Here is a 57,671-nt window from a genome sequence, read left to right as displayed (position 1 = left end):
AAGATGTTAATGGTGAAAAAGGTTATTTAGTTCAAGTTAAATCTAAAGAACTTATGAAACAAGGTGGAAATGGAGTTGCATTTACTGTACTTGTTACTCCAAAAGGACAAATAATAGAGCTATAAATAGATATGATTATATAAGCTTAGTTTATTATTGTAACATGCTACAATAAATATTCTATTAATAAATAAAATTTTAAAAAAGGACAGGGTTATTATAAAAATTAACCTGTCCTTTTTCATTATATTAATAGCTTTAATAATTGGGAAATAGATATAAATTAATGAGTATTCTAACATAATAGCTTATATTTAGTAAGGGTAATAGTTATTAAAATAAGTAGTATTTAGAATATGTATAATATATATAGGGAAAATTTAAGGTATAAGGTAGTATTAGAAAAATTAAATTTATATGCTAAGGAGAAAGCTTATGAGATATGTAATAGTATGTGTTGTAATTGGAAGTGCTGGGGGCTTTAATAATAATTTAAGAAAAGAAGTATTTGAAAAATTTAATGTAAAATCATCTAAATTACCAGCTCACTTTACTATAAAGGCACCTTTTGAATATGATAAGAATATAGAAGAATTAGAAGATTTAATTAAAGACTTTTGTAGTAAATATGATGCTAAGCCATATAGTATAGATGGGTATGATCATTTCGATAATAGAGTAATTTACATGAAAGTTAATATGTCTAATGAAGGTAAAATGATGCATGATGATTTGATAGATAGAATGGAAAAAATAGACTATATAGAATTCGATAAAAATGATGGTAGAGATAAAACCTTTCACATAACAATTGCATCAAAGAAGCTAAGATCTATTTATAATGATGTATGGAATTATGTTAATAGCTATCCATGTCAGTTTGAATGTTTATTTGATAATATAAGTATCTATAGATGGCAAAATAACACTTGGGAATTATATAGAAAATTTAATATTTAATAGAAATAGAGCTTTTATAATTTATATATTTACAATAATTATAAAAGCTCTATTTTATTTAAGTAGGACTTATTCTATAAAATGTCCTGTACGTTCTATACAATTTTCAATTTCACTCTTAGTAGCAGGTGGATTATATATAACTTCCACAGTTCCACGGCCAAGATCTATACAAACATTATCAACTCCATCAATTTTATCTAATGAATTTTTCATTTGTGTTTTAATAGTTTCATTTACTAATCCATCAACTCTATAATGTTGTCTTTCCATATTTTCAACTCCTTTAAAAATTATAATTATAGTATGTTCAAAATTTAAAGATAGTATTAGCTATTTTCTGTAATTAATAATCAAATAAAATTATTAAAACTTTAAAGAAACCATTTACAAAGAATAAAGGGTGGTATATAATAAATTCATACCAATGAATTAGTACCTATAAATTTAATACATAATTATAAATTGAAAGATGAAGGAGAGAGAGTATGAGATTTCCAAAAGATTTTTTATTTGGAGCAGCATCAGCTTCTTATCAAGTTGAAGGCGCATGGAACAAAGATGGAAAAGGATTAACTAACTGGGATGTATTTTCTAAAATACCAGGCAAGACATTTGAAGGTACAAATGGAGATATTGCAGTAGACCATTATAATAGATATAAAGAAGATGTTAGGCTTATGGCAGAGATGGGACTTGAATCATATAGATTTTCAGTATCATGGGCTAGAATAATTCCAGATGGAGATGGAGAGATAAATAAAAAGGGAATAGATTTCTATAATAATTTAATAGATGAATGTTTAAAATATGGAATAGTTCCATTCGTAACATTGTATCATTGGGATTTACCACAAACACTAGAAGAAGATGGTGGTTGGACAAACAAGAGAACTATAAATGCTTTTGTTAAATATGCAGAGACTTGCTTTAAAGCATTTGGTGATAGAGTTAAGCATTGGATAACTTTTAATGAAGCAATAGTATTTTGTAAATTAGGATATATTGCAGGGGCTCATCCACCAGGTATTGTAAACGATCAAAAGAAATATTTCCAAGCGACACATAATGTATTTGTAGCTCATGCAAAAGCTGTACAAGTATATAAAAGTCTAAAACAGTATGGGGAAATTGGAATAACACACGTATTTAGTCCAGCATTTAGTGTTGATGATAATATAGAGAATATATTTGCAAAAGAGCATGCAAATTATTATGAAATATTTTGGTATTATGACCCAATCTTAAAGGGAGAATATCCTAAATACATAGTAGATATTTTAAAGGAAAAAGGACTAACTCCTGATTGGACAAAAGAGGAACTTGATTTATTAAAATCCACTGCAGATAGTAATGATTTTATGGGACTTAACTATTATCAGCCTCAAAGAGTAGCTAAAAACTATGAAGTAGTAGAACTTAAAGAAGCAGATAGAGATAAGTCAACAGGAAAACCAGGTAATCCTTCATTTGATGGAGTATATAAAACTGTAATGATGGAAGATAAGGTTTATACAAAATGGGGATGGGAGATATCACCAGAAGGATTCTTAGAAGGTCTTAGAATGTTAAGAGATAGGTATGGTGATGTAAAATTATATATTACTGAAAATGGGCTTGGAGATGAAGATCCAATAATTGAAGATGAGATAGTTGATATTCCAAGAATTAAATACATTGAAGAGCATTTAAAAGCAGTTAAAAGAGCTATTGAAGAAGGGATAAATTTAAAAGGATATTATGCATGGTCAGTAATAGACTTATTAAGTTGGCTAAATGGCTATAAAAAACAATATGGATTTATATATGTGGACCACAAAAATAATTTAGAGAGAAAAAAGAAACTATCTTTCCAGTGGTATAAAAATATTATTGAAACAAGAGGAGAAGATTTATAAAGAATTAAATTAAATAAGGGAGAGGTATATTATGGGGCATGTAGAGAAGGTTTTTAATAAAATGATGCCAGCATTTATGAAATTTGCAAATTCAAAAGTAGTAAGTGCACTTAAAGATGGATTTGTACTAACAATGCCATTAACACTTATAGGATCAGTATTTATGCTAATTGGAAACTTCCCAATTTCAAATTGGAATGGAATTATGGAAAGTATATTTGGTGCAGGTTGGGCTGCACCACTTAACCAAGTTACAGGCGCAACTTTTGATATTATAGCTTTAGTTGGTGTATTTGGTATAGCATATTCTTATGCAAAATCTTATGATATAGATGCAGTTCCATCAGGTATTTTAGGAATTATATCATTCTTAATAGTAAGTAATTCCTTTGTTGTAAGTGAATCAGGGGAAGTCATAAATGGAGTTATCCCTAAAGCTTGGACTGCTGGACAAGGTATGATAACTGCTATATTAGTTGGTCTTGCAGTTGGTGCAATATATTCTTTATGTATAAGAAAAAATTTAAGAATTAAAATGCCAGAGAGTGTTCCACCAGGTGTATCAAATGCATTCTCAGCACTTATACCAGGTTTTATAATAGCAACACTATCAATGATAGTTTATATAGTATGTGATAAGCTAAAAGGTATCTCAATGACTGAGATTATATATGAGATTTTACAAATTCCAATGCAAAATCTTTCGGATTCATTAGTTGGTATAGTAGTTATTATGGCTTTAATATCTATATTCTGGTGGTTTGGATTACATGGACCTAACATAGTAATGGGGATTATGGCTCCAATTCTTACAGCTAATTCATTAGGTAATCAAGCTGTTGTAGATGCTGGACAATCTTTAGTAGTAGGTGAAAATGCAAAGGTAGTTACAGTTCAAATGGTAGATATTTATGCTAAATTTGGAGGGGCAGGTATAACCTTAGGATTAATAATAGCAGCATTAATAGTTGCAAAATCAAGACAAGTTAAAGAATTATCTAAAATGGCTCTTGTACCAGGTATATTTAATATAAATGAGCCAGTAATATTTGGTTTACCAATCGTATTTAATCCACTTATGATTATACCATTTATTTTAGTTCCAATATTCGCTGTATTAATGACTTACTTCTCAATAACTTTAGGATTCATAGAACCATTCCTTGCAGTACAAGTACCTTGGACAACACCATCTATAATATCAGGTTTCTTATTGTCAGGATGGCAAGGGGCTGTACTTCAAATAGCAATACTTGCTATGTCAGTATTTATGTACCTTCCATTTGTTAAGCTACAAGATAAGGTATCTTATAATGAAGAGAATAAAGTAAATGGAGCTACTAATTAATAATTGTATACTAGCTTAATTAAATAACTTAAATAGGCTTCTTTACACTAAGTGTTATATAAAATATACTTATGTAAAGAGGCTTTTAATATTATATAAAAAGTTATATTAAGAGATTAAAATATTTGATAAAATACATAGTTTGTAGAATTATCTATATGAGATTAAATATTAAAAGAAAGATGGAGTAGAGATATGGCGGTTAAATATAAACTAGTTTGTGATGAATTAGAAAAAGAGATATTAGAGGGAAAATATCCTTATAGTAGTAAATTACCAACAGAAGAAGAACTTATGAGAAAGTTTGATGTAAGCAGAAATACAATAAGAAAAGCGATAGAGATATTAGTTGATAGAGGATATATCTATCAGGTTCAAGGAAGTGGAATATTTTTAAGGGAGTTTTCTAAGCCTGGATGTATACCTTTAAATGGAATGAGGGGCTTAACTAAAGAATTTTCTAAGGATATTTTAACTAGTGAATTATTGGAGCTTAGTGTTATAAAAGCTGATTTAGAATTATCAGAGAAGATGAAATGTAAAAATGGCACAGAAGTGTATCATATAAAGCGTACAAGATATTTAAACTCTGAGCCATATGCTTATGAGGAATCTTATTATAATAAAGATATAATTCCGTATTTAAATAAGGAAATTTGTGATGATTCAATATATGAGTATATTGAAACAGCATTAAAGTTAAATATTGGATTCGCAGATAAAATAGTATATTGTGAAAAATTAAATGAAGATGAAGCAAACCTTCTAGGATTAAATGAAGGTGATCCAACATTAGTTGTTGAAAATACAGCTTTTTTAAATACTGGATTAGTATTTAATGTATCAAGAGAAAAGTATAATTATACTAAGACGAAGCTGTTAAGCTTAGGTAAAAATTAAAATTTGAGATATATAATTATAAATTAAGTCAATATTGTGTTATTAATAATCAAATTAGTGTAAGTATATGTATAAGATGTTAAGTATAATATAACTATAGATGTATTATGTATAGAAAAGTACAATCTTAGAATACAAATGTTATAAGGGTAGGGAGTTAAAATGACAGAAAAAGAAAAAATGTTAAATGGAGAATTATATTTGTCTTTTGGAGAGGAATTATTTAATGAAAGGCAACATGCAAAAGATGTTATTTTTGAATATAATTCATTGCCACCAAGAGAAGTGGAGAGAAGAAATGAATTACTAAAAGGTTTATTAGGAAAGACAGGAGAAAAGTTTTTTATTGAACCACCATTTAGATGTGATTATGGATATAATATAGAACTTGGTGAAAACTGTTATATGAATTATAATTGTACAATATTAGATTGTGCTAAAGTTACAATTGGAAGGGATGTACTAATAGGACCTAATGTAAATATATTTGCAGCAGGACATCCAATATCACCAAAGGAAAGACTTGCAGAACTTGAGTATGCATATCCAATAGAAATTGGAGATTGTGTTTGGATAGGTGGAGGAACAACTATAAATGCTGGAGTTAAAATTGGAAAGAATTCAGTAATTGGATCAGGTAGTATTGTAACTAAAGATATTCCAGACAATGTTGTAGCAGTCGGAAATCCATGTAGAGTTATAAAGTACATTAATGAGATAGATTAATTATAAAATTTTATAAATTGTATGAATAAGGATATTTATTAAATAGATATCCTTATTTTTATTTTATTGGGATATAATTGAATTTATAGGATTTTATGATATACTAATATTAGATGAACATCTAATATATATCTAACATATATATGATATAGAAGTGGAGGTAATTATATTATGAATTTCAAATTCAAGTATAAGCCAGTTATAAACTATGAGACATTTATTATTAATTATGTATGGAGAGAGGAAATTAATAAAACCTTAGGAATAGTAGACATTAAATGTGGTCTAGATGAATATTTAGATTTATTTGATTCAAAACTTAGCAGTTTTATTAAAAAAGAAATAGAATTTTTTAAACCGCTTGAAGGAATAACAGCTGCAACTTCAGGTTTTATAGAAGATTTTGAAGAATTATATTCAGTACAGGATTACTTAGATCAATTTAATAAATCTACAGAGAAAGAATTGTTCAATTATTTAGGTGAAGCTTTTATTGGGGAGTTTTCTAAGGATGATAATGAAGGATTGGGAAAAGTTAAGCATAGTATGGCACTTATGAAAAATTATATATCTAATTTAGAAGGAATAGATGAAAATCAGAAAAAAAATATTTTAGATTTATATGATTCACCTAATGAAACAAGGATGAGATTAAAATATATAATTGAAAAATTTATAGATGTATATAGTGAGTTTGAATATGAATTAGAAGAGAAATCAAATAAAGAAAAAATTAGATATGAAAAGCTTCTGAATAATAATTTAGAAAAATTTATGAAAGTAAATCATTTAGACAAGATTAAATCTATTATTGGAGAAGATAATGATATAGATATTTATGTTTCATATTGTAATAAAGTTGGAGTTAGATTCAATAAGGTAGAAAATAAATTAAAAGCAATCATTGGGTATAAGAATATTGAATTTGATGAACTTAAGAGTTTGGAGAAAAATCTAGAAAAATTCTTAAAGCTTATAAGTGATAAGACTAGGCAAAAGATTATATCATTAATAGCAGATAAGCCTTGGTATAATCAGGCTATGGCAAAAGAGCTAGATATAACTCCAGCTACCGTTAATTATCATATTCAAAGCTTTTTAGTTATAGATTTAGTTAGCGTGGATGAAAAAGATAATAAGGTATATTATTCTCTAAACAAAGATATGGCAAATAAATATATAGACATTTTAAAAGGAAAACTTAAACTTATATAAGAAAATAAAGGGGAATTTATTATGAGAGAGTATATGTTTAAACACAAGTTTTATCTTTTTACAACTGTTGGGGTAAGGGTCACTGGAGCAGTTATGCAAGTTTTTATAGCAATTATAATACAGCAGATAGTTGATAGTGCTACAGGTGGAGATTTAAATAGATTTACTAAAGTTGCTATATTTTCAGTAGTATATTTTTTATTAATGGGAATTGTTGAGTACTTTACTGGAGCGACCCAAGCTATGTATCTAAAGAAAACTATAAATACATTAAGGGAAGATATATTTAGAGGAATATTAAAAAAGGATTATAAAGATTTTAACTCTAATAATACTGCTGAATATATTTCTAATCTGACTAATGATATAAATTTAGTAGAAAATGAGTATATAGTACCATTTTTAATGATGATAGGAGATATAATTATTTTTATTGGTACTGTAATACTACTATTATATATTAATGTATGGGTAACTATAACTTTATTTTTAACAGGTGCTTTAATGCTTATAGTACCATCAACATTAAGTAAACCTATGGAGAAAAGACAAAATAGTGTATCAAATAGTTTATCAAGCTTTACTAAAAGTATTAAGGATATCTTTTCAGGATATGAGGTAATTAAATCCTATAATATAGAAAAAGATATTATTAATGAATTTAGTGATAAAAATGTAGATATATCAACAAAGAAGTTTAAAAGTGCTTATATAAGAGCTGTAGCAGATGCATTATCACATGTATTAGCTATAGGATGTCAATTATCCGGAATTGTATTAAGTGGATACTTTGTTATAAAGGGAAATTTAACAGTAGGAAGCTTAGTTGCAATTATGCAGCTTGGAAATGGAATAAATGGACCAATAATGTGGATTGTGCAAAAGGTAACACAAATAAAGGGAATGAAGGGTGTAAATGAAAAGTTAGGAAAGATTATAAAAAGTGGAAAAAAAGAATCCAAAGGGGATACTATAAAAAGCTTTAATGACTCTATAAGGTTAAAAGATGTTAAGTTCTCTTATAATGAAAGAGATATCATATTAAATGGAGTAAATTATAAATTTGAGAAAAATAAAAAATATGCAATAATTGGAGAAAGTGGCTGTGGAAAAAGTACACTAATTAAATTGCTACTTGGATATTATAATGATTACGAAGGTGAGATAGTTTTAGATGATAAAGACGTAAAGGATGTTAGTAGTGAATCCCTAGGTAATTTAATATCTATGATACATCAAAATGTATATATGTTTCATAGAAGTATAAAAGATAATATAGTATTATGGAAAAGCTTTAGTGGAGAAAAGATAGAAGAAGCTTTAAAAGTAAGTGGAGTATACAAGTTTATTGCTGATATGAGCGATGGATTAGAATCATCTGTTGGAGAAAATGGTTCAAATATATCAGGTGGACAAAAGCAAAGAGTAGCAATTGCAAGGGCAATAATTCAAGATACCCCTATTCTTATATTAGATGAAGGAACTTCAGCTTTAGATATTAAAACAGCTTATGATATAGAAAGCACGTTATTGGATATTAAAAATTTAACTATAATAACTGTTACTCATAAGCTAAATGAGGAGATTTTGAGCAAATATGATGAAATAATAGTAATGGATTCAGGTATAATTATTGAATCAGGAAATTATAAAAATTTAGTCAGTAAAAAAGGTAAGTTTTATGATATTTTAAATGCTGTATAAAAGTAATGTTTCATATTATGAGATAATTAAAAACAAGCGGTAAAAACAAGTGTAGATTTTTTCTATACTTGTTTTGTTTTAATCTTCATAAAATCTACAAAAATTTAATTTAGTATTATATCTATAATAAACTGGAGAGAGGGATGATTTTTCTGAAGAAACATAAAAAGATAATAGGAGGAATCCTAGTAGTAGCAGTGCTTATAGGTTCTATAACATTTATTAAAGTTTTAAACAAGAGTAATGAGGAAGAGAATAAGAGTAAGAGAGTAGAAGATGATATAAATGATGAATATAGACATGTTAAAGCAAAAGGAAACCTAATTAAGAAAAGTTTTGATGGTAGTTTTCTAAATCCAATAGTAACATTAGCTGAAGAAAGTCCAAGCTTTAAGATTGAAATAGATGGATTAAAAAAAGATGATAAACCAATGATTATAAATACATTTACAGGTGATACTGTAGAAATGAAAAATGAAGGAGGGGGTAAATTTTCTTTAGATATGAGCATGGAAGTATCTAAAGATTATGCAGTTCTTTTAAATAACAGGTTAATTGGAGCTACTAGAGTAGTTCCAGGTTATGATAAAATAAATGTAGAAGAAGTATATAATGACGCTATAAAAAGATTAACTTGCGCATTTTAATTGGAGGGGTATATGAATTATATAATACTATTTTTAGAAGGTATAATAACCTTTATTTCACCATGTATATTACCAATGGTTCCTATATACATTTCTTATTTTATGGGAAGTGATGAGGAGAAGAATAAAAATATTGCACTTAGAAATTCTATTGCATTTGTTCTAGGATTTTCTATATTATTTACTATATTTGGAGCACTAGCTGGAACTTTTGGAAGTGTTATTAATGAATATATGAAGTTATTTAATGTTATTTCAGGTGTTCTATTAATCATATTTGGACTTAATTATATAGGGATATTAAAAATTCAATTATTACAAAGAACTTTTAAATTAAAAAGTAATGTAGGAAAGAAAAATGGATTAGTTTCATCTATATTATTTGGAATGATATTTGCAGTAGGATGGACACCTTGTGTAGGACCTTTCTTAGGTTCAGCACTTATGATAGCAGCAAACTCACAATATCATATGGAAGGAATATTCATGCTTTTAACATATAGTTTAGGACTTGGACTTCCATTTATACTATCAGCATTATTAATAGATTCTTTAAAGAATACATTTAGTTTTATAAAGAGAAATTATAAGATAATAAATATAATATCAGGAATTTTATTAATTATTATAGGAATAATGATGATGACAGGATATCTTAATTTACTATTATCACTACTAACATTTTAGGGGGAGATTTTAAAAATGAATGAAAAAAAGAGGTTAATATATATAATTATAGTTTTCGTTGCATTAATAGCTATCGGAGGAGTTTCTTATAAATATTTATCTAATAAATATTCTAAAAGCCAAATAGAAAATCAGATGCCAAAGCAAGGTTCTATAGGTAACGAAGCAAATAATAATATTAATAATGTTACTAAGGCTCCTGATTTTACTGTTTATAATGAAGAAGGAAAGGCTGTTAAATTATCTGATTATAAAGGTAAAAAAGCAGTAGTTGTAAACTTCTGGGCAAGTTGGTGTCCACCATGCAAGTATGAAATGCCATATTTTCAAAAAGCAAAAGATAAGTATGAGGGTAAAGAGGTTGAAATACTTATGGTAAATCTTACTGATGGAAGTAGAGAAACAAAAAAGACTGCGCTTGAGTTTATGAAAGAAAGTAAATATAATATGAATGTGTTATTTGATACAGAGTTAAATGCAGCAAAAATATATGGAATACAAGCATTACCAAGAACTTTATTTATAGATAAAGACGGTAATTTAGTAAATGATCATACAGGACTTATTACTCAAGATATGCTTGATGATAATATAGATGATCTTATAAGAAAATAAAAGATTTATATAATAAAAAATCAGTTATATATTAGACTGATTTTTTGTTATATAATTAGATAATTTAAGGCGCTGGAGGATAATTAAATGAGAGAAAACATACTCATAGTTGATGATGAATTTAAGATATTAGAGGTTGTTAAAATTTATTTAGAAAAAGAAGGATATATAGTATATACAGCAGGTAATGGTATAGATGCTCTTAAAATATTTGAAAAAAATAATATAGATTTACTGGTTTTAGATCTTATGTTGCCGGATATATCAGGGGAAGAGGTATGCGAAAAGATAAGAGAGTTGTCAGATGTTCCAATTATTATGTTAACTGCAAAATGTGATGAGGATAATATATTAAATGGATTTAATATAGGTACGGATGATTATATAACTAAACCATTTAGTCCAAAACAGTTAGTTGCAAGAGTTAATGCTGTATTAAAGAGATGTGGTAATTTAAATGAAAATAAATTAGTGTTTAGAAATGGTGACCTTATTATAGATGTAGATAAATTTGAGGTTACTAAAGATAATAAAATAGTTAATCTTACTGCCTCAGAATTTAAAATTTTATTAGAACTTTCAAGAAACCCTAAAAAAGTTTTTACAAGATCAGAACTTATAGATAAGGTTATAGGGGAAGAGAATTATGTGTATGATAGAATAATTGATTCTCATATAAAAAATATAAGAGCGAAAATAGAAGACGGAAGTAAAGGAAATAAATATATAATAACAGTGCATGGTATAGGATATAAGTTTGGTGGTGAATAAATATTTTGAATAAGTTAAAGCATAGACTTACTTTAATTTTTATATTATTTTCTTTAGTAATAATATTTTTAATTGGAATACTAGCAAATATATCAATAAAATCTAATTTTAATAAGTACATAGAAGATAGTATAGATAAAAGAAAAGATGAAATAGTTAAATCTATAGAAAATAATTATAAATCAGAAGAATGGAATAAAGATAATATAAACACCATAGGTTTAGATTCAATTGAAAATGGATTAATTATTAAAATTAAAGATAATAATGGCAATGTTATTTGGAATGCTAGAGAAATTAATAATTTATTATGTGAGTCAGTATTAAAAAAGATTAGAAGTAATACAAATAAGATTAATCCAAGACTAAAAGAAGGAAATACAATAGACAATATAAATCTTACAAAAGATAATAGAGATATAGGAACTTTAAGTATAGAATATATAGGACCATTTTATTACAATGAATCAGATTTAATTTTCTTTGAAACACTAAATAGAGTATTAATTATTGTTGGAGGATTAGCGATAATTATTTCAGTAATAATTGGATTTAGTATATCTCACAATATAAGCAAGCCGGTATTAAAAGTAATAAAGGCAACAAATCTTATAGCAGAAGGAAATTACTCTCATAAAATTAATGTTAAAAATAATATAAGAGAGATGAATCAAATGATTAACTCTGTGAATAAGCTAGCAGATAATCTAGAGGAACAAGATAAATTAAGAAAAATTTTAACTAGGGATATATCTCATGAATTAAGAACACCTCTTACTACAATACAAATACAGGTGGAAGCTTTAATTGATGGGGTGCTTGAGCCATCGGAGGAAAGATTGAAGAGTATATTTGATGAGATTCAAAGGCTTAATAGGTTAGTTGAATCTTTAGAAAAGTTAGCTAGATATGAGAGTGATTCATTAGTATTAAATAAAGAAAAAACTAATATTAAAGACTTAATAGAGACTCTTCTAGTTAATTTTGAGAAACAGTTCTTAGATAAAAATATAAAGATAGAATTAAATTTAGAAGATATTATATGTGATATTGATAAAGATAAAATAAGTCAAGCTATAATAAATATAATATCTAATAGTATTAAGTATACAGTAGAACAAGGATATATAGAAATATCAGATTATAGAGATAGAAGTAAAACCTATATATCTATAAAAGATAATGGTATAGGTATTGATGAAAAAAATATAAAGTATATTTTTGAAAGGTTCTATAGAGCAGATGAATCTAGAACTAGATCATCAGGTGGAGTTGGAGTTGGACTTACAATATCAAAAGCGATAGTTGAAGCTCATGGTGGAGATATAAAAGTAAAGAGTAAAATTAATAAAGGAAGTGAATTTGTAATAGAGATACCAAATTCCATATAAAATGATAAGCGCAATGTTATGTATTATTTGCATAATATTACGCTTATTTATTTTACTAGTATTTTTTATCAAGATTAGAGCTAATAAATTAATTATAAATAGATATTTAAATAAGTCATTAACTTAGAAATAAAATTTGAAAAAATTATAGAAAAGCTGAAAAAATTATAGAATAAGTCTTTAAAAAGATAAAATGTTATAGAAAAATATGTAAAAAGAAATATTGTATAGTAAAATTAATTTGTAATCAGAAAAAGAGAGGGGAATATTTTATGGGGGATATAAAAATAAGTGGAAAAATAATTGAAATGATAACGATACCATTTAAAGTTGTACCAATATATTCTATTATAATTGCTTTACAAAAAATATTGCAGGGATTAATTCCTACATTTCAATTAGTAGCTATAGCAAAGTTTTTAGATACAGCTATAGGTGTAGTTAATGGAACTTATAATAAAAACGAAATTATAATACCACTTATAACAATTGTAATGCTGATTGCTTTTGATTGGATTTCACAGCAGTTAGTAGGCTTTGTTGAAGTGAGGCTTGAATTAAGACTTAGAGAAAAGCTTAGGGGATTAATAACAGAAAAAAAAGCTAAGCTTAAGTATAAATATATAGAAGATAAGGAAACTTGGAATTTAATATCAAGGATATCTGAAGATCCTGAATTAAAATGTAAGAGCACTTATATAGATTTATTAGACTCAATATCATTAATAGTAAGAGTAACAGGTTTAATTTTTATACTTATTACAAAAGTGTGGTGGGCAGCCTTATTAATCTTGGCAATATCTATTCCATTATTTTATTTATCTATAAAATCAGGGAAAGCAAACTATGATGCTTTTAGAGAGATGGCTGAATATAGAAGAGAATCAGATTATATAGGTGATGTTATTACAGGAAGAGAAACAGCAGATGAAAGAGCTTTATTTAGATATACAAGTGAGCTTAATAAAAAATGGCTTAAACTATATGAGAAAGTAAGAAAACATCAGTTAAAAATAGAACTTAAATGGTTTGCTAAGATGAAACTTGGAGGTATAATAACTGCTTTAATTTCAATAATCATAGTGGTTATACTTTTAGTGCCAGTAAAAAATGGATTATTAACAGTTGGTATGTTTATATCTATAAGTAGCTCAGTCTTTGATATTATTCAAATAATGTCATGGCAATTAACAGCCTATACCGAAAATCTTGTAAAGAACAGAGAGCACTTAAAAGATTTAGCTAAGTTTATGAGTTTAGAAGAAAGTATAGGTGCAATAGATAAACCAACTATAGGTAGTGTTAAATTAGAAAGATTAGAATTTAAGAATGTATCATTTAAATATCCAGGTACAGAAAAGTATATACTTAAAGATTTATCATTTGTAATAGAAGAAGGAAAACATTATTCCTTTGTAGGAATAAATGGAGCAGGAAAAACTACTATAACTAAAATAATAACAGGATTATATGATGAATTTGAAGGTGAAATTTTAATAAATGGAAGAGATATAAAAGAGTATAGTCAGTGTGAGCTTAAAGAATTAACATCTGTAGTTTATCAAGATTTTGCAAAGTATTCTATTTCGATTAAAGATAATATAGCTTTGGGGAATTTAGAGTGTATGCATGATAAGTTAAAAGAAAAGGAGCTTAAAGAGGCAATAAATATTGTAGAGTTAGATGATGTAGTAGATAAATTAGATAAAGGATTAGAAACAAATCTTGGGAAGATAAAAAGTGATGGACTTGATATATCAGGTGGTCAATGGCAACGTATAGCAATGGCAAGAGCTATTGTAAGTAATGCTTCATTAAGAATACTAGATGAACCAACAGCTGCCCTAGATCCTATAAGTGAAAGTAATGTTTATGAAAAGTTTGAGAAAATAAGTAAAGGACAAACTACTATCTTTATAAGTCATAGATTAGGTTCAACTAAATTAGCAGATGAGATATTTGTTATAGAAAATGGTTCGATAATAGAGACGGGAAATCATGAGGATTTAATAAGTATGGATGGAAAGTATGCTAATATGTATGAAAGTCAAAGGAGTTGGTATTTATGATAAATAATAAAAAAGATAGAAGTATATCTATTTTTAAAATCCTAAAGAAGATAACACCTATGGTATTAAAAGCAGCTCCGATATATTTTATATTTATAATATTAGTAAATATTATTCATGCAGCTTTCTGGGTTTTAAACACAGTAGCAAGTCAAAATTTCTTTGATTCTGTAGCAGCTTTAACAGTTGGTGAAAATACGATGGCAAAAACTATATTAATGGCATTAATGTTAGGTGGGGTCTTAATAGGAGCTCAAATGCTAAATGGGATATCCAATTTTATGGGGAGTAGCTGGTGGAGTAAAGTAGCTGGATATATAACTAGTATAGTAAATAATAAAGTTGGAAATACGGATTCAATTTCTTTTGAAGATACTAATGTTTTAGATGATATAAATAAAGTACATGAAGGTGTTAGAAATAGTATAGGACTCATAGGAGTAATTACGATGATTGCTTGCATGTACATTCCATACTTTTTATTTATGGGAATATATTTATATAATTTAAAACCAATACTTGCATTAGCGCTAATTTTTATATTTATTCCAGTTGCATTAACTCAGTTTATAAGAATTAAAGTGTTTAGCAAATTAGAGGACGAAGTAGCTCCTATTAGAAGAGAATATAAGTACTACGAGGAATGCATAGGTAGTAGAGAATATTTTAAAGAAACACGTATTTTAGGGGCATTTAGATACTTTAAAAATTTATATTTAGATTCTTTAAAGTTATTAAATAAAAAAGTATGGTGTGCAGAAAAGAAAATAAGATCTATGGAACTTGGCATGAAAGTTCTTACGCTACTTGGATATATTGGAGTACTATATTTATTATTTATTTGTTTAATTAATGGAGATATATCCGTTGGAGCATTTGGAGCTGTATTTTCATCAATAGGAATGTTGTTCTCAATAATGGAAGAAGTAATATGTAGACATATAGGAGAAGTAACTCAAAATTTAGGAACAGTAAGGAACTTTATAAGATTTTTAGAACTGCCAGAGCGAAAAGGAAAAGAGGTTGAAATAAAAGATGTACCAGATATAAAGCTTGATAATGTATCATTTGCATATCCATCTTCAAATAAATTATCTATAGAAAATATAAATTTACACATAAAATCAGGAGAGACAATTGCTATTGTTGGAGAAAATGGGGCAGGAAAAACCACATTAGTTAAGCTTATTATAGGGTTATATCTTCCAACTAATGGGGATATATTAGTAGATGGGTTTAACACTAAGGAAGTTTCACAAAGATCTTTATATAAAGAAGTGTCAGCAGTATTTCAAAGGTATCAAAGATACAAAATGACTTTTGGAGAAAACATATCAATAAGTAATATTGAGTATGTTGATACTTATAATGTAGATAAAGATATTGCACTTAAAAAGGCAGATTTAACTATGAACAAAGAAATATTTAAAGATGGCTATGATACAATGCTATCAAGAGAATTTAATGGTGTTGATTTATCAGGAGGACAGTGGCAGAGGGTAGCAATTGCAAGAGGATTCTATTCAAATCATAATATGATAGTTTTAGATGAACCAACAGCTGCAATTGATCCAGTTGAAGAAAGTAAGATATATAATAAATTTAAAGAAATGTCATATGGAAATACATCTATAATAGTTACTCATAGGTTAGGATCAGCTAAGATAGCAGATAGAATTATTGTCATGGATAATGGCAACATTATTGAGTGCGGAACTCATGAGGAACTTATAAGTAATGATGGTAAATACAAAGAAATGTATAATGCTCAGAGTAAGTGGTATGTAAAATCAGAAGGTGAAGAAATTATGGCATGATAGTAGAAAAAGGTAAATTTAATAATAAAGAATAATTTAAGATGAATAATTTCTTATGAAGAGTAAAATTATAAAAAGTTTTTAAAATACTACTTTTACCATGATATATATAGTATGTTATATTAAAAAGTCCAGCAAGTTTATTTGCTGGACTTTAGTTTGTAATAGTTTAAGATGATTCGTCTAATAATTAACTTAACTGGTAATATTACTTTTCTTTATACTTTTTATAGCTTGATATAAATTAAATAGAACTAATACGATTAAGCAAAATAATATTATATAAATATAAGGCAATGAATTCATATAATAATCTGTATTTATATTTTGTGGCAATCTAGAATCATTATCAACTTTTATAGTCATCAAAAAGCTTATAAGCGTAATTGTTGACATAATAATATTAAATAAATAAGCTTTACTGATTTTTTTAATATTACACACCTCCTTTTAAAAAGTTATTGTTGTAAGATATAATTAAAAGTAATATATGCTCTTTGCATCGTTATATAATACAATTGTCACATAATTTATACATTTAATTATATTGTAATTTCCATAAAGTGATAGTAATTTGTAAATATATTTATAATTAACTCTAAGTTTTTTGTTTTCTTCTTTAAGTCTTTTAAATTTTCTTTTCAAACTTGCTATAACAGTGTCTTTATTGTTGTCTTATATTAACTATCCTATATCTAAATTACTCCATTTAAAATTTCAATCCTCTTTTAAATATATATTTAATAATTTATATTATAAAGATGTATATTTATAAGTATGAATTTGATAGAAATATAAAAAAGTATGTATAATAGAGAGATAAAGACACTTTACTTAGGAGGAAATAAAATGAAAAGTAACTATCATACACATAATTATAGGTGTAAGCATGCTAAGGGAACTGTAGAAGAATACATAAAAGAAGCTATTGCTGAAGGATTTGATGAAGTTGGTATTTCAGATCATCTGCCTCATCCAGGAAAGAATATTGATAATAAAAGCAGAATGAAGTATGAAGAGTTAGAAGAATATTTTAATGAAATAAATGAAGCAATTAAAAAATATTCTGATAAAATATCTATTAAAAAAGCTCTTGAGTGCGAATACTTCGAAGATTTCGGATGGCTTTATGAAGAACTTATGGAGAAGTATAAAGTTGATTATCTTTTGCTTGGAGTACATTTTTTCCCATATAAAGGAGAATGGTTTTATGTAGGTAGTATAGAATTAACTCCAGAGATATTAGAATGTTATGTAGACTATGTAGTAAAATCTATGGAAAGTGGATTGTTTAAATGTGTTGCACATCCAGATCTTTTTGGACTTAGTTATAGGGAGTGGGATGAGAATACAATTAAGCAATCAAGAAGGATTTTACAAGCTGCTGAGGATTTAAATATACCTCTTGAAATAAATGTTAATGGATTTAGAAAGCCTATGGTTAGATATAATAATGGTGAACGATATAGTTATCCTATAAAAGAATTTTGGATGTTATCAAAGGAATACAATATAAAGAGAATAATAGGAATTGATGCTCATGATCCTTGTCATATGAGAGATTTAGATAAAGGATTAAATTTTGCGAAAGAACTTGGATTAGATATTATAGATAGATTAGAACTATAATGATTTAAAATAGTAAAAGTGAAAATTATATATAATTAATAACATAAAGTAAAAAATAAGTACTTAGTAAAATTATAAAAGCTAAAGATAGTATAGAAATATCTATTATCTTTAGCTTTTTATAATATACGTTAAAGTTAGGGGTATGGTATTACTCGGTCTCATTAAATATATTTATAAGGTAAGTTATTTAATCATTATGATAAACTATAAAATTATTTTGAATAACTTTAATATAAATTGAAAACTATAAGGTTAGCAAGGTAGAGACTTTAGGTAAATAGGAAGGAGTGTGATGCATATGACAGTAGAGAAAGTTAGATTTCTAGCTGAAAAAAATATAAAAGGTATACCAAAGATTATCTATATAAAGGGAGGTAATATAGAAGGTATAATAAAAAAATATGTAGATAGATGCTCTTTACTAAATATTGAAGGAAAGATATTAGAATTTAAAGATAATGAAGCTTATTTAAGCTATGATAGAGAAGAGGTTAGTTCCTTAATTATTTATGGAATAATAGATGATGAAGAAGATATTTATGAAAGAGCTAAAAGGTTATTAGAAGATGATTGGAGTTATGAAATAATAAAAGAATTAGATAGTAATAGTATTCCATCAATAAATATTGATAGTAATAATCTTAAAATTGGATATGGTAAAAATTCAATTATTTTATCAAAATCAGAAACTTCTAGTTTAGAAATATCAGAGATTATTTCTAATTTAAAGGACAATGGTATGATTCCTATAATTGCAGTAACAGGAACAAATGGAAAGACAACAACAACAAGGCTTATACATAACACTTTATTATCATTAGGATATAAGAGTGGAGCATCTACTACTGGAGGAATATATATAGGAGATAAAGTAGTTAAGACAGGAGATACAACGGGATACTATAGTGCTTTAGAAGTTCTTAAAAATAAGAATATAGATATTGCCGTACTTGAAACTGCAAGAGGAGGAATAATTAAAAAAGGGTTAGGCTTTAAAAATGCTAAAGTTGGAATAATCACATCTTTATCAGAAGATCATATGGGGATGGAAGGAATTAATACAATAGGGGATTTAGGAAAAATAAAATCATTAATTAAAGAAGGTCTAGATGACGATGGTATTATGCTAGTTAGAGCAACTAAAGATATAGTAAGACTTTTTAGTAAGAAAGATAGATTAATATTATTTGATAATGATTTAAATGAATTAATAAAGGAACATATAGAAAGTGGCGGAGAGGCATTTTATACAAGGGGGGGATTTATAGTACATAATAAATTTGGTAAAGAAATTGAATTAGTAAATTTAAAAGAACTAGAGTTTACATATAACGGATTATCTAAAAGTAACACAAGAAATGTAATAACAGCGATAGCTGCAATAAATAAAATTCATAATAATATTTATGAAGTAATTGATGCTATAAAAGGATTAAAATGTGATTTAAATACTAATAGAGGCAGACAAAATATTATTAATATAAAAGATTTTAAATTAATAATAGATTATGGACATAATAGCGAATCTTTTCATGAAGTATTCAATATGGCAAAATCTTTAAATCCAAACTTAATAACTGGAATTATAACAGCTGCTGGAGATAGGAGCGATGAACATATAGTTGAACTTGGAGAAATAACTGCATCTTATTGCCATAAGGTAATAATTAAAGAACAGGAAGACAGACGGGGAAGAGAAGAGAAAGAAACTGCAAATTTATTATATAAGGGGCTTAAAAATAAAGGATTTAATGATGATAAAATAACTATATTACTTAAAGAAGAAGAAGCTATATTAAAAGCTTTAAATGAAGCAAAATCAGGAGAAATAATAGTATCATTTAGTCAATTTTTAAACGTAACAATTCCAGCTGTAAATAAATATTTAAGAGATAACGGATTAGAGGTTATTAATTAATAAAAATGTGTGTTTATAAAGTTAAACACACATTTTTATTTTTAATTATTTAAGGTATGTTAGCTTTCAACCATTGCGCCACCATTTACATGGATAACTTGTCCTGTTACATAGGATGAATCATCAGATGCTAAGTATACATAAGCAGGAGCAAGTTCAAAGGGCTGTCCAGCACGTTTCATAGGTACATCAGATCCAAAGTTAGTAACTTCTTCAGCAGAAAAGCTTGAAACTATAAGTGGAGTCCAAATCGGACCAGGTGCAACGGCATTAACCCTAATTCCATCTTTAATTAGTGATTGAGAAAGAGATCTAGTAAATGTTACAATTGCTCCTTTAGTTGATGAGTAATCTATAAGATTCTTTTTACCTTGATAGGCTGTAATAGATGCAGTATTTACTATTGTGCTTCCTCTTTTCATATGTTTTATGGCTTCTTGTGTAAGATAGAACATGGGATATATATTCACTTTAAATGTTAATTCAAGTTGAGATTCTGAAATACATTCTATACTTTTTTGTGGAAACTGAACACCTGCATTATTTATTAATATATCTATGCCTCCAAGAGTATCAACTGTAAATTGAATTAATTCTTTGCAAAACTTTTTATGCATTATATCACCAGATATTAGATAACACTTACCACCATATTTTTCAACATACCTTTTAGTAGTCTCTGCATCCTCATCTTCATAAAGATAAGAAATTACAATATCGGCACCTTCCTTTGCAAAAGCAATTGAGACTGCTCTACCAATTCCACTATCTCCACCTGTAATTAAAACACGTTTATTTTTTAACTTGCCACTACCTTTATACTTAGGGTTATCAAATATAGGGTTAGGTTTCATTATTGATTCAATTCCAGGTTGAAGCATCTGATGTTGAGGAGGAAAGTTTTTGGGTAAATTTTCTATATTTATATTATTGTCATAATATGAATTCATTTAAGCCTCCTAAAGAATTTATACCGTTAGTTATTTTATGAAAGACTAGATATATTTGTGAAAAGGTGCAATATATGTCCTGTGTATATCATTAAAAAAATGGAATAATAAAAATGAGGTGATTTTATGGAATCTGTATGGAGTGAAAGTTGTAAGTTCAGGGAAAGGGAAGTTTTAAATAAAGATATAAAAACTGATATTTTAATTATTGGAGCTGGAATAGCAGGAATATTAACGGCATATATGCTAAAGCAAAATGGTAGAGAGGTAGTTTTAATTGATGGAGCTGAAACAGCAAGTGGAAATACGAAAAATACTACTGCAAAGATAACATCTCAGCATGATTTAATTTATAATAAATTAATATCAGAATTTGGAGAAGAAAAAGCTAGGCAATATGCAAAAGCAAATGAACTTGCTATAAAAAAATACAAAGAAATTATTGAAGAAAGACAAATAGACTGCGACTTTGAAGAGAAGGCAGCATATGTATATTCACTAGATGAAACAGACAGTCTTAAGGAAGAGGTAGAAGCGGCTAATAGAGCTGGCATTAATGCTGAATTTGTTGAAGAGACTAATCTTCCTTTTAAAGTTAATGGAGCTGTTAAGTTTAATAATCAGGCACAGTTTAATCCACTTAAGTTTTTAGAAAATATTTCAAAGGATTTAACTATCTATGAAAACACAAGGGCAGTAGAAATTAGAGAAAACTCAGTATTTACTGATAGGGGAGAGATAACTGCAAATAATATAATTATAGCAACACATTACCCAATAATGAATGAACCAGGATATTACTTTTTGAAAATGCATCAAGAAAGGTCCTATGTTATAGCTTTAGAAAATGTAAAAGATATTGAGGGGATGTATATAGATGTTGCCGAGAGCGGATACTCCTTTAGAATGTATAAAGATTTACTATTGTTAGGCGGTATAAAGCAAAGAACAGGAGATAATGAAACTGGAGGAAGCTATTATGAGTTAAGAAGAGTTTCAAAAGAATTATTTCCAAAGTCAAAAGAAAAGTATCATTGGTCAGCTCAAGATTGTATGACCATAGATGGAATACCTTATATAGGTAGATATTCTGATGATACACCTAATATATATGTTGCTACAGGATTTAATAAATGGGGAATGACAAGTTCCATGGTATCAGCCATGATAATATCAGATATGATTTTAGAAAAAGAAAATGATTTTTCTGAAATATTTTCTCCAAAAAGATTTGATTTGTCAGCATCAATAAATAATGTTGCTAAAGATATAAGTGAAACAGCTAAGAACTTTATTGCACAAAAAATATATATTCCAAGTAGTCAAATAGAACATATTCAAAATGGTCATGCTGGAATTGTTGAATATAATGGAGATAAGGTTGGTGTTTACAAAAATAAAGAGGGAAAAGAATTTATTGTATCAACAAAATGTTCTCACTTAGGATGCCAACTTCATTGGAATGCGGATGAATTAACATGGGATTGTCCATGTCATGGATCAAGATTTGATTATGAAGGACGATTAATAGGAGGTCCTGCAATTAAAGGACTTGTAGATGATTAATTTCCATGGTGAAAATAAGACAAAGAACTTTTTTGAAGGATGGTATTTTAAGCATCAAAAAAATGAGAACACTATAGCCTTTATACCTGGAATAAATATTGATAAAGATGGAAAAAAATCAGCATTTATTCAAGTGATAACAAATACAAATTCTTATAATATTAAATACTCATTTTTAGATTTTAAATGTAGTAAAGATGAGCTGGAAATACAAATTGGTAAAAACATTTTTTCAAAAGAAGGTATTGATATAAATATAGAGGATAGAGACGTATCTATTAGAGGGAAAATTAATTATAAGGAACTTACCCCTATAGAATATGACATTATGGGACCATTTCGTGAAATCCCATTTATGGAGTGTAATCATGGAGTTATAAGTCTATATCATAAGTTAACTGGTAGTATAAAGCTAAATAATAAGGAAATAGATTTTAAAGATGGAGTAGGGTATATAGAGAAGGATTGGGGAAGTTCATTTCCTAAAGAATATTTATGGATACAATGTAATTGCTTTGAAAATCATAAATGTTCAATAATGGTATCTATTGCGGATATTCCATTTATGGGAATAAATTTTAGAGGTTGCATATGTAGTGTTTATTATGAAGGCGAGGAATATAGATTAGCTACATATAATGGAGTGAAAATAGTTAATTGTAGTGATAAATTTGTTTTATTAAAAAGAGGAAAGTATAAATTGAAAGTTTACTTCACAAACAATAGTGCACAAAATTTATTGGCTCCAGAGAATGGTGATATGTCAAGAATAATACAGGAGAATTTAGCATGTAGAGGAAGATTTGAATTTTATATTGAGGATGAATTAATATTTAATTTATATAGCAATAATTGTAGTTTTGAATATTTAGAGAAATAGATAGACTATCTATTTCTCTAAATATAGTATAAATAAATTAAAAAGCAATATATAAACCTATTTTAGCCATCTCACTTTAAGGTGTAGCTTTTGTTATATATAGTGAATAAATATTTTCATTATGGAATAATTTGCTTATTTTTATAGAAAAATGTATAATGTAAAAGGATTTTTTAAGAAATATAAAATAGGGGGATAACTAATGATAAGTAAAGAAATAAGAGAGCAATCTAGATTAGATTTAAGGGGGAAGTGGCTTAAGCTAGCATTAATTACTTTAGTAATTTTTATAATAGTATTTGTTGTTAAGCATTTTACTAATGAAGTTTATTTAGGATCTTTAATTAGTTTAGCAATAAGTTCAATTCTAGGAACTTTTAGTAAAGCATTTTATATAAATTTTTATAAGACTAAGGAAATTAATGTAGAAAAAGGGTTTCCTAATATAAAAGTCTTTTTAAGATATTTTGGAATGGAATTTATGCTATTTGCAATTATTTTCATAATTTATTTACTAATGTTTTGTTTATTAATTATAGGAACTTTAGGGTTTATAGCACTTGATTTTAATAAGTTATTTAGTATACAAGCTATTATACCTTACTTAGTAATTATATTTATAGTAAGCATGATTGTAATCACAATTATAGTATTATTTTATTTTGCTGTACCATTTTTAATTGTTGAAGGTAATAGTATATTTAAGAGTTTAGGAGACTCAATAGTACTGATGAGAGGTAAAAAGTGGAGATTATTTAAGCTACAACTTTCATTTATAGGATGGGCCATTCTATCGATTTTATCATTCGGAATAGGTTTTTTATGGCTAACACCATATTATTGTGAGAGTATAACCATGTTTTATTTTAAGGTAATACTGGAAGAAGAATAGTATAAATGTAGTTAAATAAGATAAATTCACATAATAGGGAGAAATAATGGAAGAAAAAATAATAGAAAATAATAATAAAAGAAAACTTACAAAGAATAAAAAGTTAATTTTAATAGCAATAATTATATTAATAATAGGTACGTTATTGAGTATATTAGGATATAAAATGTATGATAGATACATCAATAGACCTAAATATGTAACTTTAATGGCACAGACTGAAGCGCAGTTAAGTCTTCAGTTCAGTAATATAAGTAGTGAATTAGCGTATTCGATGGATCAAAGTGATGAAAAATTAGCGGCTAGAACAAAGTGTAAAAATGCTATAGTTTCATTATGTGATGAAATGAAAGCTAATACACCAGAAGATTTGCAAGATTATCTTAGTAAAGTTAAAGAAGATGGAAGTAAAGAAGGGTTAGAAAATGTACAGGCAGTTGCAACTTCATTACAAACATTTATAGAAAAGTCATCAGATAGGTTTAAAAAGTATGATATAGAACAGGATGAACTTAAGGGAAAAGTAAAAGATATTCTTTTAAAAAAAGGTTTTTAAGTTATTAAATATATAATATATGGTACTTAATCAATATAAATGAATATACTTATTATTAGGGAGGGCATCTTAAAAGGTCATATTTCTTTTAAGGTTTCCTCCTTTAAGCATATGAGGAAGAAGGTGTATTCATAAATATGGAGAGATTAGAAAGAATTTTTAAAGAAGCATCCCTTAGAGCAGTAATTTTTTCAAAAGATAACTTAGGCGTAAAACTTGACTTTTCAGAAGATAGCTTAGTATGGCTAGATGATATATTAGAAGTATTTCATAAAGCAAATGAAAATACTCAATTTGATAACGATAGAATATTAGATTTATCTATGACATTTGGTGGATATCTTGGAGAAGTTATTAGTAAAAATATTGGTGGCGTATGGGAAGAAAATGATGGGAAGACAATATTCTTGGAAGTAAATGATAACAAGGTATTACCTTTAAATATAGTTTATAAAAGAATAAATATTGGAGAAAGGGCATCGGTAAAACGGTGGTATAGTAAGTTTAAAGAAAAATTATGTTAGAAGAAGAAGAGCGGAAGATTTAAAAGCAATCTAGAATAAAATATCTAGATTGCTTTTAATTTATTATGAATTATAATATTTTTTATAAGAATTTAAATGATTTTATTATATAAAAATTTTAATCTGTTAAATAACCTTAAAATAAAATATAATGGTTAATAGAAGTTTAAATTATTAAAACTAGGAGAATACGTATGAAAAGATTTAAAAAAGTATACATAGAGATAACTAATATATGTAATTTGAACTGTAATTTTTGTCCAAAGACAAGTAGAAAATTGCAGTTTATGGATGAAGAGGCCTTTGTTAAAGTGATAAAGCAGGTAAAGCCATACACTGATTATATATATTTTCATTTAATGGGTGAACCATTCTTAAATCCTAATTTAAAAAGATTTTTAGAAATAAGTTATGAAAATGGATTAAAAGTAAATATAACTACAAATGGGACATTAATAAATAATGTTAAAGATATATTACTAGAATCAAAGGCGCTTAGACAGGTTAATATATCTCTTCATAGCTTCGAAGCAAATGATAATAAGATATCTTTAGAAGAATATATAGATAATGTAATGAGTTTTATATTAGAGGCAAGGGAAAAGAGTAAGGTTATTACATCAACAAGGCTTTGGAATATGGATAGTGATGAGCTAAGAGGAAGTAATAAGTACAATAAAGATATAATAAATATGATAGAATCAAAATTAGGACTTGAAATAGATTTAAAGGAATCCCTTAAGAATACTAGAGGAATAAAACTTTGGGATAGAGTTTATTTAAATATGGCTGAAAAGTTTGAATGGCCGGATATAGATAAACTTAGTACGGATTGTGAAATGTTTTGCTATGGGTTAAGAGATCAAATGGGAGTTTTAGTAGATGGAACAGTAGTTCCCTGCTGTTTAGATAGTGAAGGAAATATAGAACTTGGAAATATATTTAAAGAAGATCTAGAAAATATATTAAATGGCGATAGAGCGATAAATCTATATGATGGTTTTTCAAGAAGGTGTGCAGTAGAAGATTTATGTAAAAGATGTGGATATGCAAAAAGATATAAAAAATAATTAGTAAGTATAAAGAGATAGTTGAAAGTTCAACTATCTCTTTATAAATATGCTACTAGTTTTTATGGTAGATTTAATTTTTTTAATTAGTATGTTTTTTACGAGCTTCGATTAATGATAAAACTCCTTTTAAAGATAAGAATAGTACAAATAAAATAGATGTATAAAATATAATTGGACCATCCATTAATGAGTTATTAAAACCTTTTAAACGATATAAAGTAGGAACTAAAAATAAAGCTATAGTAAATAAAATTAATATTACAAAAATATTATTAAGAAGTTTTTTCATAGCAAATCACTCCTTTTATTCCATTATATACTATATATTGTATATATTATAGTGTTATAATATATGGAATAGTATGGTATAATTATAATGTTAGTGTAAAATAACAACAATTTTAAAGAAATAAATAAAAAAATGTTGCAAAAATAGTATATTAATGTTATATTAAATGAGCAGTTGGTACGTATAGTGCTAATTACGGAGCCTAGTGTGACTTTCGCCGGTCGCTAGGCTCCATTTATTTTATATAAATTAATATTGGTATTTACTTTAGATTTATATTTCTAAAGTTTTTAGTTTATATAAAAATATTTTCTACAAACTTATTTATATTTTCTATTATTAAAACATAGTATTTATAGACTCAATTCTATGGGAGGAATAGATTATATGATAAAGATTAGAAAAGCTAAGGAAGAAGATTTTGAAGAGATTAAGGGTCTTGTAGTAGAAATAAATGATATACATGCTAAAGCAAGACCAGATTTATATAATTTTACAGAAGATCCGATCACAATAAATGAATTTTACGAATTATTAAGGTGTAGAACTACTGATATATTTATAGCAATAAATTTATGTAACAATGAGATAGTCGCATATAGCATTTTAAATATTATAAATAATAAATGTTTGTTATTAACAAAAAATAAATATTATGGATACATTGAAGAATTTTGTGTGAAATCAAATTATAAAAGAAGAGGAATAGGAAAAACTTTATTTAGTTATATAAAAGCATATGCTAAGAAATTAGGTTTATCTTCATTACAGTTAACTGTATGGGAATTTAATGAAGATGCAAGATATTTCTATGAATCGTTAGGTATGATTACAAGAAATAGAAGAATGGAAATGGAAATTTAATATATATAGTTTAAAATAATAAAACACCACTATTTTAAATAGTGGTGTTTTATTATTTTTTAAAAACCTCGGTTTTTAGCGTCAATTCCACTTTCATTTATTCCTGGTTGCTTCGTAGTTGTTGTGAATGTATTCTTTGACCAATGTTGTGGATGTTTTGATCCATTAGAATTATAATTTGTTTTTGAGTAGATTCTTTCATTCTGATACTTCATAAAATCATCTCCTTAAAATTCATTACAGTAGTAGTATTCTACCTATGGACAAATTTTATATTATAATAATGCTTCATTTTTTAATAAAAAAAGGGAGATAGTACATGGAAAATTGTGTTAATTAGTAAATGGTAATGATAAAATAAAAATAATAAGAAAATTAAATATATTAGGAGGTATAGATATGATAAGAAAATTGAATGAGGATGATAGAAATATCACTTTAAAGTTTTTATATAGAGAAGCTTCTATAAATTTATTTATTATAGGAGATATTGAAAATCATGGATTTGAAAAAAATTTTATGACCGTATGGGGAAGTTTTAATGAAGAAAATAAATTAAAGGGAGTTTTCTTAAAGTACTATGAAAATTATATTGCATATTATGACAAGTTTGATAGTGATGTTGAATGCTTTAAAAATATCATAAGGTGTAATGATTGTAGAAATAAGGTTATATCAGGTAAATCTAGTATTATAGACGATTTCAAAAACGTTTTTAAAGAATTTGAAATTAAAGAAACAAATTTTTGTGAACTTAAGGATGAAAGTGGATTAAAAGGATATGATGACAGTATAAAGGTAGCAACAGACAATGATTCAAAAAGAATATGTGATTTTATCAATGGAATAAAAGAGTTTAGCGATATATCAGGAATTTCAGAAGAACAATTTTTAGAGAATATGAGAAGCAAATCAGGTAGGACATATTATATTGAGAATGAACAAAAGACTATTATTGCAAATGTTCAAACTACTGCAGAAAATTCAAAGTCTGGAATGATTGTAGCTGTTGCAACAAAAGAAGAATATAGAAATAGAGGGTTAGTGACTAAATGTTTAAGTAAACTGTGTAAAGATATGCTAAAAGAAGGAAAAACTCTATGTCTATTTTATGATAACCCTATAGCAGGAAAGCTTTATAAAAAACTAGGTTTTAAGGACATAGACAAATGGACTATGATAATAGAAAAATAAAATTAATTATGGATTATTTTAACAACGTATATTATAATATTCATAGCACTTATGGGAAAAGTTTGTAAATATAGTAGCTAATAAATATTTTAGGGTGTTAAATATATGAGAGAAATAAAATTAAGTAATGGATGGAAATTAAGATCATTTTTAGGAAATTTAAAAGAAGAGAATGGGAAAAAAGAAATAGTTATAGTAAATGAAAATGATGATACTATCGTAAATGTTGAGGTATTAGAGGATGGAAATTTAAATATAAATTAAATATTTAATATAGTAGTTTATAAGCACTAATTTTTATAATTAGTGCTTATTTTTATAAATTAATTTTAAAAATATGAATGGAATCCATGATAGTTTATATTTGTTGTGCTGGAGGTGCTACTTCAGGAATGTATAAAAAGGCGGCAGAAGAAGAATTAGAAAAATATAATATTCCATGCAAAGAAATTGATATGAAAATATTTGGAACGATGGATGGAAAAAAGGTATTAGAAAATATAAAGAAATATATTAAATAGGAGTATTTAATATATTTATTAATACAATAAATTAAAATATATGTAAATAATATGTTTTATGTATAATAATGGATAGATTTTATGGTAAGGTAAGTATATAGAATTAATAAATTTATTAAAACCTTATAAGGGGGAATTAAAGGATGAAACTAAAGATAAGCGGACCAAAAGAGAATATAAAGAGTGTAAAAAATTTTTTTATAGAGCTCATAGAGGCTATTCTATGGTTTCTATTCCCATTCTAATAAAACAATAAGAAGAGATAAATTAATTAATTTATCTCTTTAAGATTTTTATACTGAATTGGAAGTTTTATGATAAAGGTAGTTCCTTTATTTAATTCACTTTTAACGTTAATCTCTCCATCATGAATAGATATGATTTTTGAAACTATAGAAAGCCCAAGTCCAGTTCCATTTGTATTTCTTGAAGAATCACTTTTATAAAATCTTTCGAAGATTCTATTAATATGTTCATTAGCAATTCCAATTCCATAATCTTTAAAAATAATATTAATATATTCAGTAGTCTCTTCTAAAGAAATATTTATTATAGAACCTTCATTTGAAAATTTAATAGCATTTTCAATAAGGTTAGTCCATACATGAAAGAGTAGGTCTTTATCGCCAGTAATATTAGCTTTCGGAAGATTAAGTTCAAAGGTGATATTTTTGCTAGACCATTTACTTTCTAAAGATAAAATACTTTTTCGTATCTCTTCATCAATAAAGAAATCATCTTTTTTTATATTGTCATATATGTTATCTAATGATGATAATCTTAAAAGATTTTCACTAAGTAAGCTTAATCTACTTGTTTCTTCATTAATAATATCAGAGTAATATTTTCTATCTTCTATATTTAACTCATAAGATAGAAGTGTTGAAAATCCTTTTATAGTAGTAAGGGGAGTTCTGATTTCATGAGAAACAGAAGATACGAACTCTTGTCTCATGGTTTCAGTTTTATTAAGCTCAGAAATCATGTAATTAAATGTATTTATAAGTTCACCAAGTTCATCTTTTCTACGATTTTGAACCTGAATATCATAACTACCTTTACTTATATATTTTGATGCCAATGTTATTGCCTTTATAGGTTTAACAATATTTTTAGCAACTATCATATAAGAAATTGTACCAAGAAGTAAAACTATACATAGGTTTAAAAACATCCATTTATGAATTCCAAGAGCATTAAATAAATTAATAGGTTTAATAAATAATGCATAAGTCTTATCATTAAACTTAAAAGACGATGCAAAATATTTATTTGAAGAGTCTAGATAAGTGCTAGAATTTATATCTGAATTATTATTTTTACCATTTAAAACTTCTAAGACTTCATCTTTAGGAATGTTAACATGAGAATTATCTTTTGAAAATTCATCAACTAAGCCATCTTTATCATAAATAGATATATTAGATATATGAAATATATCCATATTAATTATTGAATTTATAGAAGACTTATTATTATTTTTATATAATGATTCTATATTTTCAATTGTATTATTTAAAGTTTTTTGTAAGGTGTTTTTTATTTTAAATGAGTAAATAAACGATGTTATAAAAAAAGAAAGTATTATACTAGATATAATTACACAAAAGAAAATGCTTACTAACTTAAAATATATAGACTTTTTCATATATTATTCTCCTTCAATTTTATATCCAAGACCTCGTATAGTTGTGATTTTAGCTAAACTGTTATTAGAAACTAACTTTTCTCTTATTCTTTTTATATGAACATCAACTGTTCTATCATCACCTTCATAATCAATTCCCCAAATATCTTCTATAAGTTCATTTCTTGTAAAAACTTTGTTTGGAAAACTACTTAATTTAAATAACAATTGAAATTCCTTGAGAGGAAAGTCTATTAGAGTATTATTTATTTTTACAGAGCATTCTTTAAAATTAATAAGAAGATCACAATAAGATATTATATCTTTAGATATTTTTTTATACCTTCTAAGAAGTGCTTTAATTCTTAGCAAAAGTTCAGGAACTTCAAATGGTTTAACTAGATAATCATCAGCACCTTTATTAAATCCATCTATTTTATCATTAAGTTCACCCTTAGCAGTTAAAAGTAAAACAGGTATATCAAGTATATCTTTTATATGCTTAGTGACTTCTAAGCCATTTACTAGGGGCATCATTATATCTATTATTGCTATACTTATCTGATTATTTTCTATAACATCTAAGGCTTCTTGTCCATCAGAGCATAATATTACAGTATAATTTTCTCTTTTAAGTACTTCGTTTAAAAGTGTACGTATATTTTTATCATCATCTACAACCAAAATATTAATCATTAAATCTTCTCCTAATATGCAGTAATAATTTTTAGTATATATTATTAAGAGCTTAAATAAAAGGACTATATCATATCAAATTTCCTAATATAAGTGTATAAATATATATTAGTTTGATATAATAAAGTCCTTTTAAGGTTTTAAATATAATATTCTATTCTGAACGTAGCGCGTCAATTGGAAGAAGCTTTGAGGCTTTATTTGCAGGCATAAGTCCAAATACTACACCTATAAATATTGAGAAGCCAAGACCAAAGAATACAACTCCCCATGAAATGCCAGATGTTACACCAAGCACCGAATTAAATGCCATAGAGCCTAATATTCCAAGGATAGCACCAATTATTCCACCTATTAAACTTATTACTATAGATTCAATTAAGAATTGAATTAAAATATCTTTTCTCTTTGCACCAAGTGCTTTTCTTATACCAATCTCTCTTGTTCTTTCAGTAACTGATACAAGCATTATATTCATTATTCCGATACCACCAACTAATAATGATATACCTGCAATAACACCAACAGTTGTTGTCATTGTACCTTGCATTGTTTTTATTGTATCTAATATTTGCTGCTGATTTATTATAGTATAAGGTTTAGTTTTATCTTTATCAGAATTTTTAATATCAAAAGTTCTATCTAGTTTTCTTTCGATAGCAGTCATAGTATTATCTATATTTTCAGTATCTTTAACCTTTAAGTACATAGTTGAGACTGATGTATTTTTTATAAGTCTTTGAACTGAAGTTATAGGTGCATAAATTTTGTTGTCTGTTGAATTTAAAGCAGAGCCATCTTTAGCTAATATACCAACTACCTTATATTTAATACCATTTAATCTTACATATTTACCTATAGGATTTTCAAATCCAAATATATCAGTAGCAATGGTATTACCAAGCACAACGATTTTATCACTATATTCAACATCTATAGGAAGAATAAATCTACCATCTTCTAACTTTTTATTTTCTAAAGAAATAAAATTATTATCTGTTCCAGTGATGGAAACCATTTTGTTATTATCACCATATCTTAAATCTATATTGCCGTTGACATCAGCAGACATTTTGTCTATGTTCGGTATTTCTTTAAACTTTTTTGAGTCATCATAAGATAATTTATCAGTTGGATCCTTTGAAGTAACCATAACACTTATTAGGTTAGATCCTAAATCTGTCATTTGAGAGTTTACGCTTTCAGTCATTGAATTTGCAACAGATACTAGAAGAGTTACTGAAAGTACTCCAATAATTATTCCAAGCATTGTAAGTATTGAACGCATCTTATTTGATAGAAGTTGTTTAAAAGCTAATTTAAAGCTTTGTATTATACCCATATAATCACGCCCTTTCCTCGTATAATGTTCCATCTTTAATTCTGATTATTCTTTTTGCTTGATCTGCAACACCAAGGTCGTGAGTTATCATTACAATGGTTCTTCCTTCATCATTTAAATCTTTTATAAGTGACATAATCTCTTTACTTGTTTTTGTATCTAAAGCTCCGGTAGGCTCATCACAAAGGAGAATTTCAGGATCAGTTACAATGGCACGTGCTATGGCAACCCTTTGCTGCTGTCCTCCTGATAATTGCGTAGGAAGATGGTTTCTTCTATCAGCTAATCCGACTTTCTCTAAAGCTTCCATTGAACGTTTTTTTCTTTCAGATGAAGACATACCTCTATAGATAAGTGGTAGTTCAACATTCTCAAGAGCAGATAACTTACTTAAGAGATTAAATTGTTGAAATATAAATCCGATTTTTTTATTTCTTATTTCAGATAATTTATTATCATTTAGTGTTCTTACATCTTCTCCATCTAGAAGATATACTCCTGTATCTACTTTATCTAAACATCCTATAAAGTTCATGAAAGTAGATTTACCAGAACCAGAGGGCCCTACAATTGCAACAAATTCTCCTTTTTTTACTTTAAGAGAAATATTATTTAACACTTGAAGATGTTCATCCCCCATAGTATAGCTTTTACAAGCATTCTTTATATCAATAACATATTGCTTCATAATTAATATCCTCCTAAAGATTATTTTGAACTATTCATCATTGGAGGGAAGCCATTAGTTTGCTTCTTTACTAATGTAGGAAGTTGCACCTCGTCCCCTGAAGAAAGACCTTCTGTGATTTGGATAGAGTCATCATTATGGATTCCTGTTTTAACTATCTTTTCTTCTTTAGTTGAAGGAATTATAACGTAATTTTCTCCAGAATCATTTTGATTTATTGCTTCAATTGGAATATATAAAATATTATCTTTCTTTTCAGTGGTTATTGTTCCAGTACCAGTCATACCAGCTTTAAGGCCATTTATACTTTTATCAAACGATACGATAACACTATATGTAGTAACTCCATTTACAGTGTTGCCAGCATCAGCTATACTTTCTATTTTTCCTTTGAATTTTTTATCAGGAAATGCGTTTATATCAATATTTACAGTTTGACCTTTTTTTAGATTAACTACATCAATTTCATCAACAGTAAGTTCAAACTCTAAATTATCATAATCAGGTTTAATTTTATTTTCAGGAACTACCATACCAGATGATGATACAGAAACCTTTAATTCACCTTTACTTACAGTTGCTGTTTGATAAACATCAACATTTTGCTCTATTTTTTCTTTTGCTTTTGAAATTGTAAAAGCAGCACCAGCTCCTAATATTGCAATAGTACATATTACAGTTATTATAATTGTTTTTGCTTTTTTACTCATTTATTGATCCTCCTAAATTAGTTTGATGACTAAATAATAATTAATAAATATTAACTTAACATGAACTAACTTCAATTATTTAGTATTTCTAAAAAGTGATATTTTAAACATATAATGATAAAAATATAATTTTTTAGAAAAAATAGTGAATATTCAAAATATTTACTGTATAATGTAATTAAATGTTTACATTAAGAATATAAATCTTTTATCAGGGAACAATAATGTTCAGTATTTAAATAAAAAGGAGGGGCAAACAATTATGCATACTAACTTAATACCAAATATCGATAGTTATGTAGCAAGGTACATGGACGAGAATGGATGTAGCTTTGAACAAGCATGTGCTGAACTAGAATTAGATAAAGAGAGTGTATTCAATCAACAATATAATAACGAATTAGAATAATTAAAAAGGATGCTATTAGAGCATCCTTTCTTTTGCATTTAAAAATATAGAGTTAGTAATTACTACTTTTATATTTTCACATTAAATGGTCATGTTTAATTAAATGATATAATTAATTTAGTATACTTTAATTAAATTAGATCCACTTTGAATTGTATTTTGAAACGATAGTTAATCTTATGAAAACGATCCTATAAATATAATTATATAACTATAAATTCTTTTCTTCAATTTAAATTATATTAATTTTGAAAAATTTATTTGAAATGGATATAATATAGGATAAGAGATTATTTTGAAAGATAAGGAAAGAGGTAAAAAGATGAAAATAAATAGAAATGATGATTGCTGGTGTGGCAGTGGAAAGAAGTATAAGAAATGTCATGCTGACTTTGATGAAAAGTATGATTCTTTAAAAAGACAAGGATTTTTAATGCCTCCTAAAAAAATTATAAAGAATGAAGAACAAATAGAAGGAATAAGAAGAAGTGCAAAGATTAATAATTCAGTATTAGACCTTGTTTCAGAAAAAATAAAAGAGGGTATGAGTACTGAAGAGATAGATAAGATTGTATATGATTATACAGTAAGTCAAGGAGCTATACCTGCCCCTCTAAACTATGGTGGATTTCCAAAGAGTGTTTGTACTTCAATAAATGAAGAAGTATGCCATGGAATACCTGATGAAAGTATAATTTTAAGAGATGGTGATATTATAAATGTTGATGTATCAACAATAAAAGATGGATATTATTCAGATGCATCAAGAATATTTATTATAGGAAATGCTTCAGAAGAAGCTAAAAGATTAGTTGAAGTATCAAGAGAATGTCTTCAAAAAGGAATTGAGGCTGTTAAGCCTTGGGGATTCTTAGGTGATATTGGAGCAGCAGTTCAAGAGCATGCCGAGAAAAATGGATATTCTGTTGTTAGAGACTTTGGTGGACACGGAGTTGGAGTAGAGTTCCATGAAGATCCATTTGTTGCACATGTTGGTGATAGAGGAGAAGGTATGGTACTAGTACCAGGAATGACATTCACTATAGAACCAATGATAAACCAAGGTGATTATGGAGTGTTTGTTGATGAAGATAATGATTGGACTGCAATAACAGAAGATGGATCATTATCATCACAATGGGAACATACAATTTTAGTTACAGAAGATGGTATAGAAATAATTGCTTATTAATTATTAATAAAAGGTGTAGAAAATTAATTTTCTACACCTTTTATATTATAAAAAGTTAAATTAAAATTAAGTATTTTAAAAAAACGATGAACTAATTGTAAATTTAAATATACATAGGGAGAAAGTAGTAATAATCTATTATAAATATTGTATAATAATGTTGAATTTATGGAATTTAAGGTGATTATATGAATAAGAAAAAAAGATTAGGTGATCTTTTAGTTGAACTTGGATATATAACAGAAGAACAAGTTAATGAGGCTGTAAAAATACAGAAAACTACAGGGAAAAGACTTGGTAGAATTTTTGTGGATTTAGGATATATAACAGAAGAAGGATTATTAAATATATTAGAACTTCAACTTGGAATACCTAGAATAAATTTAGATCTTATAGATGTGGATATGAATGCAGTATCAACAATATCGGAAGGACTAGCTAAAAAGTATAATCTAATACCAATAAAGTTTAGGAATGGAAGACTTATTGTGGCTATGTCAGATCCACTTAATGTTTTTGCAGAAGAAGACGTAGCATTATCGTCTGGGTATAAAATAGATATTGGAATAGCAATGGAAGAGGAAATTGTAGATGCCATTGCAAAATATTATTCAAAAGATTACATAACAAAAACTGAAGCTAAATTAAATGAAGAAATAGATGAAAAAATAGATGAAAACCTTATAGTGGATAATAAAAATGATTCTCCATCAGTTAGACTTATAGATAGAATTATAGAAAATGCAATAAAAAATCATGCAAGTGATATACATATAGAACCACAACAAAATAAAATAATAATAAGATATAGAATAGATGGTAAGCTTAGAAAACAATTTGAAGCTCCAAAAGAGCCATTAAATTCTATGGTTACGAGGATAAAGTTATTAAGTGGTATGGATATTGCTGAAAGAAGAGCACCACAAGATGGAAAAATAGTAATTAAGATTGATAAGAGAGAAATAGATTTAAGAGTATCAATATTACCATCTGTAAATGGAGAGAATTTAGTTATTAGAATATTAGATAAAAATTCTTTTGAATTTTCAAAGGAAAATTTAGGATTTACAAGTGAAGAAATAGAAATTATAAATGATATAACCAATAAATCATATGGAATGTTTTTAGTTACAGGACCAACAGGTAGTGGTAAAACATCAACACTATATTCAATACTTAAAGATATGAAGAATGAAGAAAATAATGTTATTACATTAGAGGATCCTGTTGAATATACCATGGATGGAATAGTACAAGTAAATGTAAATAGTAAAGCTGGCCTTACATTTAATTCAGGTCTTAGAGCAATTTTAAGACAGGATCCAGATATAATAATGGTTGGTGAAATAAGGGATGAAGAAACAGCTACTATGGCAATAAGATCAGCTATAACAGGTCATAAAGTTTTAAGTACATTACACACAAATGATGCACCATCAGCTATAGTAAGACTTATGGATATGGGGATACCTTCATATTTAATTGCAGCATCTTTAACTGGGGTAGTTGCTCAAAGATTAATGAGAAAACTTTGCAATAATTGTAAAGAAGAATACTTAGCAAATAATTACGAAAAAGAAATTTTAGGTATTAGTAAAGAAGAGAATATTAAGTTATATAGACCCGTTGGATGTCTTAAATGTTCAGGGACTGGATATAAGGGAAGAACAGGAATATTTGAGATTATGGAAGTAAAACAAAATATAAGAGAATTAATATCAAAAAGTGCAAACTTCTATGAAATAAGTGATAAAGCAAAGAAAAATGGAATGAAGACTTTATTTGAAAGTGGAGTAGAGGTTGTAAAAAAAGGTACAAGCAGTATGAATGAATTGATGAGAATAACTTTAATAGAGGGATAAAGGAGTAGAAAATATGCCTTTATATAAATATGAAGCAAAAAACCTTGAAGGTAAAATGTTAAAAGGAAAACTTGACGTAGAAAATTTAGACGAGCTTAGAAAAGTATTAAAGCAAAAAGGCTTTTTTCTAGCTAAATATGATACTGAAGGGAAATCACTTAACATAGATCTTAGTATGTTAATGAAAATACCTAAAAAAGATATTTCTATATTTTGTAGGCAAATGTATTTTTCATTATCATCAGGAATAACAGTATTTAAAAGTATAGAGATAGTAAAAAATCAAGTTGAAAATAAGAAACTAAAGAATATATTAAATAATGTTTTTAGTGATATTGAGAAAGGAAAGTTGCTTTCAGAGGCTTTTAAAAAATACAAGGATTTACCGAATCTTTTTATATATATGATTGAAGTTGGAGAAGAGACTGGAAAAATAGACGATGTAATGGGAAGCCTTGCTGACTATTATGATAATCAATATAAGCAGGAAAAGAAAATAAAAAATGCTATGATATATCCTAAATTTTTATTTATATTTTCTATATTAGTAGTTTGTGGGTTAGTTACTTTTGTAGTTCCGGTATTTGTTCAAAACTTGATATCTGCAAATCAAAAATTACCACTACCAACTCAAATAATTATTAATATAAGTGAGTTTATGAAATCAAAATGGATATATATTATATTGGTGGTAGTTGGACTGGTTCTAATAAAAAGAACTGTATTAGATAAAAGCATAGTATATAGACTTTTTATAGATAAATTTATAGTAAAGTTTAAGCTTATAAAAAATATGACAATGCAAATATATACATCTAGATTTGCAAGGACTTTTTCGATATTATTTGCGGGAGGAATAAGCGCAGTAAGGTGTATGGAAATAAGTGCAGATGTTATAGGAAATTCGTATTTAAGTACAAAACTGATTGAAAGTAAAAATTTAATAAATGATGGGTCAAGCATTTCTGAAAGCTTAGAAAGTGGAAATGTGTTTCCAAAGATGCTTATTCAATCTATAAAGGTTGGAGAAGAATCGGGAACAGTTGATGAAATATTAGTAAAGGCCTCAGAATTTTATGATTCAGAAGCAAATTTTGCATTAGAGAAATTATCAAGTTTAGTTGAGCCGATAATGATTGTAATTTTAGCAGTATTAGTTGGATTCATTGTAATATCATTATTATTACCAATGTTTTCAATGTATGATGCTGTTCAATAAAGTTTATAAACCTAATAAGGTTTTATATAAAATATAATAACGTTTTGAGGAGGAATAAGTTATGAATAAACTTGTTAAGAAGAAAAAGAAAGGTTTTACGCTAATAGAATTAATAGCAGTAATAGCAATACTTGCAGTATTAGCAGTAATAGCAGTGCCAAGAGTAATATCATATGTAGATAAATCAAAGAAAGTTGCTATACAAACAACTGCAACAACAATATATAATGCTGCAGAAGCCGCATATAATGATGGAAGATTAAAAACAGCTACAGATGGAAGCGTTGGAAATAATGCAACTTTACTTGTAACTAATGGAAACTTTGATGCAGTTACTGTATCAAATGCAATTAGTAGCCTTGAAGCACAAAATTTATTAAGTAATTTACCAAGTGATGCAGTTACTAAACTTGGACCAGCTACAACTTTAGGTAATTTAAGAGTTTTAATGAATACAGATCCAAGTACTTTTTCTCTTAATGGAGAAAATCTAAGTGGATCAATTACAGCGGGTAAATACGAACCGGCTTCAACATCAGCAAAGTAAATTGTTTCAAAATATTAAAAGGCTGTCCTATGGCAGCCTTTTAATGAATTATATAAATGGGAGAGGAGTCTATGAAAAAGAAAGGTTTTACGCTAATAGAATTAATAGCAGTAATAGCAATACTTGCAATATTAGCTGTAATAGCAGTGCCAAGAGTAATATCATATGTAGATAGATCCAAAAAAGTTGCAATACAGACAGAAGCTAAGGTTATATATGATGCAGCAGAACGAGCTTATAATGAGGGTATATTAATTCCTACAAGTAATAATATCTGGGATTATAACAATGGTAGCACTCAAAAGCAAACTCCAAAGTTTGAATATATGATAGTATTTGAAAAGGATTATTGCAAAAATGGTTCAGAACCTGTTCTTGATGTTCTTCAAAAGCATGATTTAATAAGTAAAGTAAATGCTGAAAAAGATAATAGAATGCTTGGAGCTGCATATTATATAGGTTCATTGAAACAAGTAATTGATGCTAATCCAAATGATATTGTCTTAAATAAAGATGGAACATTAAACAATTGGTATGGAAATCCTATAAAATAAGATGAGGCGATTTATGAAAAAGAAAGGTTTTACATTAATAGAACTAATAGCTACAATGGCAATACTTGCAATATTAGCTGTAATAGCAGTACCAAGAGTAATATCATATGTAGAAAAATCAAAGGTGATAGCAGTTAAAGCAGAAGCAAAAGTTATATATAATGCAGCAGAAGCTGCTTATAACAATGGGTTATTAGTTCCAACAAAGTATAATATATATCCACCAGCTGGATTTGACTATAATAAAGATACTCCACTTTTTAAAGATATGGCACTTTTTAATTATAGTAATTCGAAGGATAAAAAAGGCGTAATAAAAGTATTAGAAGAAAACAATCTTTTGACAAGTAAAGAGAAAGATATAACAAGCTTAGTAGGTAAAGCTGCAACTATTGAATGGTTAGAAAGGATAATAAATTCTAGCTCTAATAATATAAAATTAGATAAAAAAGGAAACTTTGATGGATTTAAATAAAATAAACCATTTAATAAATTTTATTAGAAAGGAATTCAAATGATAGGATTAATATTTTTTATATTTGGATTAGTATTTGGAAGTTTTTTTAATGTATGCATTTATAGAATACCAAGAGAAGAAAATATAGCGTTTCCACCATCACATTGTGCAAATTGTAGTAGAGAGCTTAAAGCATATGAACTTATTCCTGTAATAAGCTATATAGCTTTAGGGGGAAAATGCAAGGGCTGTAAGGAAAGGATTAGTTTTATATATCCTTTAGTGGAATTAATTACAGCATTTACATTTTTAGTTATGTATATTAAATTTGGTATTTCTATAAATACATTTAAGTATATAGTTCTTTTTTCAATACTTATAATAGCAACGATTATAGATATCAAAACTAAAGAAGTCTATTTTAATGTATCATTATTTGGATTTTTATTTGGAATTATATTTTCTATAATTGAAATAGTAAATGGAAAACCAATAATAGAGGGGGTAATAAGTATACTTATACCACTTATTATAGTAGGAATTATATATTTACTAGCAAAGAGATTTGATGGGTTTGGGGGAGGAGACTTAGAAGTTTATCTATTTATAGCTTTATATCTAACTCCAACATTAATGGGACTCACAATATTTTTCTCAATAGTTATAGGAGGAGTTTTTGCTATAGTACTTTTATTAATGGGAAAAAGAAAAATGGCAATACCTTTTGTTCCGTTTATTTCAATAGGAACACTTATTTCGGTATTATGGGGTATAGATATACTAAATATATATTTATCTACATTATGATGGGAGGAATAAAATGTTTAAATTAGGCAAGAAAAATAGTATAGTTTTGGCTTTTAAAGATGAGTTTGTAGATATAGTGGTAGGAAATAAAAATGAAATTAAATTATATGATTCCATTCCTATAGAAGAAGGTATATGCGTAGAGGGAACTATAAAGGATGAAGCAAGATTATCAGAGTTATTATTAAAATATTTTTTAGAACATGATATAGATGAAGATGAAGTATCTTTTGTTATATTTGGAAGTGACGTTATAACAAGACATATTCAATTACCATATATGAATAGTGAGAATTTAAGAGAAACTATAGAATTTGAAGTGAAAGAATTAGTTCAAAATGGTGAAGATTACTATATAGATTATGAAATTGTAGGAAAAGAAAAAGGAACACGTAATCCAAAGCTAGATGTATTAGTTGCTGCATGTATAAAAAGTAAAATAGATGGATATGTAGAATTAAGTAAATCTTTAGGTAAAAGGTTGAAAGTAATAGATGTATTAACCAATACTATAAATAAAGTTTTGCTTAATAGTGATTTAGAATACAAAAATAAAACTATAGCATTATTTTATTTAGGATATAGTTTTAGTATTGTTTCTATAATAAATGATGGTATCATGAGGCTTGAAAGAAATATACCTTTTGGATTTCAAAATATCATAAGAGAATATAAAAAATGTTCCTCGGATTATAAGTCTAGTGGAGATAAAAATAGCTATAGCAATTCAAATAAATTATACATAAAAAACTTTGATTTATTAGAAACTTTTGAAGAATGTCCTAAAATAAAAGACTCTATAGATAATTTATTATCTATAGTATATAAGACTATTAAGTTTTATGATTCAGGTAAAAATGAAAATAACGTAAATAGACTTGTAATATTACCTAGCCTAGAGCTTAACAAAGTAGCTGCAGAATATATAGAAGATTATTTTTCAATAAAAAGTAAATTAGTAAGAAACATAGAAGAGTTAGGGCTTCAAGTTAAAAATACAAATAAAGAGTTTGGAAGATTCTTACCTCTTTATGGTTTATTTTTAAGGAGATATTAATATGAGAAAGCAATTAAATCTTAATCCAAAAGCAATAGAAAAAGGTAATAAAAAAGATATAGGAAAGCTATTAATATGTATCTATTTATTAATAATTATTATACTATTTATAAATGCAGGAGTTATATATTATGATAATAAAGCTTTAGAGAAGAGTAATGCAGTTATAAAGTCGGAGATAAGTAATTATAAAGAAGCAGGTAGTGATTACAACAACATATCTAATGACATAAAAAATAAAGAGAAATTTATAAATAAAATTAAGACAATAGATAGAGATATTTCTGCATGGGAATATATAAATACATTAAAAAAATATTTCCCAAGAAATGTATCTTTAGAAAATATAAGTTTTACTACCAATGGAATTGATATGACTGGTATAGCAAATAAAGAAGAAGAAGTAACTGTATTTTTAGCAAATTTACAAATGAGCAAAATGTATAAGAATGCAAGACTTGTTTCTATGAATGATATTAGTATTACATTAAATAATGATATGGAAAGCTTGAAGATAAATGATAATGTAAAGAGTAAAGATAGTAGTGATAATAAAAATACAGCTAATAATTCTAATGATAATAATAAAGATAAAAGAAACCAATCAATAAATGAAAAACCAAAAGTGATTACTAAGGTTAAGTTTACTATTTCAGTAGAAGGAGTAAAGAATGATGAGAAAAAGTAAAAAAGGTAAAGAAGGTAATAAATTTATAAAACATTTAAAGGGATTGAAGAGAAAAGAAAAGTTACTTTTATTTACAAGCTTATTAATATTTACTTTTCTTATAATACAGGAATTAGTAATAAGGCCTTTAAATAATAAACAAAATAATTTAAAAAAAGAAGAAGTTTCTCTTAATGAAAATAAAGCAGACGCTCTCTATGGAATAAATAAGCAAGATGAATTAAAAATAAAATTAAATGATATTACATACGATTATAATAAAATTTTATCTGAGTTATCAAGAACTGAGAAACAGGCAGAAATACTCAATGAATTAACAACAATTTCAAATGAAACTAATATAAAATTAACAGATATTAGTTTTGGAAATGAAGATAGAATATTAAAAGTAGATGATAATGATAGAAATTTAAATAGCAATATAGAAAATAATAGTAATGAAATAGATGGTACAAGTTCTAATGAAACAAGTAACAAGATTGATAAATCTAAATTGAAAAAGGATGATGTATTAGTTCATAGTGCAATTTTTAAAGTAACTGGTAGCTTTGAGAACTTAGTTGATTTTATAAAGAGAATAGAAAAGACAAAAAGAAAAATAAATATAAATAATTTAAAAATAGAGAAGACGAGTTTAGATGAAAATGGAAATATAAAAAACATACTTCAAGCAACAATTAATATAGAGTATTACAATTTAAATTATAAGGAGAATGAGAAGTATGATTTTAATAAAGGAACATACGGTAAACAAAATTATTTCCAATAAGAAAGGAATAAGCTTAATAGAAATTGTTGCAGCCCTTGCAATATTTACAGTTCTTTTTATTAGTGTTAGTGGTCTTATAATGAGTGCTATGAAAAGTGAAAATTCAACTAATAATTCAATAAAATCAACAAGTATCATACAAGGTGTAAGGGATACATTATATAACAAAGATAATACATTTTTTAAAAACTATTTAAATGGTAAAAATGTTAGGTTTGAATTAAACAATGTATATTCTATACAAAGAATGCTTACTGATGATATACAAAATGGAAGTGAAATGTTAAAAGGAGATAGCTATATATCAGATAGCGATAAAAATAATCCTATAAAATATATCGTATATATAAATACTAAATCGCAAACAGAAGGATTATATAATGTAACTTTATCAATAATACCATTAAATAAGTCACAATATTATTATTATGAAAATGGACAAAGGGTACCAAGTGGTGATGATATAACTTTAAATACTAAAGGTATTCAAGTGATGAGTCAGCAGATGATTATAAGACCAATTAGTGATGATGGAAATAATATTGATAAATAACCTTTAGAGAGGAGGTTATATATGAAGAAGAAAGGGTTTACTTTAGTTGAACTTATAGCCGTTATGGCAATAATGTCAGTGATTTTAGTTGCAATAGGAGGCCTTTACGTTACAGGAATAAAGCGAGCAGAAAGTACAAAAATTAACGGAGATATTGAAAATAAATATAGAAATTTTTATCAAGTCACTAAAGACTCAATAAGTAAAAATAGAGGGAATATTCATCTTTTTTATAATAATGAATCAAAACAATGGTGGAATTTCTATGTAAAAGCAGGTACTAATATGAATTTTATTAATGAAGGAAAAAAAGATGGCTATTCTGTGCAAAAAGCTTATTTAGCAACGAAAAATATTACAGGTGATAAAGAAAAAATATTGGTTTCATTTGGAAATGGTAAGGTGAGATCTTTTTATATGATTGAAGTTAATGGAAAAGATGTAGAGTATAATTATGATGCTAATAACAATAATCAAGGAAAGATAGATATTAAAGGAGAGATATTATCATATCACAAACTATGTGATGATGTAACAAAATTTAATATAAATGAAAGCAATAATGTTTATTATTTTTATATTCAATATACTAAAAAGGAAGTTATACGAGATTATGATTTTTCAGTAAATGAGACTGATGATAGGGTGGTCACTGTGGAAGATAGTAATAATTCAGAAGATGATAATAATCAGAGGGGAGAGCCTTATTCATCAAAACCATTGGATGATTTTTATAATAGCATAGGAGGAATAACTCTTTTAAATAGTAATAATATTGTTTTAAATTCTTCACTTCATTTTACGCACTCTTCCTATTACGTTAGTGGAGAAGCTAATGGAAGTGAAGACGGTGATAGAAAATTTGAAAGTATAGTTCAAAATAATAGTAAGTTCTGGGGAACTGTAGCCACAAATAATATTAAAAATTTGAATAATGGGAATATGAATTCCATAGAATTAAGTTTGAAATTTAAAAAAGGTTTTAATTATACTATTTATGATAATTATATAAAGGCCTGCATTAAAAGAATGGGAAATTATAATATAATTTTAGTTAAAAATAATGGTCAATTTAATTTATTTAATAATTTTGAAGAAATAAATGGAGGATTAAGTCAATATGTTTTGGCTATAATAAGGGATGAAAATAATGGTCATATCTTATTAACTAATTTATCGATAAACTTAGATAATTGTACAGTAAATAATATGTTAATATATACAAGCAAAAATATAAATTTAAGTTCAGTTAAGTGTAGAAATAGTAGTTTAGTTTCTGGAGGAAGTGTTTATATTTATGGACCATTAAGTATAAATGGGGAATATAGTAAAACAGATACAACTAAATTTTATATTTCAAAGTTTTTTGAATAGACATCATATTAATAAAATAAAGCTTAGATAGGAAAGAGTGAAAACTATGAAAAAAAGAGGATCAGCCCTAGTAGTAGTTTTATTAACCTTAACAGCGTTACTTATAACAGGATTAGCAGTTTATTCGTATATAGTAAATACAAGTAAAACAAACAATGAAGAAATGAAGAAAGAAGCTATTGAAACAGCAGCAATGTCAGCACTTAATATCGGAGAATATTATTTAATAAATGATAAAAATTATAAAAATATTAGCTCAGGAAGTAGTAAAGATATTCCAAATGAATATATACAAAAGAAGATTAGTGATAGTAATTTTAATGAAAGAAATAATATTAATGAAGAAAATAAACTGAATTTTTATAATTATAATATTACATTAAAAAATAATGGAGATAAAAGTTATACTATAAGTGCAACAGCGCATAAAGATAATAATAACTGTATAAAGCAAAGTAAAGTAATAATGAAATTGGAAAATAATCTAACAAAAGAAGAAAGGATACAGCTATTTTTAAATAATAGTTCAGGACTTACTTTATTAAATACAAATAATTTCAATGTTAGTGATAATTCGTTTGTTATATTAGAAGATTCAACTTTTAATATAAAAGGAGTCCTTAAAAGTAATACTGTTAATGCAGACAAGCAATTAGATGAATTTTTACCTGATGATAAAATTAATGATTCTTATGTTTATAATACTAAAAATATCAATAATGGTATGAAGAGAGTAGATGGATTAAATTTAAAGTTTGGACAAAGAGATGCAAATGTGTATGACTTAGGACAAGAAATTAAGTGGCTAGAAGCAGAAAGCTGGGTATCAAAAAATAATGTTATTTTAATAAATAATAATGGGTATGAATTTGCAAGATTAAGTGAATTAAATGATGATACATTGAAAAATTACTCGGCAGCAGTAATAGCAATTGATTCAAGCTATGATAATTATGTAATTTTATGCAATGGTAAATTAACATTACAGGGGAATCTATATATTTCTCTATTAGAGGGTTCAGGAGAGAATCAATTTTTTATATATTCTACTGATTCAATACAGTTAGATAATGCAGAAATAAATAATAGAATAAGTTTAATTGCTGGAAATAGAATTACTATAGATAATTACTCAAACATTAAGGCTTATGAACAATTTACATATTCACAAAGTTCTATAAAAAATATACTGGAAAAGTTTACAAAATAGACTTAACTAATTAGTTAGGTCTATTTTTATAATATTTTTTATTTTAGATTAAGTAAACGTTTATTGTAAGCCTAGTTAATAGTTTGTTCAAATATAATTTTTATTGAAGATATATATGTATGATAGTATTAATTTATTGGAAGTGATGGCAATATTTTATCAGTAGAGTAGTTATTTTATAAAATAAAAATATAGCTGGAAATAAGAATATATAAGCTGTGGAAGGTTTTTTAAATTATAATATATTTTATAGTGTTTATTTAAAATAAATTTTTAATTTTGAACTGGAAAATATCCAATATGTATCAATATAAGACAAAAAACAACAAAAATACACTTAAATTATTGTTAAAGTGTGAATATTGTGATATTATTTTAAATAACAAAAGAGGAGGAATGATTTTTGAAGAAAATTGCGTTAATAGCTGATAGTAGCTGTGATTTAAGTTTAGCTACATTAAAAGAATATAATATTGAATTATTACCAATGAGAATAATATACAAGGATAAAGAATTTCTAGATAAAATTACAATCACTCCCAAGGAAATGTATGCAAATTTAGAGGAAGAAGTGCCAACTACATCACTTCCAGATTTAAAGTATACTGAAGATTTAATAGAGAGACTTAAAAATGAGGGTTATACTGATGCTATAGTAATAACTGTTTCAAGTAAGTTATCAGGAACATATAATAGTATAAGATTAATATGTGAAGCTCATCACGAATTGAACTTTCACTTTTTTGATACAAGAACATTAGGGTATCCTCAAGGAGTAATTGCTATAGAGACTGCAAAACTCATAAAAGAGGACAAACCTTTAGAAGAAATATTAAAGTCGCTTGAAGATATAAGAAAGCGTACTCACGGATATATAACTTTTGCAACTTTAGAGTATTTAAAAAAAGGTGGCAGAATAGGAAAAGTAGCTGGAACTATTGGTGAAATGTTACATTTAAAGCCAATAGTATCATCAAATGATGAGGGCGAACTATATAATTACATGAAAGCTAGAGGTAGAAAAAAAGCTATTTCAAAGATGAAAGAAATATTAGATGAATATCTAGCTAAAGGTAAATGTAGAGTGTGGATATTATCAGGTGATGCTGATGATGAAGCAAAGACCTTTTATGATTCAGTAAAAGATATGCCAAATATAACGGAAATATCATTAGAAGAAATTGGTGCTGCAATGGGGATTCATACAGGCCCAGGAGCACTTGGTATGGCTATACTTGAAGAAAGATAGAAAAAGGAGTATATAATATACTCCTTTTAATTTTTTTATACTTTCTTTAGATTTCTTAAATTTTCCTTTATTTTTGCTTCATTGTTTGAATTTGAGTACTAAAAAGTGTATTATAAAGAGAGTTCAAATTAAAGAAAATTTAACATAATTAACAATAAAACAAAAAAGGAGATTAGGAGATAGAGGTATGGCGTATTTAATTTTATATTTCACAGTTTATAGTGTCTTAGGGTGGATATGTGAATGTATATATTGCGCAGCTATAGATAAGGTATGGGTAAATAGAGGATTTTTAAATGGTCCTGTATGCCCAGTATATGGATTTGGTGCAATGTTAGTAATATGGTTATTAGATAGATTTAAAGGAAATATGTTATTGCTTTTTGTAATGGCAGTAATTATAACTACAGCAATAGAATATATTACTGCTGTTATATTAGAAAATGCATTTGACCTGAAATGGTGGGATTATTCAAACTATAAATTAAATTATAAGGGTCGTATTTGTGTATTAAATTCAGTTATATTTGGATTTTTATCATTATTTTTAATTAAAATTCTTAATCCATTTGTTATAGAGAAAATTTCATTAATACCAGATAAATATGTATTTATATCTGCTGCAATCATAATTATTATATTTATTGTAGATATAATTGCTACAGTTACTTCATTAGTTGATATGAATGAGATGCTTAGAAAAATTACACAAATTAATGTGGAATTAAAAAGTTTAGGGATTTCAATGGATAAATTTAATGATATTGAATTTAATAAAGTTTTTAATAAGCTTAAGATGACAGAAGATATTAAGAATTTCAAATTTAAATTTGAAGATACTTATAATAATTTCAAGAAAATGCAACTTAAATCAAGTATACAAAATAGATTAATGAGAGCATTCCCAGATATGAGATCCAACATATATGGGGAACAATTTAAAAAATTAAAAGATAGTATAGCTGACTATTGGAATAGAAAACAAAATTAACAGAATCATTAAACATAAATCATCTTCATAGGTATATAATTATATATAATGGAGGTGTTTTTATTTTGAGAGAAATTGTAATATATTTTACAATCTATAGTTTTTTAGGGTGGGTTGCTGAAACAATTTATTGTTTTATAATAGATAAGAAATTTACATATAGAGGCTTTTTATATGGTCCAGTTTGTCCTATATATGGATTTGGAGGAGTTATAGTAATTAAATTTCTTCATGGAATAGGTAATAGTCCAATTAAAGTATTTTTAGGAGGAATGATATTAGCATCTGTATTAGAATATATAACCTCTTATGTTCTTGAAAAATTATTTCATATGAAGTGGTGGGATTATTCTACTTATAAATTCAATATAAATGGTAGGGTTTGCCTAAAAAATTCTATATTCTTTGGAGTATTAGCTCTTTTTATAGTAGAAATCTTAGAACCTATGCTTAGAGATTCTGTAAGTAGTATACCATCAAGTATAATATATCCATTGTCAACTATTATAATTATAATATTTATTATAGATTTAACATTTACGGTAGCACACTTAATTCACTTAAAGGAGCATTTGGATAGACTTAAAAATATTAAGGGTGACTTAAAGGATCTAAATATAGAGTTTAAGCAATTTACAGAAGCTGAATTTGAAAAGATTAAGATGGAGATTGCTACTAGAAAAAATAGTGGACAAAATATAGATATGTTAAATAAGGTTATGATAAAATTAGATTCACTTAAAAATGAAGCAAAACAAAATAGAAGAGTTTTAAAAGCTTTCCCACATGCAAAGTACAATAAAGAACATATTCACTTTAAAGAACTTAAAAATCTTATAGATAATAAGTAATTTTAATTTCTATTGTTAATAATATTTAAAATATGTATAATAGGAATGATAATTATAAAAATGGAGTGAACATAAAGATGAGAATGAGAAGAAAGCCTTGGGCAAGACCAGAGTTAGAAGCATGTGACTTTTTCATAGTAGATCCAAAAGAATTAAAAGGAAAATGGAATAATTCTTATAAAAAGGAACAACCTATTTATTTAGAACTTGGATGCGGAAAAGGTACATTTATGGCAGTACATGCATCACACAATAAGAATATTAATTATATAGCTATAGATATAAAAGATGAAGTTTTAGTATTAGCAAAAAGAAATATAGAAAAAGCCTTTGAAGAGCTAGGAGAAAGTTTAGATAATGTTAAACTTATGGCACAGGAAATTTTATTAATTGATGAAATACTTGGAGAAGAAGATAGTATAGAAAGAATATATATTAATTTCTGCAATCCATGGCCAAAGGAGAGACATAAAAAGAGAAGGCTTACTCATACTAGACAATTAGAAAATTATAAAAAATTCCTTACAAGTAACGGTGAGATATGGTTTAAAACAGATGATGATGAGTTATTTGAAGAATCTTTAGAGTATTTTAAAGAGAGTGGATTAAATATAAAATATATAACATATGATCTTCACAATAGTGATTTTGAGGGAAATGTTAAAACAGAGCATGAAGAAATGTTTACTGCACAAGGAATAAAAACTAAGTTTTTAATAGCTACAAGATAAGAAAAAAACTACCTTAATTAAGGTAGTTTTTTTATATAATTACTAAATATTATAGCGATGAGCTTAAAAATAAAAGAGGGTTTTAGGAAAATAGAGGGACAAATAACATTTATTGTGGGTATATATGAATAATGAATGAACAAAGCTGAATTAAATAGTATCCATATAAAATATAATCTATAAATATATTTTAAAGTAAGTAAAATAGAGAGGATCATTCATTTATAATTAAGAAAAATAATAGTATGACATAAATTTATAATGTAAACAAAGTGAAAATAGGACAATAATAGTATTGAGTTTTAAAAAAAATTAGAACATAATTAAAAAAGAAAATAAAATGAATAATAATTGAGGTAGAGGTGCAAATTTAAATAGTACTATTAATGAGGTAAGCACAATGAATTAATAGGAAAGGTAAATTTGCCGAAGTATTCAACTGATGCTTTAAGGTTGTATTGCTGGTCTAATACATAATATGTACTAGATTGTCACAAATATTTTGTGGAGAGCTATCATTCAAAGGTCCTAATTAGTTTATATACGTATATTAATACGATTGACTTATTACCCTGAGTGATATTTTCCTCAGGGTTTTATTTTCGTTATAAACTAAGGAGGAATTTAAATGAGTGAAACAGAGAATGGTGAGTTAAAAAGAAGTCTTAAGGCAAGGCATTTAAATATGATTGCACTTGGTGGATCTATAGGTACAGGAATATTTCTTGCTATGGGAGATAGTATTCATGTAGCAGGGATTGGAGGATCTATAGTCGCATATGGAATAATTGGAATAATGGTATACTTCTTAATTACTAGTCTTGGAGAAATGGCAACGTATATGCCGATATCAGGTTCTTTTGGTGCATATGCATCTAAATTTATTGATCCAGCATTAGGATTTGCCCTTGGATGGAATTATTGGTATAACTGGGCAATAACAATTGCAACAGAGATGGTTGCGGGATCTCTTGTTATGAAATATTGGTTTCCGAATGTTCCAGGTATAATCTGGAGTAGTATTTTCTTAGTAGTAATAGTTGGATTAAACCTTTTATCTTCAAAGGCCTATGGAGAGTCTGAGTTTTGGTTTGCAGGAATTAAAGTTGTTACGGTTATTGTATTTATAGTTGTTGGAGTACTTATGATATTTGGTATTATGAATGGGGATACAGTTGGATTTAAGAATATATATGCAAATGGGGGGCCTTTTGTTGGAGGTTTTAAATCAATCTTTTCAATATTCTTAATTGCAGGATTCTCATTCCAAGGTACAGAACTTATTGGTATTGCTGCTGGAGAGTCAGAAAACCCAGAAAAGACAATTCCAAAAGCAGTACATACAATTTTTTGGAGAATACTTATATTTTATATAGGAACAATACTTGTTATTGGATTAATAATACCATCAGCACAAGCTGGAGTTAGCACAAGTCCATTTACTATGGTATTTGAAAAAGCAGGTATTGCAGGTGCAGCATCTCTTATGAATGCAGTTATATTAACATCAGTTTTATCAGCAGGTAACTCAGGAATGTATGCATCAAGTAGAATGTTATATGCTATGGCAAAGAGCGGAATGGCACCAAAGGTATTTTCAAAATTAAATAAAAGAGGTGTACCTACAAATGCTATAATATTAACTACAATTATTGCATCAGCTTGTTTCCTTACAGGACTTTATGCAGAAAGTACAGTCTATGTTTGGCTTGTGGCAGCATCAGGACTTGCAGGATTTATAGCTTGGCTTGGAATTGCAGCTTGTCACTATAGATTTAGAAAAGCTTATATATATCAAGGTAAAGATTTAAGTAATTTACCATACAAAGCTAAAATGTTTCCTATAGGTCCTATAATAGCACTATTACTTTGTGCTGTAGTTATTGTAGGTCAAGGCTTTTCTTATATTAAACCAGAAGGGATAGACTGGATGGGTATAATTTCATCTTATATAGGAATACCGCTATTTATAATTTTATGGGCTTGTTATAAGATAAAACATAAATCAAAAATAGTTAAGTTACAGGATGTAGATTTAGAGGTAGATACGCTGAAAAGAGATGTAACTAAAGAAGTTTGCGAAGAAAATGTGACTCAAAATATCTTAGAAGAAAATTAATATATTTTATATAAATAAATGAATCTCTCACTAAAATTTAGTGAGAGATTCATTATGAAATATCAGAAAAGGTTTTCAAATTATTATAAATGTGCTATAATAACAACAGAAAATCAAAGGAGGAATTGTTTTATGACACAATTAGTACCAACACCACATAATAACGCTAAATTAGGAGATATAGCAGAAACAGTGCTTCTACCAGGGGATCCATTAAGAGCTAAATATATAGCAGAAACTTTCTTAGAGAACCCTGTTCAATATAATACTGTAAGAGGAATGTATGGATATACAGGAACTTACAAAGGAAAGAGAATATCAGTGCAAGGAACTGGAATGGGAATTCCATCAATAGGAATATATACTTATGAATTAATACATTTTTATGGAGTTAAAAATCTTATAAGAATAGGTTCAGCAGGAGCTATTCAAGAAGATTTAAAATTACATGACGTTGTAATAGGAATGGGATCATGTACAGATTCAAACTTTGCAAGTCAGTTTAATTTACCAGGAACATTTGCACCAACTGCAAGTTATGAATTATTAGAAAAGGCAGTTAATTCAGCTAGAGATTTAAATGTAAATGTTAAAGTAGGAAATATATTATCAAGTGATGTATTCTACGGAGAAGAAGGATTAGATGGATTAAAGAAGTGGCAAAAGATGGGAGTGCTTGCTGTGGAAATGGAATCAGCAGGACTTTATATGAATGCTGCTAGAGCTGGTGTAAACGCTTTATGTATATTGACAATATCAGATTGTCCATTTACTGGTGAAGTAACAACAGCAGAAGAAAGACAACTTGCATTTACTAATATGATGAAAGTTGCATTAGAATTAGCATAGTATTTTATAAAGCTTGTATCAATTTTGATACAAGTTTTTTTGTATATAAAAATAAAAATTGTTGAAACTTAATATTGTGAGTGATATTCTTATTAATAATAAATTACAGGGTGGTGTTTATATGAACTTTAATGACGGAGTGGATTATAATAAATTTTTAGAAGAGGCAACTTCAGATCAAATGGAGATGATTAAAAAACAAGCAGGAGTTTCTAAAATTTGTGATTATGGGTTAGATAAACTAAAGAAAATAGATAAAGAAATTAAAGTTGCAGTATTTTCAGAAACTAGATGTGGAGATGCAGCAACTGCAATACCTATATTATTAGGACTTAAAGAATTAAATAAAAACATAAATATTAAATTCTTTAAGACTGAGAATTATAAAGAATTTTTAGAAAATAATTTAGGAGAGAGTAGAATACCAACTATATTAAAAGTTGATGATGAATTTAATATAATAGATAAGTATATAGAGTTTCCAAAATGTGTAAAAGATAGATTGGCAAATGAAGAAAAAGAAGATGTAGTTAGAGAATTTAGAAGCGGAAAGTATTCAGAAGAAATTCAAAAATCACTTATTCAATTAATATTAAAGTAACTAAAAGAAATGTAGCAAAAACAATTAACCCCCAATATATTATAGAGAGAATTAATATATAAAGGATAATATATATGAATGGTATGAATCCATTACTAAACATGCTATTTGGAGGCATGGGAAATCCAATGGGTGGAATGGGAAATCCAATGGGAGGCATGGGAAATCCAATGGGAGGACTTATGAATATGCTACTTGGTGGAATGAATCCAATGGGAGGTATGGGAAATCCAATGGGCGGTATGGGAAATAACATGCCACCTCAAATGAATAATATGCAAGGATCAAATATGCAAGGACAAAATCCATTAATGAATATGATGATGAATATGATGGGAAATATGAACGGTATGGGTAATCAGAATACTATGAATAATATGAATAGAAATATGAATCAAAACAATGGAAATCATAGATCAAATCATAGAAATTCAAATAGTAGGAATTCAAATAATATGAATAATAATAACATGAATCCAAATAACATGAACCCAAATAATATGAATTTAAACAATATTAATCCTAATAATATAAATCAAGAAGACATGAAGAGGATTATGGAGATGTTTATGCAAAATATGAATAATTCATCAAATGATAATGGGTATAGTAATGAAAAATCTCATAGGAAGCATAGAAGATAGTAGGAAAAAGAACCATTTTAACTATAGATAGTTAAAATGGTTCTTTTCGTATAAAATAATAGAGAAATATGGATAAGTTTTTAGACATAGTCTTTAAAGTATACAGTACATTTAAATAGTTAATTATTTGTAGTAAAAATACCTTGTATTGTTACACACTTAATATATCATTAATCTCAAATGTGATTAAAATCACATTTTTGTATTCTTAAAAGAGTAAAATTAAGAATATAGAAGGTAGATAGACACTAAAGGTTGAGGCTAGAGGGTAGGATCTAGATTGAATCATTAGTATTTATCTTAATAATTATTAGGAGGAATACAAAATGGTAGTAGAAGAAGTTAGTGAATTAGAAATTGAAAAGATTTTATCAGGAGAAGATGATGAAAATATCAAAGAATTTAAAGACTTTTTAAGAAGCTTTGGGATAGAGGATACATTTCAAGATATAACAGCAAAACATCTTAAAAAGAGATTAGAAGTATTACTTGCAATAGCAGAAGAGGGAAAAGATCCTAAGCTTACAAGCAAGAAGAAAGAATTAAAGAGAGTTTTAGACAATCTAAAGGGAGTTAAAGATAAGAGAGCTGAAATGAAAGCTTTAAGAGAAATATATGCAGAGTTCCAAGATTGTGATTTAGAAACTAAGGAGCTTGATAAAAAGTTAAAACATTCATTAAAAGAAGTTAAAAAGTATGAACACTTCAAAAAACATGAAGAAAGAATTGCACAAAAATGGATTAGAGAATTAGATAAAAAAGGTAATAAGATAGAAACAGAAGATGTCATCTAATCTTTAGTTTTACATTATTATATACACCTGAAGGGAGCATCAATTTTGATGCCCCTTTTTCAAAATAAGTTCATTATATCCGATATTTATAAATGTTTTATTGGTTTCTTCAATTATTAAATTTACACGGTTATCTTTAAATTCTAAGTTTCTCATATATAATTTATCAGAAGAAAGAGTAGATAATATTATTAAATCTCGTATTCTTATTTGCTTATCATTAATACAAGCATCTATCAGAAAATAATTATATTTTAATAGCTTTGTAATTAGATGATATATTCCTGTTTTAAGTTTATAAGGAAATAAAAATTTATTCGTAATTATAACTATAATAACACCTAATAATATAAATATAATTCTATGTATGGCTATAACGTTAAGTGAAGTATTTAAGGAGGCTACAGATATGGATGCCATAGCTGTAAAAGTTGAAAGCTTATAATATTCTTTAAATCCATATGCTAAATAAAGAGAAATAATTAATATTATAATAGTTAAATACTTATTATCTGAAATAGTTAATACAATTATTAGAAGAAATATTCCTATAAAATTTCCCTTCAATCTTTCTTTTCCTTTACTTATTGTATCTTCATAATAGGGCTGCATTACAGACATTATTGTAATTGCAACCCAAATAAACTTGTATATAGAGTAAATATTACCTAGAAATATAGTTAAAGAAAGGGTTATAGAAATTCTAAGGGCAAAATTAAGCCTAATTGACCCAAAATAAAAATTATTTATAAAATAGTTTTTAATCCTATCAATATCAGATCTTTTCCAAGTAATATATTTCTTATTAATATCTTTTTTATTTAAGTTATATAGTTCTTTTATAGAGTTTTGAAGTTCTTTTAAAATAGATGTTAGATAATTACAGTATGATATATTAGAATATATAGATATAAATATATCTATATCTTTTACTATATTTTTAGAAGAGTCATCTGTTTCAATTCTTTTAAGTATAGAATCTATTAATATTTTAAGTTCTCCAAAAAATACCCTAAGTTCTAAAGAAATGTGATTATTATATTTATTATTTAAAGCGAATTCTTTTAAATAAATATTTATTTTTCCTAAGATAATATATATATCAAAATTTATTTTTCCTAAGTTCGTAGTTAAACTATTTCTATATCGTGTTGTATATATTTTATAACAAAGTCCTCTTAGTTCTTTTGATATATTTAAATAAATTTTCTCATTAAAGAATCCATTACTTAATGAGCTAAGTTGTTCACTAAATAGTGATAGTGGATGGCAGAGAGTATCTTTTATAAACTCTTTTTTACTAAGGAGAGAAGAAATGAGGATAAATATTACAACAATAAAAATACCAAGAAATATAACTAACAATCTATTTATATATGAAGATAAGATTGGAGTAGAAAATGATGTAAAAACATAGAGCATAATAAAAGGTTTATATATTTTAGGGTTATATCTAACCGTTAAAAAATAGGAT

General features: G+C 26.7%; 60 protein-coding genes and 1 riboswitch (2 of these 61 only partly in view). Of the genes, 50 read left to right on the top strand and 10 right to left on the bottom strand.

From position 1 onward, the window contains the following. On the top strand, nucleotides 1-125 hold the 3' portion of the coding sequence (locus tag K5V21_RS03150; protein ID WP_221859062.1) for a hypothetical protein. It extends 394 nt beyond the left edge of the window; the window shows 125 of its 519 coding nt (coding positions 395-519); the start codon falls outside the window, past its left edge; the stop codon is at nucleotides 123-125. Between the two features lie 310 nt (nucleotides 126-435). Further along, on the top strand, nucleotides 436-960 hold the full coding sequence (locus K5V21_RS03145) for a 2'-5' RNA ligase family protein (RefSeq protein ID WP_221859060.1): 525 nt from the start codon (nucleotides 436-438) through the stop codon (nucleotides 958-960). Nucleotides 961-1,029: 69 nt separating this feature from the next. On the opposite strand, the gene K5V21_RS03140 is transcribed toward K5V21_RS03145, so the two are convergent. Then, nucleotides 1,030-1,233 (bottom strand): heavy-metal-associated domain-containing protein, encoded by a 204-nt coding sequence (locus K5V21_RS03140; protein ID WP_221859058.1) that lies wholly within the window; start codon nucleotides 1,231-1,233, stop codon nucleotides 1,030-1,032. A 215-nt stretch (nucleotides 1,234-1,448) separates the two neighbouring features. Here K5V21_RS03140 and K5V21_RS03135 point away from each other — a divergent pair, with 215 nt between their 5' ends. From K5V21_RS03135 to K5V21_RS03065, 15 genes are all read left to right on the top strand, one after another. Beyond that, entirely contained in the window at nucleotides 1,449-2,858 is a 1,410-nt protein-coding gene (locus K5V21_RS03135; RefSeq protein WP_221859056.1) for a GH1 family beta-glucosidase, read from the top strand. Between the two features lie 31 nt (nucleotides 2,859-2,889). Next, a complete protein-coding gene (locus K5V21_RS03130; RefSeq protein WP_221859054.1) occupies nucleotides 2,890-4,206 on the top strand; it encodes a PTS sugar transporter subunit IIC in 1,317 nt (438 codons plus the stop codon). 195 nt (nucleotides 4,207-4,401) lie between these two features. Beyond that, entirely contained in the window at nucleotides 4,402-5,106 is a 705-nt protein-coding gene (locus tag K5V21_RS03125; protein WP_221859052.1) for a GntR family transcriptional regulator, read from the top strand. A 162-nt stretch (nucleotides 5,107-5,268) separates the two neighbouring features. Continuing rightward, nucleotides 5,269-5,832: a sugar O-acetyltransferase gene (locus K5V21_RS03120; protein WP_221859050.1), complete on the top strand. Its 564-nt coding sequence runs from the start codon at nucleotides 5,269-5,271 to the stop codon at nucleotides 5,830-5,832. 171 nt (nucleotides 5,833-6,003) lie between these two features. Next, nucleotides 6,004-7,047 (top strand): ArsR/SmtB family transcription factor, encoded by a 1,044-nt coding sequence (locus K5V21_RS03115; RefSeq protein ID WP_221859048.1) that lies wholly within the window; start codon nucleotides 6,004-6,006, stop codon nucleotides 7,045-7,047. A gap of 21 nt (nucleotides 7,048-7,068) precedes the next feature. Further along, nucleotides 7,069-8,751, top strand: coding sequence for an ABC transporter ATP-binding protein (locus K5V21_RS03110; RefSeq protein ID WP_221859047.1), 1,683 nt, complete (start codon nucleotides 7,069-7,071; stop codon nucleotides 8,749-8,751). Nucleotides 8,752-8,894: 143 nt separating this feature from the next. Continuing rightward, nucleotides 8,895-9,398 carry a hypothetical protein gene (locus tag K5V21_RS03105; RefSeq protein WP_221859044.1) on the top strand — a complete coding sequence of 168 codons (504 nt, stop codon included), beginning with the start codon at nucleotides 8,895-8,897 and terminating at the stop codon, nucleotides 9,396-9,398. Nucleotides 9,399-9,410: 12 nt separating this feature from the next. Then, entirely contained in the window at nucleotides 9,411-10,085 is a 675-nt protein-coding gene (locus tag K5V21_RS03100; RefSeq protein WP_221859042.1) for a cytochrome c biogenesis CcdA family protein, read from the top strand. 15 nt (nucleotides 10,086-10,100) lie between these two features. After that, nucleotides 10,101-10,700, top strand: a complete 600-nt coding sequence (locus K5V21_RS03095) for a TlpA family protein disulfide reductase (protein WP_221859040.1) — start codon at nucleotides 10,101-10,103, stop codon at nucleotides 10,698-10,700. A gap of 87 nt (nucleotides 10,701-10,787) precedes the next feature. Continuing rightward, nucleotides 10,788-11,471, top strand: a complete 684-nt coding sequence (locus K5V21_RS03090) for a response regulator transcription factor (protein ID WP_221859038.1) — start codon at nucleotides 10,788-10,790, stop codon at nucleotides 11,469-11,471. Between the two features lie 5 nt (nucleotides 11,472-11,476). Next, the gene (locus K5V21_RS03085) at nucleotides 11,477-12,862 is read left to right on the top strand and encodes a sensor histidine kinase (RefSeq protein WP_245000621.1); all 1,386 of its coding nucleotides are present in this window, start codon (nucleotides 11,477-11,479) and stop codon (nucleotides 12,860-12,862) included. A gap of 272 nt (nucleotides 12,863-13,134) precedes the next feature. Beyond that, nucleotides 13,135-14,931: an ABC transporter ATP-binding protein gene (locus tag K5V21_RS03080; RefSeq protein ID WP_245000620.1), complete on the top strand. Its 1,797-nt coding sequence runs from the start codon at nucleotides 13,135-13,137 to the stop codon at nucleotides 14,929-14,931. Beyond that, nucleotides 14,928-16,748, top strand: coding sequence for an ABC transporter ATP-binding protein (locus tag K5V21_RS03075; RefSeq protein WP_221859036.1), 1,821 nt, complete (start codon nucleotides 14,928-14,930; stop codon nucleotides 16,746-16,748). Before K5V21_RS03080 ends, K5V21_RS03075 begins: the two co-directional genes overlap by 4 nt. 849 nt (nucleotides 16,749-17,597) lie before the next feature. Continuing rightward, nucleotides 17,598-18,377 carry a histidinol-phosphatase gene (locus K5V21_RS03070; RefSeq protein ID WP_221859034.1) on the top strand — a complete coding sequence of 260 codons (780 nt, stop codon included), beginning with the start codon at nucleotides 17,598-17,600 and terminating at the stop codon, nucleotides 18,375-18,377. Nucleotides 18,378-18,678: 301 nt separating this feature from the next. Beyond that, on the top strand, nucleotides 18,679-20,298 hold the full coding sequence (locus K5V21_RS03065) for a Mur ligase family protein (protein WP_221859032.1): 1,620 nt from the start codon (nucleotides 18,679-18,681) through the stop codon (nucleotides 20,296-20,298). A gap of 59 nt (nucleotides 20,299-20,357) precedes the next feature. On the opposite strand, the gene K5V21_RS03060 is transcribed toward K5V21_RS03065, so the two are convergent. Next, the gene (locus K5V21_RS03060; RefSeq protein ID WP_221859030.1) at nucleotides 20,358-21,248 is read right to left on the bottom strand and encodes an SDR family oxidoreductase; all 891 of its coding nucleotides are present in this window, start codon (nucleotides 21,246-21,248) and stop codon (nucleotides 20,358-20,360) included. 126 nt (nucleotides 21,249-21,374) lie between these two features. On the opposite strand from K5V21_RS03060, the gene K5V21_RS03055 reads away from it, so the two are divergent. From K5V21_RS03055 to K5V21_RS03030, 6 genes are all read left to right on the top strand, one after another. Beyond that, nucleotides 21,375-22,814, top strand: a complete 1,440-nt coding sequence (locus K5V21_RS03055; protein ID WP_221859028.1) for an FAD-dependent oxidoreductase — start codon at nucleotides 21,375-21,377, stop codon at nucleotides 22,812-22,814. Beyond that, nucleotides 22,807-23,694 (top strand): tocopherol cyclase family protein, encoded by an 888-nt coding sequence (locus tag K5V21_RS03050; protein WP_221859026.1) that lies wholly within the window; start codon nucleotides 22,807-22,809, stop codon nucleotides 23,692-23,694. The genes K5V21_RS03055 and K5V21_RS03050 overlap by 8 nt, the downstream gene beginning before the upstream one ends. Nucleotides 23,695-23,896: 202 nt before the next feature. Further along, nucleotides 23,897-24,586 carry a DUF975 family protein gene (locus K5V21_RS03045; protein ID WP_221859024.1) on the top strand — a complete coding sequence of 230 codons (690 nt, stop codon included), beginning with the start codon at nucleotides 23,897-23,899 and terminating at the stop codon, nucleotides 24,584-24,586. 46 nt (nucleotides 24,587-24,632) lie between these two features. Then, nucleotides 24,633-25,142 (top strand): hypothetical protein, encoded by a 510-nt coding sequence (locus K5V21_RS03040; RefSeq protein ID WP_221859022.1) that lies wholly within the window; start codon nucleotides 24,633-24,635, stop codon nucleotides 25,140-25,142. A gap of 137 nt (nucleotides 25,143-25,279) precedes the next feature. After that, nucleotides 25,280-25,666: a hypothetical protein gene (locus tag K5V21_RS03035; RefSeq protein WP_204594546.1), complete on the top strand. Its 387-nt coding sequence runs from the start codon at nucleotides 25,280-25,282 to the stop codon at nucleotides 25,664-25,666. 194 nt (nucleotides 25,667-25,860) lie between these two features. Next, a complete protein-coding gene (locus tag K5V21_RS03030; protein ID WP_221859020.1) occupies nucleotides 25,861-26,736 on the top strand; it encodes a radical SAM/SPASM domain-containing protein in 876 nt (291 codons plus the stop codon). Nucleotides 26,737-26,818: 82 nt separating this feature from the next. On the opposite strand, the gene K5V21_RS03025 is transcribed toward K5V21_RS03030, so the two are convergent. Next, on the bottom strand, nucleotides 26,819-27,028 hold the full coding sequence (locus tag K5V21_RS03025; protein ID WP_204594548.1) for a hypothetical protein: 210 nt from the start codon (nucleotides 27,026-27,028) through the stop codon (nucleotides 26,819-26,821). A 387-nt stretch (nucleotides 27,029-27,415) separates the two neighbouring features. Here K5V21_RS03025 and K5V21_RS03020 point away from each other — a divergent pair, with 387 nt between their 5' ends. After that, the gene (locus K5V21_RS03020; RefSeq protein ID WP_221859018.1) at nucleotides 27,416-27,892 is read left to right on the top strand and encodes a GNAT family N-acetyltransferase; all 477 of its coding nucleotides are present in this window, start codon (nucleotides 27,416-27,418) and stop codon (nucleotides 27,890-27,892) included. 59 nt (nucleotides 27,893-27,951) lie between these two features. On the opposite strand, the gene K5V21_RS03015 is transcribed toward K5V21_RS03020, so the two are convergent. Continuing rightward, nucleotides 27,952-28,107, bottom strand: coding sequence for a hypothetical protein (locus K5V21_RS03015; protein WP_204594550.1), 156 nt, complete (start codon nucleotides 28,105-28,107; stop codon nucleotides 27,952-27,954). A gap of 184 nt (nucleotides 28,108-28,291) precedes the next feature. Between K5V21_RS03015 and K5V21_RS03010 the strand changes: the two genes are divergently transcribed. The 3 genes from K5V21_RS03010 to K5V21_RS03000 all read left to right on the top strand — a co-directional run bounded on the left by K5V21_RS03010 (nucleotide 28,292) and on the right by K5V21_RS03000 (nucleotide 29,607). Next, nucleotides 28,292-29,086, top strand: a complete 795-nt coding sequence (locus K5V21_RS03010) for a GNAT family N-acetyltransferase (protein ID WP_221859016.1) — start codon at nucleotides 28,292-28,294, stop codon at nucleotides 29,084-29,086. A gap of 105 nt (nucleotides 29,087-29,191) precedes the next feature. Beyond that, entirely contained in the window at nucleotides 29,192-29,350 is a 159-nt protein-coding gene (locus tag K5V21_RS03005) for a hypothetical protein (RefSeq protein ID WP_221859013.1), read from the top strand. Nucleotides 29,351-29,436: 86 nt separating this feature from the next. Further along, nucleotides 29,437-29,607 (top strand): hypothetical protein, encoded by a 171-nt coding sequence (locus K5V21_RS03000; protein WP_221859011.1) that lies wholly within the window; start codon nucleotides 29,437-29,439, stop codon nucleotides 29,605-29,607. Nucleotides 29,608-29,878: 271 nt separating this feature from the next. Here the strand turns inward: K5V21_RS03000 and K5V21_RS02995 are convergent, their stop codons facing one another. From K5V21_RS02995 to K5V21_RS02975, 5 genes are all read right to left on the bottom strand, one after another. Then, entirely contained in the window at nucleotides 29,879-31,255 is a 1,377-nt protein-coding gene (locus tag K5V21_RS02995) for a HAMP domain-containing sensor histidine kinase (RefSeq protein WP_221859009.1), read from the bottom strand. Between the two features lie 3 nt (nucleotides 31,256-31,258). Further along, entirely contained in the window at nucleotides 31,259-31,930 is a 672-nt protein-coding gene (locus K5V21_RS02990) for a response regulator transcription factor (RefSeq protein WP_221859007.1), read from the bottom strand. Nucleotides 31,931-32,084: 154 nt separating this feature from the next. Further along, on the bottom strand, nucleotides 32,085-33,272 hold the full coding sequence (locus K5V21_RS02985) for an ABC transporter permease (protein ID WP_221859005.1): 1,188 nt from the start codon (nucleotides 33,270-33,272) through the stop codon (nucleotides 32,085-32,087). A gap of 4 nt (nucleotides 33,273-33,276) precedes the next feature. Continuing rightward, the gene (locus K5V21_RS02980; protein ID WP_221859003.1) at nucleotides 33,277-33,960 is read right to left on the bottom strand and encodes an ABC transporter ATP-binding protein; all 684 of its coding nucleotides are present in this window, start codon (nucleotides 33,958-33,960) and stop codon (nucleotides 33,277-33,279) included. A 20-nt stretch (nucleotides 33,961-33,980) separates the two neighbouring features. Further along, on the bottom strand, nucleotides 33,981-34,670 hold the full coding sequence (locus K5V21_RS02975; RefSeq protein WP_221859001.1) for an efflux RND transporter periplasmic adaptor subunit: 690 nt from the start codon (nucleotides 34,668-34,670) through the stop codon (nucleotides 33,981-33,983). Nucleotides 34,671-34,932: 262 nt separating this feature from the next. On the opposite strand from K5V21_RS02975, the gene K5V21_RS02970 reads away from it, so the two are divergent. The 23 genes from K5V21_RS02970 to K5V21_RS02860 all read left to right on the top strand — a co-directional run bounded on the left by K5V21_RS02970 (nucleotide 34,933) and on the right by K5V21_RS02860 (nucleotide 56,197). Next, nucleotides 34,933-35,079 carry a hypothetical protein gene (locus K5V21_RS02970; protein ID WP_221858999.1) on the top strand — a complete coding sequence of 49 codons (147 nt, stop codon included), beginning with the start codon at nucleotides 34,933-34,935 and terminating at the stop codon, nucleotides 35,077-35,079. A gap of 322 nt (nucleotides 35,080-35,401) precedes the next feature. Then, nucleotides 35,402-36,271, top strand: coding sequence for a methionyl aminopeptidase (locus K5V21_RS02965; protein WP_221858998.1), 870 nt, complete (start codon nucleotides 35,402-35,404; stop codon nucleotides 36,269-36,271). Nucleotides 36,272-36,459: 188 nt separating this feature from the next. Further along, on the top strand, nucleotides 36,460-38,133 hold the full coding sequence (locus K5V21_RS02960) for a GspE/PulE family protein (protein WP_221858995.1): 1,674 nt from the start codon (nucleotides 36,460-36,462) through the stop codon (nucleotides 38,131-38,133). 13 nt (nucleotides 38,134-38,146) lie between these two features. After that, nucleotides 38,147-39,352 carry a type II secretion system F family protein gene (locus K5V21_RS02955; protein WP_221858994.1) on the top strand — a complete coding sequence of 402 codons (1,206 nt, stop codon included), beginning with the start codon at nucleotides 38,147-38,149 and terminating at the stop codon, nucleotides 39,350-39,352. A 61-nt stretch (nucleotides 39,353-39,413) separates the two neighbouring features. Continuing rightward, nucleotides 39,414-39,899: a type IV pilin protein gene (locus K5V21_RS19320; protein WP_245000619.1), complete on the top strand. Its 486-nt coding sequence runs from the start codon at nucleotides 39,414-39,416 to the stop codon at nucleotides 39,897-39,899. 71 nt (nucleotides 39,900-39,970) lie between these two features. Next, nucleotides 39,971-40,453, top strand: a complete 483-nt coding sequence (locus K5V21_RS19490; protein WP_221858992.1) for a type II secretion system protein — start codon at nucleotides 39,971-39,973, stop codon at nucleotides 40,451-40,453. 13 nt (nucleotides 40,454-40,466) lie between these two features. Then, nucleotides 40,467-40,928 (top strand): type IV pilin protein, encoded by a 462-nt coding sequence (locus K5V21_RS02940; RefSeq protein ID WP_245000618.1) that lies wholly within the window; start codon nucleotides 40,467-40,469, stop codon nucleotides 40,926-40,928. Between the two features lie 39 nt (nucleotides 40,929-40,967). Next, nucleotides 40,968-41,717 (top strand): prepilin peptidase, encoded by a 750-nt coding sequence (locus K5V21_RS02935; RefSeq protein WP_221858988.1) that lies wholly within the window; start codon nucleotides 40,968-40,970, stop codon nucleotides 41,715-41,717. A 13-nt stretch (nucleotides 41,718-41,730) separates the two neighbouring features. Then, on the top strand, nucleotides 41,731-42,774 hold the full coding sequence (pilM, locus tag K5V21_RS02930) for a pilus assembly protein PilM (protein WP_221858985.1): 1,044 nt from the start codon (nucleotides 41,731-41,733) through the stop codon (nucleotides 42,772-42,774). A 1-nt stretch (nucleotide 42,775) separates the two neighbouring features. After that, complete coding sequence (locus tag K5V21_RS02925; RefSeq protein ID WP_221858983.1) at nucleotides 42,776-43,462, top strand: PilN domain-containing protein; 687 nt, start codon at nucleotides 42,776-42,778, stop codon at nucleotides 43,460-43,462. Continuing rightward, on the top strand, nucleotides 43,446-44,231 hold the full coding sequence (locus K5V21_RS02920; protein WP_221858981.1) for a hypothetical protein: 786 nt from the start codon (nucleotides 43,446-43,448) through the stop codon (nucleotides 44,229-44,231). Before K5V21_RS02925 ends, K5V21_RS02920 begins: the two co-directional genes overlap by 17 nt. Next, entirely contained in the window at nucleotides 44,185-44,784 is a 600-nt protein-coding gene (locus K5V21_RS02915) for a prepilin-type N-terminal cleavage/methylation domain-containing protein (protein WP_221858979.1), read from the top strand. The genes K5V21_RS02920 and K5V21_RS02915 overlap by 47 nt, the downstream gene beginning before the upstream one ends. Before the next feature lie 21 nt (nucleotides 44,785-44,805). Then, nucleotides 44,806-46,158, top strand: a complete 1,353-nt coding sequence (locus K5V21_RS02910) for a type II secretion system protein (RefSeq protein WP_221858977.1) — start codon at nucleotides 44,806-44,808, stop codon at nucleotides 46,156-46,158. A 46-nt stretch (nucleotides 46,159-46,204) separates the two neighbouring features. Beyond that, a complete protein-coding gene (locus K5V21_RS02905; RefSeq protein WP_221858975.1) occupies nucleotides 46,205-47,368 on the top strand; it encodes a hypothetical protein in 1,164 nt (387 codons plus the stop codon). Nucleotides 47,369-47,771: 403 nt separating this feature from the next. Then, nucleotides 47,772-48,617: a DegV family protein gene (locus K5V21_RS02900; RefSeq protein WP_221858973.1), complete on the top strand. Its 846-nt coding sequence runs from the start codon at nucleotides 47,772-47,774 to the stop codon at nucleotides 48,615-48,617. 187 nt (nucleotides 48,618-48,804) lie between these two features. Then, on the top strand, nucleotides 48,805-49,608 hold the full coding sequence (locus K5V21_RS02895) for a putative ABC transporter permease (protein WP_221858970.1): 804 nt from the start codon (nucleotides 48,805-48,807) through the stop codon (nucleotides 49,606-49,608). A 65-nt stretch (nucleotides 49,609-49,673) separates the two neighbouring features. Beyond that, a complete protein-coding gene (locus K5V21_RS02890) occupies nucleotides 49,674-50,459 on the top strand; it encodes a putative ABC transporter permease (RefSeq protein WP_221858969.1) in 786 nt (261 codons plus the stop codon). A gap of 77 nt (nucleotides 50,460-50,536) precedes the next feature. Then, the gene (gene trmB, locus K5V21_RS02885; RefSeq protein ID WP_221858968.1) at nucleotides 50,537-51,190 is read left to right on the top strand and encodes a tRNA (guanosine(46)-N7)-methyltransferase TrmB; all 654 of its coding nucleotides are present in this window, start codon (nucleotides 50,537-50,539) and stop codon (nucleotides 51,188-51,190) included. Nucleotides 51,191-51,539: 349 nt separating this feature from the next. Next, nucleotides 51,540-51,713, top strand: a riboswitch (Lysine riboswitch). Nucleotides 51,714-51,818: 105 nt separating this feature from the next. After that, nucleotides 51,819-53,309, top strand: coding sequence for an amino acid permease (locus tag K5V21_RS02880; RefSeq protein ID WP_221858966.1), 1,491 nt, complete (start codon nucleotides 51,819-51,821; stop codon nucleotides 53,307-53,309). A 132-nt stretch (nucleotides 53,310-53,441) separates the two neighbouring features. After that, nucleotides 53,442-54,158: a purine-nucleoside phosphorylase gene (gene deoD / locus K5V21_RS02875; protein WP_221858964.1), complete on the top strand. Its 717-nt coding sequence runs from the start codon at nucleotides 53,442-53,444 to the stop codon at nucleotides 54,156-54,158. A 121-nt stretch (nucleotides 54,159-54,279) separates the two neighbouring features. Beyond that, complete coding sequence (locus tag K5V21_RS02870) at nucleotides 54,280-54,759, top strand: thioredoxin family protein (RefSeq protein ID WP_221858962.1); 480 nt, start codon at nucleotides 54,280-54,282, stop codon at nucleotides 54,757-54,759. Between the two features lie 74 nt (nucleotides 54,760-54,833). After that, complete coding sequence (locus K5V21_RS02865) at nucleotides 54,834-55,403, top strand: hypothetical protein (RefSeq protein ID WP_221858960.1); 570 nt, start codon at nucleotides 54,834-54,836, stop codon at nucleotides 55,401-55,403. A gap of 326 nt (nucleotides 55,404-55,729) precedes the next feature. Then, the gene (locus K5V21_RS02860; protein ID WP_221858959.1) at nucleotides 55,730-56,197 is read left to right on the top strand and encodes a hypothetical protein; all 468 of its coding nucleotides are present in this window, start codon (nucleotides 55,730-55,732) and stop codon (nucleotides 56,195-56,197) included. A gap of 39 nt (nucleotides 56,198-56,236) precedes the next feature. Here K5V21_RS02860 and K5V21_RS02855 read toward each other — a convergent pair whose 3' ends face one another. After that, a protein-coding gene (locus K5V21_RS02855; protein WP_221858957.1) for an FUSC family protein crosses the window boundary here: on the bottom strand, nucleotides 56,237-57,671 show its 3' portion. Its footprint extends 299 nt past the window's final position; only the last 1,435 of its 1,734 coding nucleotides appear in the window; its start codon lies beyond the right edge, outside the window; it ends in the stop codon at nucleotides 56,237-56,239.

The sequence above is a fragment of the Clostridium sardiniense genome (genome assembly GCF_019753795.1).
In the GTDB taxonomy this organism is placed as follows: Bacteria; Bacillota; Clostridia; order Clostridiales; family Clostridiaceae; genus Clostridium; species Clostridium sardiniense.
This window is presented reverse-complemented; position numbering and strand designations above follow the sequence as displayed.

What these genes read in the sequence shown, in the direction of transcription:
- K5V21_RS02865 (WP_221858960.1), top strand. Translation starts at nt 54,834, where the DNA reads ATGAATGGTATGAATCCATTACTAAACATGCTATTTGGAGGCATGGGA.
- K5V21_RS02980 (WP_221859003.1), bottom strand. Translation starts at nt 33,960, where the DNA reads ATGAAGCAATATGTTATTGATATAAAGAATGCTTGTAAAAGCTATACT.
- K5V21_RS03100 (WP_221859042.1), top strand. Translation starts at nt 9,411, where the DNA reads ATGAATTATATAATACTATTTTTAGAAGGTATAATAACCTTTATTTCA.
- K5V21_RS02985 (WP_221859005.1), bottom strand. Translation starts at nt 33,272, where the DNA reads ATGGGTATAATACAAAGCTTTAAATTAGCTTTTAAACAACTTCTATCA.
- K5V21_RS02905 (WP_221858975.1), top strand. Translation starts at nt 46,205, where the DNA reads ATGAAAAAAAGAGGATCAGCCCTAGTAGTAGTTTTATTAACCTTAACA.
- K5V21_RS03090 (WP_221859038.1), top strand. Translation starts at nt 10,788, where the DNA reads ATGAGAGAAAACATACTCATAGTTGATGATGAATTTAAGATATTAGAG.
- K5V21_RS03105 (WP_221859044.1), top strand. Translation starts at nt 8,895, where the DNA reads ATGATTTTTCTGAAGAAACATAAAAAGATAATAGGAGGAATCCTAGTA.
- K5V21_RS03010 (WP_221859016.1), top strand. Translation starts at nt 28,292, where the DNA reads ATGATAAGAAAATTGAATGAGGATGATAGAAATATCACTTTAAAGTTT.
- K5V21_RS03050 (WP_221859026.1), top strand. Translation starts at nt 22,807, where the DNA reads ATGATTAATTTCCATGGTGAAAATAAGACAAAGAACTTTTTTGAAGGA.
- K5V21_RS02965 (WP_221858998.1), top strand. Translation starts at nt 35,402, where the DNA reads ATGAAAATAAATAGAAATGATGATTGCTGGTGTGGCAGTGGAAAGAAG.
- trmB (WP_221858968.1), top strand. Translation starts at nt 50,537, where the DNA reads ATGAGAATGAGAAGAAAGCCTTGGGCAAGACCAGAGTTAGAAGCATGT.
- K5V21_RS19490 (WP_221858992.1), top strand. Translation starts at nt 39,971, where the DNA reads ATGAAAAAGAAAGGTTTTACGCTAATAGAATTAATAGCAGTAATAGCA.
- K5V21_RS03030 (WP_221859020.1), top strand. Translation starts at nt 25,861, where the DNA reads ATGAAAAGATTTAAAAAAGTATACATAGAGATAACTAATATATGTAAT.
- K5V21_RS02990 (WP_221859007.1), bottom strand. Translation starts at nt 31,930, where the DNA reads ATGATTAATATTTTGGTTGTAGATGATGATAAAAATATACGTACACTT.
- K5V21_RS03005 (WP_221859013.1), top strand. Translation starts at nt 29,192, where the DNA reads ATGAGAGAAATAAAATTAAGTAATGGATGGAAATTAAGATCATTTTTA.
- K5V21_RS02940 (WP_245000618.1), top strand. Translation starts at nt 40,467, where the DNA reads ATGAAAAAGAAAGGTTTTACATTAATAGAACTAATAGCTACAATGGCA.
- K5V21_RS02995 (WP_221859009.1), bottom strand. Translation starts at nt 31,255, where the DNA reads ATGAAAAAGTCTATATATTTTAAGTTAGTAAGCATTTTCTTTTGTGTA.
- K5V21_RS03125 (WP_221859052.1), top strand. Translation starts at nt 4,402, where the DNA reads ATGGCGGTTAAATATAAACTAGTTTGTGATGAATTAGAAAAAGAGATA.
- K5V21_RS03070 (WP_221859034.1), top strand. Translation starts at nt 17,598, where the DNA reads ATGAAAAGTAACTATCATACACATAATTATAGGTGTAAGCATGCTAAG.
- K5V21_RS03140 (WP_221859058.1), bottom strand. Translation starts at nt 1,233, where the DNA reads ATGGAAAGACAACATTATAGAGTTGATGGATTAGTAAATGAAACTATT.
- K5V21_RS03130 (WP_221859054.1), top strand. Translation starts at nt 2,890, where the DNA reads ATGGGGCATGTAGAGAAGGTTTTTAATAAAATGATGCCAGCATTTATG.
- K5V21_RS03045 (WP_221859024.1), top strand. Translation starts at nt 23,897, where the DNA reads ATGATAAGTAAAGAAATAAGAGAGCAATCTAGATTAGATTTAAGGGGG.
- K5V21_RS02920 (WP_221858981.1), top strand. Translation starts at nt 43,446, where the DNA reads ATGATGAGAAAAAGTAAAAAAGGTAAAGAAGGTAATAAATTTATAAAA.
- K5V21_RS03120 (WP_221859050.1), top strand. Translation starts at nt 5,269, where the DNA reads ATGACAGAAAAAGAAAAAATGTTAAATGGAGAATTATATTTGTCTTTT.
- K5V21_RS02955 (WP_221858994.1), top strand. Translation starts at nt 38,147, where the DNA reads ATGCCTTTATATAAATATGAAGCAAAAAACCTTGAAGGTAAAATGTTA.
- pilM (WP_221858985.1), top strand. Translation starts at nt 41,731, where the DNA reads ATGTTTAAATTAGGCAAGAAAAATAGTATAGTTTTGGCTTTTAAAGAT.
- K5V21_RS03040 (WP_221859022.1), top strand. Translation starts at nt 24,633, where the DNA reads ATGGAAGAAAAAATAATAGAAAATAATAATAAAAGAAAACTTACAAAG.
- K5V21_RS02870 (WP_221858962.1), top strand. Translation starts at nt 54,280, where the DNA reads ATGAACTTTAATGACGGAGTGGATTATAATAAATTTTTAGAAGAGGCA.
- K5V21_RS03020 (WP_221859018.1), top strand. Translation starts at nt 27,416, where the DNA reads ATGATAAAGATTAGAAAAGCTAAGGAAGAAGATTTTGAAGAGATTAAG.
- K5V21_RS03015 (WP_204594550.1), bottom strand. Translation starts at nt 28,107, where the DNA reads ATGAAGTATCAGAATGAAAGAATCTACTCAAAAACAAATTATAATTCT.
- K5V21_RS02895 (WP_221858970.1), top strand. Translation starts at nt 48,805, where the DNA reads ATGGCGTATTTAATTTTATATTTCACAGTTTATAGTGTCTTAGGGTGG.
- K5V21_RS03060 (WP_221859030.1), bottom strand. Translation starts at nt 21,248, where the DNA reads ATGAATTCATATTATGACAATAATATAAATATAGAAAATTTACCCAAA.
- K5V21_RS03145 (WP_221859060.1), top strand. Translation starts at nt 436, where the DNA reads ATGAGATATGTAATAGTATGTGTTGTAATTGGAAGTGCTGGGGGCTTT.
- K5V21_RS02975 (WP_221859001.1), bottom strand. Translation starts at nt 34,670, where the DNA reads ATGAGTAAAAAAGCAAAAACAATTATAATAACTGTAATATGTACTATT.
- K5V21_RS03080 (WP_245000620.1), top strand. Translation starts at nt 13,135, where the DNA reads ATGGGGGATATAAAAATAAGTGGAAAAATAATTGAAATGATAACGATA.
- K5V21_RS02970 (WP_221858999.1), top strand. Translation starts at nt 34,933, where the DNA reads ATGCATACTAACTTAATACCAAATATCGATAGTTATGTAGCAAGGTAC.
- K5V21_RS03075 (WP_221859036.1), top strand. Translation starts at nt 14,928, where the DNA reads ATGATAAATAATAAAAAAGATAGAAGTATATCTATTTTTAAAATCCTA.
- K5V21_RS03065 (WP_221859032.1), top strand. Translation starts at nt 18,679, where the DNA reads ATGACAGTAGAGAAAGTTAGATTTCTAGCTGAAAAAAATATAAAAGGT.
- K5V21_RS03000 (WP_221859011.1), top strand. Translation starts at nt 29,437, where the DNA reads ATGATAGTTTATATTTGTTGTGCTGGAGGTGCTACTTCAGGAATGTAT.
- K5V21_RS03025 (WP_204594548.1), bottom strand. Translation starts at nt 27,028, where the DNA reads ATGAAAAAACTTCTTAATAATATTTTTGTAATATTAATTTTATTTACT.
- K5V21_RS03095 (WP_221859040.1), top strand. Translation starts at nt 10,101, where the DNA reads ATGAATGAAAAAAAGAGGTTAATATATATAATTATAGTTTTCGTTGCA.
- K5V21_RS03055 (WP_221859028.1), top strand. Translation starts at nt 21,375, where the DNA reads ATGGAATCTGTATGGAGTGAAAGTTGTAAGTTCAGGGAAAGGGAAGTT.
- K5V21_RS03035 (WP_204594546.1), top strand. Translation starts at nt 25,280, where the DNA reads ATGGAGAGATTAGAAAGAATTTTTAAAGAAGCATCCCTTAGAGCAGTA.
- K5V21_RS02910 (WP_221858977.1), top strand. Translation starts at nt 44,806, where the DNA reads ATGAAGAAGAAAGGGTTTACTTTAGTTGAACTTATAGCCGTTATGGCA.
- deoD (WP_221858964.1), top strand. Translation starts at nt 53,442, where the DNA reads ATGACACAATTAGTACCAACACCACATAATAACGCTAAATTAGGAGAT.
- K5V21_RS03110 (WP_221859047.1), top strand. Translation starts at nt 7,069, where the DNA reads ATGAGAGAGTATATGTTTAAACACAAGTTTTATCTTTTTACAACTGTT.
- K5V21_RS03135 (WP_221859056.1), top strand. Translation starts at nt 1,449, where the DNA reads ATGAGATTTCCAAAAGATTTTTTATTTGGAGCAGCATCAGCTTCTTAT.
- K5V21_RS02880 (WP_221858966.1), top strand. Translation starts at nt 51,819, where the DNA reads ATGAGTGAAACAGAGAATGGTGAGTTAAAAAGAAGTCTTAAGGCAAGG.
- K5V21_RS02915 (WP_221858979.1), top strand. Translation starts at nt 44,185, where the DNA reads ATGATTTTAATAAAGGAACATACGGTAAACAAAATTATTTCCAATAAG.
- K5V21_RS02960 (WP_221858995.1), top strand. Translation starts at nt 36,460, where the DNA reads ATGAATAAGAAAAAAAGATTAGGTGATCTTTTAGTTGAACTTGGATAT.
- K5V21_RS02925 (WP_221858983.1), top strand. Translation starts at nt 42,776, where the DNA reads ATGAGAAAGCAATTAAATCTTAATCCAAAAGCAATAGAAAAAGGTAAT.
- K5V21_RS02935 (WP_221858988.1), top strand. Translation starts at nt 40,968, where the DNA reads ATGATAGGATTAATATTTTTTATATTTGGATTAGTATTTGGAAGTTTT.
- K5V21_RS02860 (WP_221858959.1), top strand. Translation starts at nt 55,730, where the DNA reads ATGGTAGTAGAAGAAGTTAGTGAATTAGAAATTGAAAAGATTTTATCA.
- K5V21_RS19320 (WP_245000619.1), top strand. Translation starts at nt 39,414, where the DNA reads ATGAATAAACTTGTTAAGAAGAAAAAGAAAGGTTTTACGCTAATAGAA.
- K5V21_RS03115 (WP_221859048.1), top strand. Translation starts at nt 6,004, where the DNA reads ATGAATTTCAAATTCAAGTATAAGCCAGTTATAAACTATGAGACATTT.